General features: G+C 62.6%; 57 protein-coding genes. 34 read left to right on the forward strand and 23 right to left on the reverse strand.

The window, feature by feature from the left end:
• Positions 1 to 202: 202 nt before the first annotated feature.
• The 4 genes from PXK01_RS15365 to PXK01_RS15380 all read left to right on the forward strand — a co-directional run bounded on the left by PXK01_RS15365 (position 203) and on the right by PXK01_RS15380 (position 4,203).
• Positions 203 to 1,219: a calcium-binding protein gene (locus PXK01_RS15365; RefSeq protein ID WP_274860756.1), complete on the forward strand. Its 1,017-nt coding sequence runs from the start codon at positions 203 to 205 to the stop codon at positions 1,217 to 1,219.
• A 163-nt stretch (positions 1,220 to 1,382) separates the two neighbouring features.
• Positions 1,383 to 2,474, forward strand: coding sequence for a histidinol-phosphate transaminase (gene hisC / locus PXK01_RS15370; protein ID WP_274860757.1), 1,092 nt, complete (start codon positions 1,383 to 1,385; stop codon positions 2,472 to 2,474).
• Positions 2,471 to 3,391 (forward strand): prephenate/arogenate dehydrogenase family protein, encoded by a 921-nt coding sequence (locus PXK01_RS15375; RefSeq protein ID WP_274860758.1) that lies wholly within the window; start codon positions 2,471 to 2,473, stop codon positions 3,389 to 3,391. The genes hisC and PXK01_RS15375 overlap by 4 nt, the downstream gene beginning before the upstream one ends.
• Entirely contained in the window at positions 3,388 to 4,203 is an 816-nt protein-coding gene (locus PXK01_RS15380; protein WP_274860759.1) for an extensin-like domain-containing protein, read from the forward strand. Before PXK01_RS15375 ends, PXK01_RS15380 begins: the two co-directional genes overlap by 4 nt.
• A gap of 365 nt (positions 4,204 to 4,568) precedes the next feature.
• On the opposite strand, the gene PXK01_RS15385 is transcribed toward PXK01_RS15380, so the two are convergent.
• A complete protein-coding gene (locus PXK01_RS15385) occupies positions 4,569 to 5,567 on the reverse strand; it encodes a DUF2125 domain-containing protein (RefSeq protein ID WP_274860760.1) in 999 nt (332 codons plus the stop codon).
• 69 nt (positions 5,568 to 5,636) lie between these two features.
• Here PXK01_RS15385 and PXK01_RS15390 point away from each other — a divergent pair, with 69 nt between their 5' ends.
• From PXK01_RS15390 to PXK01_RS15400, 3 genes are all read left to right on the forward strand, one after another.
• A complete protein-coding gene (locus PXK01_RS15390) occupies positions 5,637 to 6,167 on the forward strand; it encodes a gamma-glutamylcyclotransferase (protein WP_274848618.1) in 531 nt (176 codons plus the stop codon).
• A 78-nt stretch (positions 6,168 to 6,245) separates the two neighbouring features.
• Positions 6,246 to 7,430, forward strand: a complete 1,185-nt coding sequence (locus tag PXK01_RS15395) for a biopolymer transporter ExbB (RefSeq protein ID WP_274848619.1) — start codon at positions 6,246 to 6,248, stop codon at positions 7,428 to 7,430.
• A 3-nt stretch (positions 7,431 to 7,433) separates the two neighbouring features.
• Positions 7,434 to 9,809, forward strand: coding sequence for a peptidoglycan -binding protein (locus PXK01_RS15400; RefSeq protein WP_274848620.1), 2,376 nt, complete (start codon positions 7,434 to 7,436; stop codon positions 9,807 to 9,809).
• Positions 9,810 to 9,836: 27 nt separating this feature from the next.
• On the opposite strand, the gene PXK01_RS15405 is transcribed toward PXK01_RS15400, so the two are convergent.
• The 3 genes from PXK01_RS15405 to gloB form a co-directional block, all read right to left on the reverse strand.
• Complete coding sequence (locus PXK01_RS15405) at positions 9,837 to 10,805, reverse strand: M23 family metallopeptidase (protein ID WP_274860761.1); 969 nt, start codon at positions 10,803 to 10,805, stop codon at positions 9,837 to 9,839.
• Positions 10,805 to 13,132 (reverse strand): ATP-dependent Clp protease ATP-binding subunit ClpA, encoded by a 2,328-nt coding sequence (clpA, locus tag PXK01_RS15410; RefSeq protein WP_274848621.1) that lies wholly within the window; start codon positions 13,130 to 13,132, stop codon positions 10,805 to 10,807. The genes PXK01_RS15405 and clpA overlap by 1 nt, the downstream gene beginning before the upstream one ends.
• Positions 13,133 to 13,311: 179 nt before the next feature.
• Entirely contained in the window at positions 13,312 to 14,085 is a 774-nt protein-coding gene (gene gloB / locus PXK01_RS15415) for a hydroxyacylglutathione hydrolase (RefSeq protein WP_274860762.1), read from the reverse strand.
• A gap of 55 nt (positions 14,086 to 14,140) precedes the next feature.
• Here gloB and PXK01_RS15420 point away from each other — a divergent pair, with 55 nt between their 5' ends.
• The 7 genes from PXK01_RS15420 to PXK01_RS15450 all read left to right on the forward strand — a co-directional run bounded on the left by PXK01_RS15420 (position 14,141) and on the right by PXK01_RS15450 (position 20,678).
• Positions 14,141 to 14,887 carry a class I SAM-dependent methyltransferase gene (locus PXK01_RS15420; RefSeq protein ID WP_274848623.1) on the forward strand — a complete coding sequence of 249 codons (747 nt, stop codon included), beginning with the start codon at positions 14,141 to 14,143 and terminating at the stop codon, positions 14,885 to 14,887.
• A gap of 439 nt (positions 14,888 to 15,326) precedes the next feature.
• Complete coding sequence (locus PXK01_RS15425; RefSeq protein WP_274848624.1) at positions 15,327 to 15,887, forward strand: F0F1 ATP synthase subunit delta; 561 nt, start codon at positions 15,327 to 15,329, stop codon at positions 15,885 to 15,887.
• Complete coding sequence (atpA, locus tag PXK01_RS15430) at positions 15,888 to 17,426, forward strand: F0F1 ATP synthase subunit alpha (protein ID WP_274848625.1); 1,539 nt, start codon at positions 15,888 to 15,890, stop codon at positions 17,424 to 17,426. It begins immediately after the preceding gene.
• Between the two features lie 14 nt (positions 17,427 to 17,440).
• Positions 17,441 to 18,316: a F0F1 ATP synthase subunit gamma gene (locus tag PXK01_RS15435; protein ID WP_274860763.1), complete on the forward strand. Its 876-nt coding sequence runs from the start codon at positions 17,441 to 17,443 to the stop codon at positions 18,314 to 18,316.
• Positions 18,317 to 18,338: 22 nt separating this feature from the next.
• Positions 18,339 to 19,763: a F0F1 ATP synthase subunit beta gene (atpD, locus tag PXK01_RS15440; RefSeq protein WP_274848627.1), complete on the forward strand. Its 1,425-nt coding sequence runs from the start codon at positions 18,339 to 18,341 to the stop codon at positions 19,761 to 19,763.
• An 11-nt stretch (positions 19,764 to 19,774) separates the two neighbouring features.
• On the forward strand, positions 19,775 to 20,188 hold the full coding sequence (locus PXK01_RS15445; protein WP_274848628.1) for a F0F1 ATP synthase subunit epsilon: 414 nt from the start codon (positions 19,775 to 19,777) through the stop codon (positions 20,186 to 20,188).
• Between the two features lie 139 nt (positions 20,189 to 20,327).
• Positions 20,328 to 20,678 carry an H-type lectin domain-containing protein gene (locus PXK01_RS15450; RefSeq protein ID WP_274848629.1) on the forward strand — a complete coding sequence of 117 codons (351 nt, stop codon included), beginning with the start codon at positions 20,328 to 20,330 and terminating at the stop codon, positions 20,676 to 20,678.
• Between the two features lie 68 nt (positions 20,679 to 20,746).
• On the opposite strand, the gene PXK01_RS15455 is transcribed toward PXK01_RS15450, so the two are convergent.
• The gene (locus PXK01_RS15455) at positions 20,747 to 21,766 is read right to left on the reverse strand and encodes a ribose-phosphate pyrophosphokinase (RefSeq protein ID WP_274848630.1); all 1,020 of its coding nucleotides are present in this window, start codon (positions 21,764 to 21,766) and stop codon (positions 20,747 to 20,749) included.
• Positions 21,767 to 21,872: 106 nt separating this feature from the next.
• Here PXK01_RS15455 and PXK01_RS15460 point away from each other — a divergent pair, with 106 nt between their 5' ends.
• On the forward strand, positions 21,873 to 22,469 hold the full coding sequence (locus PXK01_RS15460; RefSeq protein ID WP_274860764.1) for a 2-hydroxychromene-2-carboxylate isomerase: 597 nt from the start codon (positions 21,873 to 21,875) through the stop codon (positions 22,467 to 22,469).
• Between the two features lie 5 nt (positions 22,470 to 22,474).
• A complete protein-coding gene (locus PXK01_RS15465) occupies positions 22,475 to 23,287 on the forward strand; it encodes an alpha/beta fold hydrolase (protein ID WP_274860765.1) in 813 nt (270 codons plus the stop codon).
• Between the two features lie 52 nt (positions 23,288 to 23,339).
• Here PXK01_RS15465 and PXK01_RS15470 read toward each other — a convergent pair whose 3' ends face one another.
• On the reverse strand, positions 23,340 to 23,747 hold the full coding sequence (locus PXK01_RS15470) for a hypothetical protein (RefSeq protein WP_274860766.1): 408 nt from the start codon (positions 23,745 to 23,747) through the stop codon (positions 23,340 to 23,342).
• Between the two features lie 105 nt (positions 23,748 to 23,852).
• Between PXK01_RS15470 and PXK01_RS15475 the strand changes: the two genes are divergently transcribed.
• Entirely contained in the window at positions 23,853 to 24,671 is an 819-nt protein-coding gene (locus PXK01_RS15475; protein WP_274848634.1) for a LysR family transcriptional regulator, read from the forward strand.
• Positions 24,672 to 24,706: 35 nt separating this feature from the next.
• Here PXK01_RS15475 and PXK01_RS15480 read toward each other — a convergent pair whose 3' ends face one another.
• The 6 genes from PXK01_RS15480 to PXK01_RS15505 form a co-directional block, all read right to left on the reverse strand.
• Entirely contained in the window at positions 24,707 to 25,741 is a 1,035-nt protein-coding gene (locus PXK01_RS15480) for a threonine aldolase family protein (RefSeq protein WP_274860767.1), read from the reverse strand.
• A complete protein-coding gene (locus tag PXK01_RS15485) occupies positions 25,741 to 26,193 on the reverse strand; it encodes a YcgN family cysteine cluster protein (protein ID WP_274848636.1) in 453 nt (150 codons plus the stop codon). The genes PXK01_RS15480 and PXK01_RS15485 overlap by 1 nt, the downstream gene beginning before the upstream one ends.
• Positions 26,190 to 27,122 (reverse strand): bifunctional riboflavin kinase/FAD synthetase, encoded by a 933-nt coding sequence (locus PXK01_RS15490; protein WP_274860768.1) that lies wholly within the window; start codon positions 27,120 to 27,122, stop codon positions 26,190 to 26,192. Before PXK01_RS15490 ends, PXK01_RS15485 begins: the two co-directional genes overlap by 4 nt.
• An 83-nt stretch (positions 27,123 to 27,205) precedes the next feature.
• Entirely contained in the window at positions 27,206 to 27,649 is a 444-nt protein-coding gene (locus PXK01_RS15495; protein ID WP_192964012.1) for a MaoC family dehydratase, read from the reverse strand.
• 127 nt (positions 27,650 to 27,776) lie between these two features.
• Positions 27,777 to 28,652 (reverse strand): TIGR01459 family HAD-type hydrolase, encoded by an 876-nt coding sequence (locus PXK01_RS15500; protein WP_274860769.1) that lies wholly within the window; start codon positions 28,650 to 28,652, stop codon positions 27,777 to 27,779.
• A 142-nt stretch (positions 28,653 to 28,794) separates the two neighbouring features.
• Positions 28,795 to 29,715 (reverse strand): manganese-dependent inorganic pyrophosphatase, encoded by a 921-nt coding sequence (locus PXK01_RS15505; RefSeq protein ID WP_274860770.1) that lies wholly within the window; start codon positions 29,713 to 29,715, stop codon positions 28,795 to 28,797.
• 185 nt (positions 29,716 to 29,900) lie between these two features.
• Between PXK01_RS15505 and PXK01_RS15510 the strand changes: the two genes are divergently transcribed.
• From PXK01_RS15510 to PXK01_RS15540, 7 genes are all read left to right on the forward strand, one after another.
• Entirely contained in the window at positions 29,901 to 30,566 is a 666-nt protein-coding gene (locus PXK01_RS15510; protein ID WP_274848640.1) for a DUF2161 domain-containing phosphodiesterase, read from the forward strand.
• 215 nt (positions 30,567 to 30,781) lie between these two features.
• Positions 30,782 to 31,069, forward strand: a complete 288-nt coding sequence (locus PXK01_RS15515; RefSeq protein WP_192963993.1) for a co-chaperone GroES — start codon at positions 30,782 to 30,784, stop codon at positions 31,067 to 31,069.
• A gap of 67 nt (positions 31,070 to 31,136) precedes the next feature.
• The gene (groL, locus tag PXK01_RS15520) at positions 31,137 to 32,786 is read left to right on the forward strand and encodes a chaperonin GroEL (RefSeq protein WP_274848641.1); all 1,650 of its coding nucleotides are present in this window, start codon (positions 31,137 to 31,139) and stop codon (positions 32,784 to 32,786) included.
• Between the two features lie 214 nt (positions 32,787 to 33,000).
• Positions 33,001 to 33,363: a hypothetical protein gene (locus tag PXK01_RS15525; protein WP_274848642.1), complete on the forward strand. Its 363-nt coding sequence runs from the start codon at positions 33,001 to 33,003 to the stop codon at positions 33,361 to 33,363.
• A gap of 34 nt (positions 33,364 to 33,397) precedes the next feature.
• On the forward strand, positions 33,398 to 34,279 hold the full coding sequence (locus PXK01_RS15530) for a DMT family transporter (RefSeq protein WP_274848643.1): 882 nt from the start codon (positions 33,398 to 33,400) through the stop codon (positions 34,277 to 34,279).
• A 39-nt stretch (positions 34,280 to 34,318) separates the two neighbouring features.
• A complete protein-coding gene (locus PXK01_RS15535) occupies positions 34,319 to 35,116 on the forward strand; it encodes an esterase/lipase family protein (RefSeq protein ID WP_274860771.1) in 798 nt (265 codons plus the stop codon).
• On the forward strand, positions 35,103 to 36,254 hold the full coding sequence (locus PXK01_RS15540; protein ID WP_274860772.1) for an alpha-D-ribose 1-methylphosphonate 5-triphosphate diphosphatase: 1,152 nt from the start codon (positions 35,103 to 35,105) through the stop codon (positions 36,252 to 36,254). Before PXK01_RS15535 ends, PXK01_RS15540 begins: the two co-directional genes overlap by 14 nt.
• Positions 36,255 to 36,375: 121 nt before the next feature.
• Here the strand turns inward: PXK01_RS15540 and PXK01_RS15545 are convergent, their stop codons facing one another.
• From PXK01_RS15545 to PXK01_RS15560, 4 genes are all read right to left on the reverse strand, one after another.
• Complete coding sequence (locus tag PXK01_RS15545) at positions 36,376 to 37,452, reverse strand: 5-(carboxyamino)imidazole ribonucleotide synthase (RefSeq protein ID WP_274860773.1); 1,077 nt, start codon at positions 37,450 to 37,452, stop codon at positions 36,376 to 36,378.
• Positions 37,445 to 37,945, reverse strand: coding sequence for a 5-(carboxyamino)imidazole ribonucleotide mutase (gene purE, locus PXK01_RS15550; protein ID WP_274848647.1), 501 nt, complete (start codon positions 37,943 to 37,945; stop codon positions 37,445 to 37,447). The genes PXK01_RS15545 and purE overlap by 8 nt, the downstream gene beginning before the upstream one ends.
• 332 nt (positions 37,946 to 38,277) lie before the next feature.
• Positions 38,278 to 38,964 carry a hypothetical protein gene (locus PXK01_RS15555; protein ID WP_274860774.1) on the reverse strand — a complete coding sequence of 229 codons (687 nt, stop codon included), beginning with the start codon at positions 38,962 to 38,964 and terminating at the stop codon, positions 38,278 to 38,280.
• 167 nt (positions 38,965 to 39,131) lie between these two features.
• A complete protein-coding gene (locus tag PXK01_RS15560) occupies positions 39,132 to 39,356 on the reverse strand; it encodes a YdcH family protein (RefSeq protein ID WP_274848649.1) in 225 nt (74 codons plus the stop codon).
• A 178-nt stretch (positions 39,357 to 39,534) separates the two neighbouring features.
• Here PXK01_RS15560 and PXK01_RS15565 point away from each other — a divergent pair, with 178 nt between their 5' ends.
• The 4 genes from PXK01_RS15565 to PXK01_RS15580 all read left to right on the forward strand — a co-directional run bounded on the left by PXK01_RS15565 (position 39,535) and on the right by PXK01_RS15580 (position 42,097).
• A complete protein-coding gene (locus PXK01_RS15565; RefSeq protein WP_274848650.1) occupies positions 39,535 to 39,948 on the forward strand; it encodes an Hsp20 family protein in 414 nt (137 codons plus the stop codon).
• Between the two features lie 18 nt (positions 39,949 to 39,966).
• Entirely contained in the window at positions 39,967 to 40,191 is a 225-nt protein-coding gene (locus tag PXK01_RS15570) for a DUF1150 family protein (protein WP_274848651.1), read from the forward strand.
• A 107-nt stretch (positions 40,192 to 40,298) separates the two neighbouring features.
• Complete coding sequence (locus PXK01_RS15575) at positions 40,299 to 41,183, forward strand: PhzF family phenazine biosynthesis protein (RefSeq protein WP_274860775.1); 885 nt, start codon at positions 40,299 to 40,301, stop codon at positions 41,181 to 41,183.
• A 53-nt stretch (positions 41,184 to 41,236) separates the two neighbouring features.
• Complete coding sequence (locus tag PXK01_RS15580; RefSeq protein WP_274860776.1) at positions 41,237 to 42,097, forward strand: hypothetical protein; 861 nt, start codon at positions 41,237 to 41,239, stop codon at positions 42,095 to 42,097.
• Between the two features lie 132 nt (positions 42,098 to 42,229).
• Here PXK01_RS15580 and PXK01_RS15585 read toward each other — a convergent pair whose 3' ends face one another.
• A complete protein-coding gene (locus PXK01_RS15585; RefSeq protein WP_274848654.1) occupies positions 42,230 to 44,308 on the reverse strand; it encodes a bifunctional sulfate adenylyltransferase/adenylylsulfate kinase in 2,079 nt (692 codons plus the stop codon).
• Between the two features lie 290 nt (positions 44,309 to 44,598).
• Positions 44,599 to 45,543: a thioredoxin-disulfide reductase gene (gene trxB, locus PXK01_RS15590; protein WP_274848655.1), complete on the reverse strand. Its 945-nt coding sequence runs from the start codon at positions 45,541 to 45,543 to the stop codon at positions 44,599 to 44,601.
• 223 nt (positions 45,544 to 45,766) lie between these two features.
• Between trxB and PXK01_RS15595 the strand changes: the two genes are divergently transcribed.
• The gene (locus tag PXK01_RS15595; protein WP_274848656.1) at positions 45,767 to 46,267 is read left to right on the forward strand and encodes an Lrp/AsnC family transcriptional regulator; all 501 of its coding nucleotides are present in this window, start codon (positions 45,767 to 45,769) and stop codon (positions 46,265 to 46,267) included.
• 73 nt (positions 46,268 to 46,340) lie between these two features.
• On the opposite strand, the gene PXK01_RS15600 is transcribed toward PXK01_RS15595, so the two are convergent.
• The 4 genes from PXK01_RS15600 to lgt form a co-directional block, all read right to left on the reverse strand.
• Positions 46,341 to 47,099, reverse strand: coding sequence for a Hint domain-containing protein (locus PXK01_RS15600; RefSeq protein WP_274848657.1), 759 nt, complete (start codon positions 47,097 to 47,099; stop codon positions 46,341 to 46,343).
• 832 nt (positions 47,100 to 47,931) lie between these two features.
• Positions 47,932 to 48,687, reverse strand: a complete 756-nt coding sequence (pgeF, locus tag PXK01_RS15605; protein ID WP_274848658.1) for a peptidoglycan editing factor PgeF — start codon at positions 48,685 to 48,687, stop codon at positions 47,932 to 47,934.
• Entirely contained in the window at positions 48,684 to 49,751 is a 1,068-nt protein-coding gene (locus PXK01_RS15610; protein ID WP_274848659.1) for a class I SAM-dependent methyltransferase, read from the reverse strand. The genes pgeF and PXK01_RS15610 overlap by 4 nt, the downstream gene beginning before the upstream one ends.
• Complete coding sequence (gene lgt / locus PXK01_RS15615; protein ID WP_274848660.1) at positions 49,748 to 50,647, reverse strand: prolipoprotein diacylglyceryl transferase; 900 nt, start codon at positions 50,645 to 50,647, stop codon at positions 49,748 to 49,750. The genes PXK01_RS15610 and lgt overlap by 4 nt, the downstream gene beginning before the upstream one ends.
• Positions 50,648 to 50,758: 111 nt before the next feature.
• Here lgt and PXK01_RS15620 point away from each other — a divergent pair, with 111 nt between their 5' ends.
• The 5 genes from PXK01_RS15620 to PXK01_RS15640 all read left to right on the forward strand — a co-directional run bounded on the left by PXK01_RS15620 (position 50,759) and on the right by PXK01_RS15640 (position 53,990).
• On the forward strand, positions 50,759 to 51,007 hold the full coding sequence (locus tag PXK01_RS15620) for an accessory factor UbiK family protein (protein WP_274848661.1): 249 nt from the start codon (positions 50,759 to 50,761) through the stop codon (positions 51,005 to 51,007).
• Positions 51,008 to 51,348: 341 nt separating this feature from the next.
• Positions 51,349 to 51,849: a YbjN domain-containing protein gene (locus PXK01_RS15625; protein WP_274848662.1), complete on the forward strand. Its 501-nt coding sequence runs from the start codon at positions 51,349 to 51,351 to the stop codon at positions 51,847 to 51,849.
• 41 nt (positions 51,850 to 51,890) lie between these two features.
• On the forward strand, positions 51,891 to 52,706 hold the full coding sequence (gene proC, locus PXK01_RS15630; protein WP_274860777.1) for a pyrroline-5-carboxylate reductase: 816 nt from the start codon (positions 51,891 to 51,893) through the stop codon (positions 52,704 to 52,706).
• Entirely contained in the window at positions 52,699 to 53,037 is a 339-nt protein-coding gene (locus tag PXK01_RS15635; RefSeq protein WP_274848664.1) for a tRNA-binding protein, read from the forward strand. Before proC ends, PXK01_RS15635 begins: the two co-directional genes overlap by 8 nt.
• Before the next feature lie 2 nt (positions 53,038 to 53,039).
• Complete coding sequence (locus PXK01_RS15640) at positions 53,040 to 53,990, forward strand: 2-hydroxyacid dehydrogenase (RefSeq protein WP_274860778.1); 951 nt, start codon at positions 53,040 to 53,042, stop codon at positions 53,988 to 53,990.
• 34 nt (positions 53,991 to 54,024) lie between these two features.
• Here the strand turns inward: PXK01_RS15640 and PXK01_RS15645 are convergent, their stop codons facing one another.
• Complete coding sequence (locus tag PXK01_RS15645; RefSeq protein ID WP_274848666.1) at positions 54,025 to 54,615, reverse strand: thymidine kinase; 591 nt, start codon at positions 54,613 to 54,615, stop codon at positions 54,025 to 54,027.
• Positions 54,616 to 54,854 lie beyond the last annotated feature (239 nt).

Raw genomic sequence — 54,854 nt, forward strand, 5'->3', positions numbered from 1 at the left:
GGTGTCCCAAGGTCTTCCTCTCGGCCATCGCGCTCGCAGCCGTCGTTATCTACTGGTTATGAATCCTGACCCTAGAAAAGAAGAACCATGAAATAACATCAAGATCAGAATGATGGCAAAGCCAATTTCTTGCGTCAGAACCCCAAGTTGTTGTCATATGGAATAACACACATTGCTGGTATCTCTGACCTTGGGGGGAAAGATGGCTACTATCACCGCATATGATTCGTTCAATTTGAATAATTTAAATCTCAACTATCTGATCACCAACCAGACAGACTTCTATTTTGAAAATAATGTGTATGGAGTTTTTAATGGGGTGGCCTACGAAGATGTTCTGGAAATCGAGTATTACTATTACGGTTATTCCTACATGGTCTTTGGCGGTCACGGAGTAACTTGGGCAGCGGACTATTCTTTTCCCACGGGCGGAACGGTGACCGGATTTCTTGAAGGCTATTACATCGGTTCGACGTTTCACTATGCCTATACGGTCGAAGACATATCCGTCAGTGCCATCCAGATCTTCAGCGCTGCATCGACGTCTTCTAGAGCGGATGATTTTGCACTGATCGCCAGGGCCCTGTCGGGGAGCGACTCGATTACAATGTCGTCCGGCTCGGACTATATGCGCGGCTATGGCGGATCGGATGTCCTGCGCGGACTGGGAGGGAACGATAGTCTGATCGGCGATGGGGGCGATGACGTGGTGCTGGGCGGCTCTGGTGCAGACACTCTTGTTGGTAATTCCGGAAATGATCGCCTACTGGGGCAGGCCGGCAATGACGCTCTATTCGGTGGCAGCGGGCATGACGATATGGATGGAGGCACGGCTCGTGATCGGGTCAGCGGTGGCGGAGGACGTGATACCCTCAAGGGTGGCGGCGAGGAGGACCTTCTCTATGGTCAGGGCGGCGGTGACAGGATCCTTGGGCAAGCAGGTCGCGATACCCTTTTCGGAGGCAGGGGAAATGACATCCTCTCTGGTGGGGGCGGGGTGGATGAATTCGCGTTCTATCGCCGGGATGGGCACGACACGATCACCGATTTTGATGCGGCCCGAGAGCATATTCTGATCTACAATGGTGCAAGTCGTTTTGGTCAGCTTGATATTCAGCAAATTGGCAACAACGTTGAGATTGGTTTTGCGAATACTACGATTACCGTTCTCGACGCTGAGGTGTCAGATTTTACGGGTGACGTCTTCGATTTCGTGTAACCAGAGCGGAGACAAGGCAGCCGAACGACCGTGAGCCTGCACGGATTGAGGTGGCTGTGAACTGTGGATGGCAAGGTGCTCGAGATGCGTAACAATGCATCTTGCGGCTTTTCGATTGCGGCGCACAGGGTTAAGAACGGGGCGGAACCAAGGAGTCCGTCATATGACCCAGATCACACCGCAGCCCGGTATCATGGACATCGCTCTCTATCAGGGCGGGGCTGCCCATGTGGAGGGGGTGAGCAATACGATCAAGCTCTCCTCCAATGAGAACCCGTTCGGCCCCAGCCCGCGCGCCATCGAGGCAATGCGCGAGGCCGCGGCCAAGATGCATCGCTATCCCAGTTCGGATCATGCCGAACTGCGCGCTGCGATCGGAGAGGTTCACGGGCTCAATCCTGCGCAGATCATCTGCGGCGCAGGCAGTGACGAGATCATTGCCTTCCTCTGCCAGGCCTATGTGGGGCCGGGGGACGAGGTGCTTTATACCGAACACGGCTTTGCCATGTACCGCATCAGCGCCCAGGCAGCGGGGGCAACGCCGGTGGAGGTGCGCGAGCGCGAACGCGTCACCGATGTGGATGCGCTGCTGGCGGGCTGCACGGATCGCACCAAGCTGGTCTTTATCGCCAATCCCAACAATCCCACGGGCACCATGATCGGCGCCGCCGAAGTGGCGCGCCTTGCCGATGGCATCCCGGACGGGGCGCTTTTGGTGCTGGATGGCGCCTATGCCGAATATGTCGAAGGGTTCGATGCAGGCGCCGAGCTGGTAGCAGAGCGAAAAAATGTCTTCATGACCCGCACCTTCTCCAAGATCTACGGGCTGGGTGGGGCGCGCATCGGCTGGGGCTATGGCCCGCAGGAGATCATCGACGTGCTGAACCGGCTGCGCGGCCCCTTCAACGTGTCCTCCACCGCGCTGGCGGGGGCGGAGGCCTCGGTGCGCGATAGCGATTATGTCGCCCATTGCCGGGCCGAGAACGCGAAATGGCGCGGCTGGCTGGCCGATGCGCTGGCGGAACTGGGGGTGCCGTCCGATACCTCCTGCACCAATTTCATCCTGGCCCGTTTCGCCAGCCAGGCAGAGGCGGAAGCCTGTGATGATTACCTCAAGGCGCGAGGCCTGATCGTGCGTCGGGTGGCGGGCTACAACCTGCCCAATGCCCTGCGCATCACCATCGGGGACGAGGCCGCCTGCCGCGCCGTGGCCGCCGCCGTCAAGGCCTTTAAGGCCGGGGAGGGTGCAGCATGAGCATGCCCGTCTACAACCGCGTTGCGCTGATCGGTCTGGGCCTGATTGCCTCGTCGATGTTCTGGGCGATGAAACGCGCCGGGCTGGCCGGTGAGGTCACCGGATATGCCCGCAGTTCCGAAACCCGCGAGACCGCGCGCCGGATCGGGCTGTGTGACCGCGTCTGTGACAGTGCCGTCGAGGCGGTCGAGGGCGCCGACCTCGTGGTGCTTTGCGTGCCGGTGGGCGCCATGGGTGCCGTGATGGAAGAGATCTCCGCCGCGCTGATGCCCGGTGCCACGGTTTCGGACGTGGGGTCTGTCAAGCGCCATGTGATCGAGGCGGTGTCACCCCATATCCCCGAAGGCGTGCATTTCGTCCCGGCCCACCCCCTGGCCGGGACCGAGCATTCCGGCCCCGAGGCGGGCTTTGCCGAACTGTTTGACAACCGCTGGAGCCTGTTGGTGCCGGTGGAAGGCACGGATCCCGATGCCGTTGCACGTCTGCGGGCGCTGTGGGAGGGCATGGGCGCCAATGTGGATGAAATGGACGCCGATCACCACGATCTGGTTCTGGCCGTCACCAGCCATGCGCCGCACCTTATCGCCTATACGATGGTGGGTGTTGCGGATGATCTGCGCCGAGTGACCGACAGCGAGGTGATCAAGTATTCGGCTGCCGGTTTCCGCGATTTCACCCGTATCGCGGCCTCGGACCCCACCATGTGGCGCGATGTCTTCCTGACCAACAAGGACGCGACGCTGGAGATCCTGGGCCGGTTCACCGAGGAGCTTTTTGCGCTTCAACGGGCGATCCGCACCGGTGATGGTGAGCATCTGCACCAGTATTTCACCCGCACCCGCGCTATTCGTCGCGGCATCATCCAGGCGGGCCAGGATACGGATGCGCCGGATTTCGGCCGGGCCAAGAAACCATGATCGCGCGGCTGGCAGCCCTTTTCGGCCTCTTGGCTGCCAGCTCGGTAGCCGCCCTTGCGCCGGAAACCTCGCTGCGGCCTTCCTTGCGCCCGGTTGCGGAGCAGGGTGTTGCGACGCTTGACCCAGAGCCGCTTCGCCCGCAGGGGCGCCCGCTGTCGGATCAGAGGCTTGCCCTGGCCACGATGGGGGAGGCTGCGTTGCAGCCCTCGGCTCTGGGCCAATCGCTGCGCCCGCTGCTGCGTCCAGATGCGGTGATCGAGCAGGCTCTGTTCAAGCGGCGCAAGCTGCGCAAAGGCTCGGTCTGCGGCGATATCGACATTCAGGGAGAACCGGTCGGAGCCGTTTCCGGCACCTTGCCGGGATGCGGCACGCAGTCTGCGGTTCGTGTGCGCTCGATCTCTGGTGTGCGTCTCAGCACGCCTTCGGTGATGCATTGTGATCTGGCCAAGGCTCTCAATCGCTGGGTCAGCCGCGACGTGGAAAAGGCCTTCGGTCGCCGCAACAAGGTGGTATCGCTGAGGGTGGCGGCCCATTATGCCTGCCGGACCCGCAACAACCGCCCCGGGGCGCGGATCTCGGAACACGGCAAGGCACGGGCGATCGATATCTCGGGGTTCACGCTTGAGGACGGGCAGACCGTGACCGTGCTGAAGGGCTGGCAAAGCCGCAAGACGAAGAAAAAGCTGAGCAAGATCTGGAAAGCCGCCTGCGGACCTTTCGGCACTGTCTTGGGGCCAGAGGCGGACCGGTATCACAAGGATCACTTCCATCTCGATGTGGCGCGTCACCGCGGCGGGGCCTATTGCCGCTAGCATCTGGGTTTTTCAGAGCGTCTAGAGCTGTCACGCCGGGTCTGTTTTTTCTCAAGTCGTTGCTTTGTAATTCTATTTTTTGGCCTATCTCATGCCCAAACCGCAGTTGCGTCACGTCGGTGGTGCCGTGTGGATGGGTCCTGAATCTAAGGGGGGCGGCGGATCGACGGTGGGGCTCCCGCCACTGAAAGCGCCCCAGCCTTTTGGCTGTGACGATATCCAGTGTTGGGCCGGGCAGCCCGCGATGCGGGCTGCTGCGCCGCGCATCCGCGCGGCGCTCGGCCCAACGGGCGAGGGGTAGTCTTTGACTGTCCCCGAGCCGGGCGGGAGCCTTTGAAGCATCTCCAGCCAGCGCGCCCTAATGGTCATGGAAGAAGGATACGAGGTGCCTGTCCCAGCGGCAGGGGCCCGAGATACATCTGCCCGCGCGTCATCGAAAGGGTTGCCCGCAGATCCTGACCCTCTCCGTTGATGTCAGCCAACAGGCCGAGGATGCGTTCGCTCATGGCTTTGCTGCTTGGCGGTAGCAGTCCCGCCTGCTCGGCCAGCCGCAGCAGTTCGGACCAGTTCCGTGCCGTGAGCGCCACTTGGCCGCTTGGGAGGCCGCTCTCATCCAGCTCGATTGTCCCCGTGGCGTCAAACGCTGCCGCGCCCCATCGGACCTGGGCCAGCGTCAACTCTATCTGGCGTGGTTGCGGGCGACGCAGCTCGATTGCGCGCCGGTCCCATGCGGCGTCAAAGAGAACATCGGCCTCCAACACAAGGTCGATTGGCCTGTTCTCTGTGGATTCGGGTGTCGTCAACGACCGCCCTGCTCGCCCTTGCAATTGCAGCGCCGATGCCGTCCCTGTGACGTGGTAGCGTCTGGCGACATCGCCCTCCAGCAGCTTCAGGATCAGGGAGTGTCCCGTCACGCCGCCCTGATCGGTGTCGGACAGGTGCCATGGCCCGGACTGCAAGGTCAGGCCCGTGACCGACAGTGCGGCCCCTGGGGCGAGGTCAAGATTGACGGTCATGTCACTGGCCTGCAGCGAGAGTGTCTTGTCGAAGCGAGACAGGCGTTGCGAGCCGGGCGGGAAGGTGATCGCCACTGTCCCCGGAACGAGTGCGGGGCGTTGCAGGTGGATCCAGGCGCCGCTCCAGGCAATGCCGGTTCCCGGATCTGCAAGCACCGGGGTCAACACCCGCGCGCCATGATCCAGCGGGAAGCCGAAGCTATCCATCCCGCCATATTCTGCCAGCCATCCCTGTCGGGCCTGCTCTGAAAACCAGGCGCTGATGTCATGCCGCAAGCCCCAGGCGCCCACCGCCCAGTAGAGGGTCCAGATCAGCCCTGCGGTCAGCAGGTATTTCGCCATTCGCATGCCAAAGAGCCTCTTTTGTCTCGGGCGGAATTGCTGTTTACAGACAGGGATCAGAAAGGACCAGTTGCCATGACCATGTGGGTGTTCGGATATGGGTCGTTGTTGTGGAATCCGGGGTTTCCCGTGGCGCGGCGCGAGGTGGCGACGCTGCACGGCTATGCGCGTTCCTTCTGCATGAGCTCGATCCACCATCGCGGCACCGAGGAAAAGCCCGGTCTGGTCCTGGCTCTGGATCAGCTGGACAATACCCGCTGCACCGGATTGGCTCTGGCGGTCGAACGCGGCGCGGAGCAGGATACGCTCGCCTACCTGCGGGAGCGGGAGCTGGTCTCATCGGCCTATCTGGAGCGCACTCTTGAGGTGGAATTGCACAGCGGCGATCTGGTCACCGCGGTGACCTATGTGATCGACCCCGATCATGTGCAGTATTGCGGCGGGATGAGCCTGGAAGACCAGGCGCGTATCATTGCCCATGCCGTGGGCGGGCGCGGCCCGAACACCGAATACCTCTATAATACCGCCAGCCATCTGGCAGAGATCGGCCTCAATGATGAAGATCTGGACTGGCTGGCCGCCCGCGTGCGCCAGATTACAGCATAAAGCCTTGGCCTTGCAGTCTCTTTCCCTATAGGCTGCAGGCGCGAGAAGAGCACGACCAAGCGGCAGGAGCCCCTAAAGATGGCGCAGCCAGACGGCAAGATCAGGCCCCAGTTTTCCCAGCCGGTGCGGCAGGTCATATTGATGTTGATCGCGCTGGGGCTTGCGGGCTTTGGCGCCTTCGTGGCCTTGCCGCGGGTGCTGCCGGTATTTCAGGCAAACCCGTGGCTCAACGGCTTTATCCTGGTGGTGTTCATCATCGGGGTTCTGGCCTGTTTCTGGCAGGTGGTGCAGCTGATCGGCTCGGTCCGCTGGATCGAGAGCTTTGCCGCAGGTGGCACCCGGGGCGAAGGGCGCGCGCCCTCGATGCTGGCACCGCTGGCCTCGCTTCTACGTTCGCGCGGGGCGCGGATGCAGCTTGGCTCCTCCTCCACCCGCTCGATCCTGGATTCTGTGGCGACGCGGATCGACGAGGATCGCGAGATCACGCGGTACATCGTCAACCTGCTGATTTTCCTGGGCCTTCTGGGGACGTTCTACGGTCTTGCCACCACCGTGCCTGCGGTGGTCGACACCATTCGCAGCCTGGCCCCGCGCGAGGGGGAGGAAAGCCTTGATATCTTCAACCGCCTGATGACGGGCCTTGAGGCGCAGCTCGGAGGCATGGGCGTGGCCTTTGCGTCCTCCCTTCTGGGGTTGGCGGGATCGCTGATCGTGGGGTTGCTGGAGCTGTTCGCGGGCCATGGACAGAACCGGTTCTATCGCGAGTTGGAGGAATGGCTCTCGACCTTTACCCGTGTCAGCTTTTCTTCTGGCGAAGAAGGGCACGGTGACAGCGGCGTGGTCTCCGAGGTGCTCGATACCATGGCCGAGCAGATGGATGCGCTGCAGGGCATGTTCGCCGCCACCGCCCAGGGGCGGGTTGCGGTCGAGGAAAAACTCTCGCAGCTGGTCGATAGTATCAACGACATGAACCGCCGCCAGGAACAGTCCGAGGCGCTCAGTGCCGCCCTGGAACGGGTGGCCGTGGGGCAGGAGACCCTGACCGAGATCATGCGTGCCCATGGCGATGTGGGGCTTGATGCCGAAAGCCGGATGCGCCTGCGCTCGATCGATGTGCAGATGCTGCGGATCCTTGAAGAGATTTCCGCCGGACGCCAAGAGAGCCTGGCCGAGCTGCGCAAGGATATCGACCTGATGGTCAAGGCCTTTGCGCCGCCACGCGGCACGCATCGCACCGTCCCGCCCTCCGGGGACGAGGGCTGATCCATGGCCCTGTCCCGGCGCACAGGACAGCGGTTTCAGGCCTCGATCTGGCCGGGTTTCGTGGATGCGATGACCGGGCTATTGCTGGTGCTGATGTTCGTGCTGACGATCTTCATGATCGTGCAATTCGTCCTGCGCGAAACCATCACCGGTCAGGAAAGCGAACTGGATGAGCTGTCCGCCGAAGTGCAGGCCCTGGCCAATGCGCTGGGGCTGGAAGAGCGGTCAAACAACCTTCTGACCGCCCGCTTGGGGGCGTTGAACGCGACCCTGAACACCACCCAGTCCGATTTGCAGCAGGCGCAGGCACAGCTGACCGAACAGCGGACGCTCATTGCAGCCCTCACAACCGAACGGGACGCCCAGGCCGCGGATCTGGCGGCGGCGCAAAGCCGGATCACCGCATTCGAGGCGCAGGTGGCCGCGATGATCGCCGATCGTGACGCGGCCGCGGCGCGGATTGCCGGGCTCACCGCCGAACGCACCGCTCTGGAAGAGGGCCGCAGCAGGCTCCTGAGCGAACAGGAGGCCTTGAACCTGGCGCTGGCCCAGGCCCGCGATGAGATCGACGCCGGGGTCGAGGCCGCCCGCCTGGCCGCCGCCCGGCGCGAGGCGCTGGAGGCGATGATCGCGCAGCTTGAAAGCGAAGGTGCGGCGCAGGCCGATGCGCTGGCGGATCTGAAGGAGCGCCTCAGCGACGAGGAAACCGCCCGCCTGGCCGAGGCTGCCGCGGCTGAGGCTTTGCGCAAGAAGCTGGAAGATGCCGATGCGGAGCTGACCGCTATGACCCTGTCGCTGGAGGCGCAGCGCAAAAACGCCGAGGAGACGTTGACCCTACTGGCGGCAGCCGATGCAGCCAAGGCCGCACTTGATGCCAAGCTGGAAGAGGCGCTGTCGGCGCTGGAGGCCGCCCGCGCTCAGTCGCAGGAGCGGGACGAGCTGGCCGAGCGCCTGACACGGGTGCTGGCGCAGCTGGAAGTCAGCCAGTCCGAAGCCGAGGCGCGGGTCAGTGCGCTTGAGGCGGAACTCGGCCGGGTGCGCGCCGATGCCGATGCCACCCGCAGCAGGTTGACTGCCGATCTGCAGGCCGCCCGGCAGGAGGCCGCGGGCACACGGGACGAGCTGGAGGCGGAGCTGGCACGTCAGCAGGCGGCCTCGGTGCAGACGCAATCCCAATACAAGGATGAACTGGCCCGGCTGCAGGCGGAACACGCAAGCGCCCGCGCCGCCCTCGAAGAGCAACTGGAACGCATCAGCGCCGCAGCCGAAGAGACGCGCCGCGCCCTGGAGGCGGATCTGGCCCAGCTGCGAACCGATGCGGCCAGCCTGCAGGCGGGGCTTGAGGCGCAGCTGGATCAGGCGCGCGCGGATCTTGCGGCGGCCCGCAGTGCCACCAGTTCAACGGAAGAGGACCGCGCGGCCATCGAACGACGTCTCCTGGCGGCGCTGGAGGCTTTGGAGAACGCGCAGGCCGCAGCCAGCGACAAGGATCTGCTGCAGCAGCGTCTGCTGGCCGCGCTCAATGCCCAAAGGGATGCGGAGACCAGCGCGCAGGAGCAGCTGACCCTGGCCGAGGAACGCGCGGCTTTGCTGGCCCAGGCACGTGCGGCCCTGGCAGAACAGAAGCAACTGTCGACCAAGGCGCAAGCCGAGGCGGCGCTGCTCAACCAGCAGATCGCGGCGCTGCGGGAACAGTTGGGCAGCCTGCAGGCCATTCTGGACGATTATCAGGAACGGGATGCAGCCCAGCAGGTGCAGCTGCAGAACCTGGGTCAGGATCTGAACGCGGCGCTGGCCCGGGCCGCCTCCGAGGAACGCAGGCGCCGGATCCTGGAAGAACAGGAACGCAAGCGGCTGGAGGCCGAAGCCGCTGCCCTGGCCAACAGGGCGCAGGATCTGGAGAACAAGGCGCAGGATCTGGAGCGCTACCGGTCAGAATTCTTTGGCCGTCTGCGCGATGTGCTGGGCAGCCAGGCCGGGGTGCGGATCGAGGGGGACCGGTTCGTCTTTGCCTCCGAGGTTCTGTTTGCACCGGCCAGCGCCGAACTCTCCGAAGCGGGTAAGGCCGAGATCGCCAAGGTGGCGCGGATCCTGCAAAGCGTGGCTGCCGCGATCCCGCCAGAACTCAACTGGATCATCCGGGTTGATGGGCATACCGACAGTACCAAGCTGCTGGGACACCCCAAGTTCAAGGACAATTGGGAGCTGAGCCAGGGCCGTGCCCTGTCGGTGGTGCGCTACATGATCGAGGCGCTTGGCATTCCGCCGGATCGGCTGGCGGCGAATGGATTTGGCGAATACCAGCCGGTGAACCCCGCCAATACCCCCGAGGCGCATTCGCAGAACCGGCGGATCGAGTTGAAGTTCACCGAACGCTAAGAGCGAAGGGAGCAGGGGTGGATTGCCTCAGAACCGAACGGGACGGATGATCCGGTCGATCTCCTTTCCGTCGCGCATCAGCCGCGCGATGCCGGTATAAAGACCCGCAGGCCAGGAGGGCGCGCGCAGCCGCTTTCCCGCTGCCCGGAAGAACTGCGCCTGGTCCTTCTTCAAGTTCACCTTCTGATCGATCACGGCGCCATTCGGCCCCTCGATCATCAGGGAAACGATATCTCCCTCTCGGCCGCCAAAGGCATATATCCAGAATACCAGGGCAGGAGCCTGTGCCGTGACAGCGCCGTGAGCTGCGGTCGCGGCACCGGATTTCACCTCTGCGTAATCGGGAACGTCGGTGCTGAAGCCTGCGCCAATGAAACCGGCGGCGGAATAGGCGACGGGCTGTTTCCACAGCATGGGCGCGTCAGTGGCGCCGCAGGTTGCGTTTGAAACGGGCAGGAAAGGGTCGATGACCTCTCCGTCCTTGCGCACGGACAGGTGCAGGTGGGGGAACTGTGTCTGCCCTGACAGGCCGACCTGGCCCAGGGTGGTGCCCGCAGTAACCTTGTCGCCCTTCTTGACCCGAAGCGAGCCCTTTTTCATGTGGCAATACTGGGTTTCCCAGCCATTCGCATGACGCAGCAGAACACCATTGCCGCATTCGACCCCCTTCAGTTCGGGGGCGTCTTCCTTGCTGGCATATTGGTCAGCCATACCATCCCGCGTGCCTGCAACCACGCCGTCCGCCGCTGCGCGCACGCGCACGCCACGATGCATGTCGCTGAGATAGGGCAGGGCGATGTCGGTGCCCTTATGGCCGTCATAGCTGAGGTCGTTGCACGTGAAGTCCTGCGCGCCGGGGCCCGGGTCGCGATCGACATATTGCTGGATATGGCAGGTCTCGCCGAGGGTGCAGTCGATGGGCCAGGAGAGAACGAAATCGCCCGCCGCAACAGGTGCGGCGAGCGACGAAAACAGCGCAAGGAGCGTGCGATACATCAGTCTGCGGTCAAGAGCGGCGGCTTGTCACCCGAGATACGGGGCTTGCCGGGACCTTCGAGGCGCAGATCGATCTCGCCATCCTTGATGCCGACCTTGACGAGACCGCCCTTGGTGAGCTTGCCAAAGAGCAGTTCCTCGGCGAGGGGTTTCTTGATGTGCTCCTGAATGACCCGGCCCAGGGGACGGGCGCCCATCTTGTCGTCATAGCCCTTGTCGGCCAGCCATTCGGCGGCCTTGCGGGTCAGCTCGATGGTGACATTGCGGTCCATCAGCTGGGCCTCAAGCTGCAGCACGAATTTCTCGACCACCTGCAGGATGACCTCTTTCGGCAGCGGTGCGAAGGAGATCACCGCATCCAGACGGTTGCGGAATTCGGGTGTGAAGGTGCGCTCGATGGCGGCGGTGTCCTCGCCCTCGCGGCGGTCGCGGCCAAAGCCGATGGCGGCCTTTGCCATATCCGATGCGCCTGCGTTGGAGGTCATGATCAGGACCACGTTGCGGAAGTTCACGGTGCGACCGTTGTGATCGGTGAGCTGCCCGTTGTCCATCACCTGAAGCAGGATGTTGAAGACATCGGGGTGGGCCTTTTCGATCTCGTCCAGCAGCAGCACGCAGTGGGGGTGCTGGTCGACGCCATCGGTCAGAAGACCGCCCTGATCAAAGCCGACATAGCCCGGAGGCGCACCGATCAGACGCGAGACCGCGTGTTTCTCCATATATTCCGACATGTCGAAACGCAGAAGTTCCACGCCCAGGGTATCGGCCAGCTGTTTGGCGACCTCGGTCTTGCCCACCCCGGTGGGGCCGGCGAAGAGATAGTTGCCGATGGGTTTTTCCGGCTCGCGCAGGCCGGCCCGCGCCAGTTTGATGGCGCTGGACAGGGCATCGATGGCATCGTCCTGACCGAAGACCACCCGTTTGAGCGATTTCTCCAGATCCTTCAGCACCTCTGCATCGTCCTTGGAGACGCTTTTGGGCGGGATGCGGGCGATCTTGGCGACGACCGCCTCGACCTCCTTGACGCCGATGGTCTTGCGGCGCTTGCTTTCCGGCACCAGATGCTGCGCGGCGCCGGCTTCATCGATCACGTCGATGGCCTTGTCCGGCAGCTTGCGGTCGTTGATGTAGCGCGCCGACAGTTCTACCGCCGATTTCACCGCATCGGTGGTGAATTTCACGCTGTGATGCTCTTCGAAATAGGGTTTCAGCCCTTTCAGGATGGCAATTGCATCCTCGACGGTGGGTTCGTTCACGTCGATCTTCTGGAACCGGCGCGACAGGGCACGGTCCTTTTCGAAATGCTGACGGAATTCCTTGTAGGTGGTCGATCCCATGGTGCGCAGCTTGCCGCCCTGAAGCGCAGGCTTCAGCAGGTTGGAGGCATCCATGGCGCCGCCGGATGTGGCGCCGGCGCCGATCACGGTGTGGATCTCGTCGATGAACAGGACCGCGTCGGGGTGCGCTTCGAGCTCGGTCACAACGGCCTTCAGGCGTTCCTCGAAATCGCCGCGATAGCGGGTGCCTGCCAGCAGCGCGCCCATGTCGAGCGAATAGATCGTGGTTTCCGACAGAACCTCGGGCACTTCGCCTTGCACGATCTTGCGGGCCAGCCCTTCGGCGATGGCGGTCTTGCCGACGCCGGGATCGCCGACCAGCAGCGGGTTGTTCTTGCGGCGGCGGCACAGCACCTGGATGCAGCGCTCGACCTCATGGCTGCGGCCGATCAGCGGGTCGATATCGCCTTCGCGCGACTTGGCATTGAGGTCGACGCAGTATTTCGCCAGCGCGCTTTCCTTCTTTTCACCCTCGCTTGCGGCCTGCGCCTGAGGCTCTTCCTCGGCCTCATGGGCGCCGGTGACCGGGCGCGGTTCGCCAAAGGCGGGATCCTTGGCCACGCCATGGGCGATGAAATTCACCGCGTCATAACGGGTCATGTCCTGATCCTGCAGGAAGTAGGCGGCATCGCTTTCGCGTTCGGCAAAGATCGCGACCAGCACATTGGCGCCCGTGACTTCGGTACGGCCTGAGCTTTGGACATGGATGGCGGCACGCTGGATCACGCGCTGGAAGGCGGCGGTGGGCACGGCCTCGCTGCCATCGATGTCGGTGACCAGGTTCGACAGGTCCTCATCCACGAAGGTCACCAGGGAGGAGCGCAGCTCATCCAGGTCAACGCTGCAGGCGCGCATCACGCGGGCGGCGTCCGGTTCGTCGAGCAGCGCCAGCAGCAGATGTTCCAGCGTTGCGAATTCGTGTCGCCTTTCATTCGCCAGCGCCAGCGCTGCGTGAATGGCTTGTTCCAATGTGCTCGAGAATGAAGGCACGGGCGTGCTCCTCTGTCTTGGGTTGAGGGGGCGGGGCGGTCCGTTAACCATCCTTCCCCTACCTCAACCATGGCCTCATAGTGTTAGAGTTTGGTTGATAGAGCCCGGTCTTCAAGCGGTTTCTTTCATTTTTCAGTCACATTTATTTCGGGCCGGGTAGAAATCACGCAGGTGCCGGCTCAGAAATTGTCCTTGCGCTTGCGGATTTCCGCAAAAACATCAACGGCTTCTGCCCCTTCCATGCCGATGGAGGCCTGAACTTCGGGCAGATGGGCACGCAGAAAGGGATTTGTGTCAATTTCCAGCCGCAGCGACGAGGGCACCGTGGGCTGACCGGCGGCGCGGGCGGCCTCGATCTCCGCCACACGGGATTGCAGGGCAGGGTTCTGCGGCTCGATGGTGATCGCGAAGGCGGCATTGGACTGGGTGTATTCGTGGCCCGAGTAGACGATGGTCTGCGCAGGCAGGGCGGCCAGTTTCGAAAGGCTTTGCCACATCTGCTGAGGCGTGCCTTCAAACAGGCGGCCGCAGCCCAGGGCCATCAGGCTGTCGGCGGTAAAGACCGCGTGGCTGTCCGGAATATGAAAGGCGATATGCCCGACGGTATGGCCAGAGACATCCAGCACCGCGACCGCGTGGCCGAACAGATCGAAGCTTTCGCCATCTGCAACCGCCCGGTCCAGGGGCGGCAGCCGGTGGGCATCGGCGCTGGCGCCGGTCACCGTGGCGCCATAGGTGCTGCGCAGCTCTTCGGTGCCGTCGATATGGTCCCAGTGGTGGTGGGTCAGCAGGATCTCGTCCAGGCCCCAGTCACGCTCTGCCAGGGCGGCCTTGATGGCCGCGGGTTCGGGGGCATCGACCAGCGCGGTCTTTCCGCTGGCGCGGTCGTGCAACAGAAAGGCGTAGTTGTCGGACAAGCAGGGAACGGTGACGATTTCAAGGGGCATGGTCATTCGCTTTTTCATTGCTAAACTGCCCCCAGAGTGACGCAAGCAGCAGGCGCCCGCAATGCATCTTGATGTGCAGGATTTGAGGAATTTCTACTATCGCAGCACCCTGGGGCGGGCCGCACAGGCGTCGGTCCGTGCGCGATTGTTGCAGATGTGGCCCGAGGCGGCGGGGCAGACCGTGGCGGGGTTCGGCTTTGCAGCGCCCCTGTTGCGCCCCTATCTGGCCGAGGCGCGGCGGGTATTGGCCTTGATGCCGGGACCGCAGGGCGTGATGCAATGGCCTGCGGGGATGCCCAATGTGTCGGTCCTGTGCGAGGAAACCCGCTGGCCGATCGATACGGGCCGGGTGGACCGGCTGGTGATGCTGCACGGGCTTGAAACTTCGGAGCGGCCCTCGCACCTGCTGGAAGAGGCCTGGCGCGTGTTGGGGCCCGGGGGCCGCGCGATCTTCATTGTGCCGAACCGGGCAGGGTTTTGGGCGCGCTCTGATCGCACCCCCTTTGGCTATGGGCGCCCCTACACGCTGATCCAGCTGGAGAACCAGCTGCGGCTGCATCAATTCACCATCGAGCGGCACACGGCGGCGCTGTACCGCTTGCCCAGCTCCCGCCGCTTCTGGCTGAAGTCCGGCGCATTGATGGAGCGTATGGGGGAGCGGCTGCCCGCGATGCTGGCCGCAGGAGTCTTCATGGTCGAGGTCAGCAAGCAGACCCATCAGCAGCGCGGTCTGATGACGCGGGTGAAGCGGTCCAACCCGATCCGGGTGCTGGAGGGGCTGTCCAACCCGATTGGCGAACCGGCTTGACGGTCGCTGCCGGTACCGGTTGATCCCAGCCGCAGCGATGTACTGCCACGCGGGCAAAGCCAGCTTGATCGGGCTGATTCCCACTCCGTTACCCGCGCCGCACGCGTTCCGAAAGACGGGGTGCGGATGGCGCAAATGCTGCACGAAGGGGGAACAAATCTCGTTTTGGGACGTTCAGGAATCGCAAATTAATGAACGAAACGTCTATTTTTTGACACCAGTTGCACGGGCAAAGGGCCGCAGTTTTGCTAAGGTATTGAAAATACTTAATTCAGTCATTTTGCCGTTACCGTTATAGGCAGTTGATAGGAGGGGATCGCTCTGCTACATCCACGCTGATTTCGATGACCTGCCGTAACGGTGGGCTGACTCACACCCCCGGGTGCTGCCTGTTTCCAGGTGCGCAGACCGGGGCCAAAATAATATCGGAAGGGTGGACGTGTCCGAACCAGCTTCGATTTCTGCAGGCATCGCCGCGCGCTATGCCACAGCGGTCTTTGAGATCGCTGAAGAGAACAAGGCGCTCGATAGCCTTGAGACCAGCATCAACGACCTGGCAGCTGCGCTGGCTGACAGTGAAGACCTTCAAAATCTGATCAGCTCGCCCCTGGTGACGCGTGAAGAGCAGGCCGCAGCGATCACCGCTGTTGCAGCAAAGATGGGGCTTGATCCCGTCCTGGGCAATACCCTGTCGCTGATGGCCGCCAAGCGCCGTCTGTTCGTGGTGCCCGCGCTGATCGAGGCGCTGCGCGCCAGCCTGGCCGAGGCCCGCGGTGAAGTCACCGCAGAGGTGACCTCTGCCAAGGCGCTGACCAAGACCCAGAGCGACAAGCTGGCCAAGACCCTGGCCGCGCGCGTGGGCAAGAAAGTTACCATCAATGCAACCGTCGATGAAAGCATCATTGGCGGTCTCGTCGTTAAAGTGGGCTCGAAGATGATCGACAGCTCGATCCGCTCCAAGCTCAACTCCCTACAGAACGCAATGAAAGAGGTCGGATAAATGGGTATCCAAGCAGCAGAGATTTCTGCGATCCTGAAAGACCAGATCAAGAATTTTGGTCAAGAAGCAGAGGTGGCCGAGATCGGTCGCGTGCTGAGCGTTGGTGACGGTATCGCCCGCGTCTACGGCCTCGACAACGTTCAGGCCGGCGAAATGGTCGAGTTCCCCGGCGGCATCATGGGCATGGCGCTGAACCTCGAAGCCGACAACGTCGGTATCGTGATCTTCGGCTCGGACCGCGACATTAAAGAAGGTGACGTGGTCAAGCGCACCAACTCGATCGTGGACGTTCCGGTTGGCCCCGAACTGCTGGGTCGCGTTGTGGACGGTCTGGGCAACCCGCTGGACGGCAAGGGCCCCATCGAATCCAAGGAACGCGGCATCGCCGACTCCAAGGCGCCGGGCATCATCCCGCGTAAATCGGTGCACGAGCCGATGGCAACCGGCCTCAAGTCCGTGGACGCGATGATCCCGATCGGCCGTGGCCAGCGTGAACTTATCATTGGCGACCGTCAGACCGGTAAAACCGCCGTTGCTCTGGACGCCATCCTGAACCAGAAGGTCTACAACGACGCCGCAGGCGACGATGAGTCCAAGAAACTGTACTGCGTCTACGTTGCTGTCGGCCAGAAGCGTTCCACCGTTGCCCAGCTGGTGAAGAAGCTGGAAGAAAACGGCGCGATGGACTACTCGATCGTGGTTGCCGCAACCGCGTCCGACCCGGCACCGCTGCAGTTCCTGGCACCCTATGCCGCAACCGCGATGGCCGAATACTTCCGTGACAACGGCAAGCACGCGCTGATCATCTATGATGACCTGTCCAAGCAGGCTGTTGCATATCGTCAGATGTCCCTGCTGCTGCGCCGTCCGCCGGGCCGTGAAGCCTATCCGGGTGACGTTTTCTACCTCCACTCCCGCCTGCTGGAACGTTCGGCCAAGCTGAACGAAGACTTCGGCGCCGGTTCGCTGACCGCTCTGCCCGTCATCGAAACCCAGGGCGGCGACGTGTCGGCCTTTATTCCGACCAACGTGATCTCGATCACCGACGGCCAGATCTTCCTGGAAACCGAACTGTTCTACCAGGGCATCCGTCCCGCCGTGAACACCGGTCTGTCGGTTTCGCGTGTGGGCTCCTCGGCCCAGACCAACGCGATGAAATCCGTTGCCGGTCCGGTGAAACTGGAACTGGCTCAGTACCGCGAAATGGCGGCCTTCGCCCAGTTCGGGTCCGACCTCGACGCCGCGACCCAGCAGCTGCTGAACCGTGGTGCGCGTCTGACCGAGCTGATGAAGCAGCCCCAGTACGCACCGCTGACCAACGCTGAAATCGTCTGCGTGATCTTCGCGGGCACCACCGGCTACCTCGACAAGATCGCCGTCAAGGACGTGGGTCGTTACGAGGCAGGCATGCTGGCGCACCTGCGTGGCAAGCACCAGGATCTGCTGGATTGGATCACCAACGAAGATCCCAAGATCAAGGGCGATGCCGCCGACAAGATCAAAGCCGCGCTGGACGAATTCGCAGCTGACTTCGCTTAAGGGGGGACGAGGCAATGCCGAGTCTTAAGGACCTTAAAAACAGGATCGAGTCGGTCAAATCGACCCGCAAGATCACAAAAGCCATGCAAATGGTGGCCGCGGCGAAACTTCGCCGCGCCCAGGAAGCTGCCGAAGACAGCCGTCCCTATGCCAAGCGGTTCAACGCCGTGATGGCCTCTCTGGCGGCTTCGGTCGGTGACAGCGACGCAGCGCCCAAGCTGCTGCGCGGCACCGGAAGCGATCAGGTGCAGCTGCTTGTCGTAATGACGGCCGAGCGTGGTCTGTGTGGCGGTTTCAACGCCAACATCGCCAAGCTGGCCCGTCAGAAGGCGACAGAGCTGAAAGCCGCCGGCAAGACGGTCAAGATCCTGACCGTCGGCAAGAAAGGCCGCGACGCCCTGCGCCGCGACTTTGCTGCCGATTTTGTCGGCCACGTGGACCTGAGCGAAGTCAAGCGCATCGGCTATGCCAATGCGCAGAGCGTCGCGAAGGACATCCTGACCCGTTTCGACGCTGGTGAATTCGATGTTGCCACGATCTTCTACGCGGAGTTCGTCAACGTTGTGACCCAGGTGCCGACGGCGCAGCAGATCATTCCGGCCTCCTACGAGGGCGGCGAAGCCGAAGAGAGCTCGGCGGTATACGATTACGAGCCCAGCGAAGAGGCGATCCTCGCCGACCTGCTGCCCCGTGGCGTATCCACCCAGATCTTTGCGGCGCTGCTGGAAAATGGCGCATCCGAACAGGGTGCCCGGATGAGCGCGATGGACAATGCGACCCGCAACGCGGGCGATATGATCGACAAGCTGACCATCGAGTTCAACCGTTCCCGCCAGGCCGTGATCACCAACGAGCTGATTGAAATTATTTCGGGCGCCGAGGCGCTCTAAGAGACAACCGGAGACCAATCACATGGCAAATGCAAAAGGCAAGGTGGTTCAGATCATCGGCGCCGTTGTCGACGTCCAGTTTGACGACGAGCTGCCCGCGATCCTGAACGCCCTCAACACCGACAACAACGGTAAGAATCTGGTTCTGGAAGTTGCGCAGCACCTGGGCGAAAACACCGTCCGTACCATCGCAATGGACGCAACCGAAGGTCTGGTTCGTGGCCAGGAAGTGACCGACACCGGCGCGCCGATCTCGATCCCGGTTGGCAACGCCACCCTGGGCCGCATCCTGAACGTCGTCGGCGAGCCCGTTGACGAGCAGGGCCCGGTCGAAGCGGAAGAAACCCGCCCGATCCACGCCGCAGCACCCGAGTTCAACGACCAGTCGACCGAGTCGGAAATCCTGGTGACCGGCATCAAGGTGATCGACCTGCTCGCACCCTACTCCAAGGGTGGTAAGATCGGCCTGTTCGGCGGCGCCGGCGTGGGCAAGACCGTTCTCATCATGGAACTGATCAACAACATCGCAAAGGTGCACTCGGGCTTCTCCGTGTTCGCCGGTGTTGGTGAACGGACCCGTGAAGGTAACGACCTCTACCACGAGATGATCGAATCCAACGTGATCAAGCCCGACAACCTGTCGGAATCGCAGGTTGCGCTGGTTTACGGTCAGATGAACGAGCCTCCGGGTGCCCGTGCCCGTGTTGCGCTGACCGGTCTGACCCTGGCCGAACAGTTCCGCGACCAGTCCGGTACCGACGTTCTGTTCTTCGTGGACAACATCTTCCGCTTTACCCAGGCGGGTTCCGAGGTGTCGGCTCTGCTCGGCCGTATTCCTTCGGCGGTGGGCTACCAGCCGACCCTGGCAACCGACATGGGCGCCATGCAGGAACGCATCACCTCCACCAAGAACGGCTCGATCACCTCGATCCAGGCTGTGTACGTTCCCGCGGATGACCTTACCGACCCTGCACCTGCAACCACCTTTGCGCACCTTGACGCAACCACGGTTCTGAGCCGTGCGATCTCCGAGCTGGGCATCTACCCGGCCGTTGACCCGCTCGACTCCACCTCGCGTCTGATGGATCCCTCGATCGTTGGCGAAGAGCACTACAAAGTGGCTTCTGACGTTCAGCAGATCCTCCAGCGCTACAAGTCGCTGCAGGACATCATCGCCATTCTCGGCATGGACGAACTGTCCGAAGAGGATAAGCTGACCGTGGCCCGTGCCCGTAAGATCCAGCGTTTCCTCTCGCAGCCGTTCGACGTTGCGAAGGTCTTCACCGGTTCTGACGGCGTTCAGGTTCCGCTGGAAGACACCATTTCCTCGTTCAAGGCAGTTGTGGCTGGCGAATACGACCACCTGCCCGAAGGCGCCTTCTACATGGTTGGCGGTATCGAAGAGGTGAAGGCAAAAGCCGAGAAAATGGCTGCTGAGGCGGCCTAAGGAGGGCCCTGATGGCTGATACCATGCAATTCGACCTCGTGAGCCCGGAGCGGAGCCTTGCTTCGCTTCAGGTGAGCGCGGTTCAGATCCCCGGCGCGGAAGGCGACATGACGGCTATGCCGATGCATGCGCCGACCATCACCACCATGCGCCCGGGTGTCCTGCGGGTCGAAAGCCCCCAAGGCACTTCGGAGTATGTGGTCACCGGCGGCTTTGCCGAAATCGGCTCCGAGGCTCTCTCGGTTCTGGCCGAAAAGGCAATCCCGATGGATGAAATGACCCGTGCGCACCTGGATGAGCTGATCGAGGAAGCGCGCGAGACCTACCGGACCGCAAAGGAAGAAGAGCAGCCCCACGACATCGTCGAGGAAGCCGCGAAGCTCCTGGCGGACATGGAGGCCCTTGGCACCCACATGAGCCTGTAACGGGTTCTGCGCCAAGGCGGATAACACATTGTAAACCGGTCCCTTCTGGGGCCGGTTTTCTTTTGCGTGCCAGGGTGATTTTATGCTGAGTTGAAAATACGACTTTAGAACAATCAAAAGCAGTAGGACGTTCGCCAGCATGAAGAGACTGCGCAATCCCCGCACTGGGATCGATCAGGGGGATGTCCTGGTCTTTTCCGAGTTTGACAGCGGCGGCACCATGTGGACGGGGCAGGGCAACCGCGAGCGGCGCCAGTCGGTGCGCTTTGCCCAAAGCTATGCCAGCCCGCCTGCGGTGCATGTGTCGCTGTCAATGTGGGATATGGATACCGAAGCGGCGGTGCGTGCGGATCTATCGGCCGAAAACATCACCGAGACCGGGTTCGAGATCGTTTTTCGCACCTGGTCCGACAGCCGTATTGCCCGTGTGCGGGCCGCCTGGATGGCGATTGGCGATCTGCCGTTCGAAGATGATTGGGATGTCGATTAGGGGGCAATGAAAAGGCCCCGCGCAGAGGTTTGCGCAGGGCCTTGCGGTTTCGTTCCGGGCAGCCGCGATCACACGTGGCTGTAAAGCGACTCGTAGATCGGGATCAGGGTCTTGTCTTCAAACAGGGAAGAGACCGAGGTACCGTGCCAGATGTTCAGGATCGCCTGGGTGAACAGGGGCGCGGTGGGCAGGATGCGGATATTGGGGGCGCCCAGGACCGCTTCGGTCGGCTGGATGGTATCGGTCAGCACTAGGGACTTCATCACCGAGTTGGTCACACGTTCCACCGCGGGGCCGCTCATCACGCCATGGGTGATATAGGCGTGGACTTCCTTGGCGCCGTTGTCCAGCAGCACCTGCGCCGCCTTGCAAAGCGTGCCGGCGGTGTCGCACATGTCGTCCACGATCAGGCAGATCTTGTCGGTGACATCGCCGATCACGGTCATCTCGGCCACTTCACCGGGTTTCTCGCGGCGCTTGTCCACGATCGACAGCGGAGCGTTGATCCGCTTGGCCAGCTCACGGGCGCGGGCCACGCCGCCCACGTCGGGGGAGACGACCATCAGATCGGCCATGTTGTCCTTGAACTGATGCCGCACGTCCAGCGCGAAGATGGGCGAGGCATAGAGGTTGTCCACGGGAATGTCGAAGAAGCCCTGGATCTGCGCGGCGTGCAGATCCATGGTCAGGATCCGCTCGATCCCGGCGCCGGTCAGCATATTGGCGACCAGCTTGGCCGAGATCGGCGTGCGGGCCTTGGTGCGGCGGTCCTGGCGGGCGTAGCCGAAATAGGGGATCACAGCGGTGGTGCGGCGTGCAGAGGAACGGCGCAGCGCATCGGAGATGATCAAGAGCTCCATCAGGTTGTCATTGGCCGGGTTCGAGGTCGGCTGGACGATGAACATGTCCTCGCCGCGCACGTTCTCGTAGACCTCGACGAAGATCTCGCCGTCGTTGAACCGCTCGACACGGGCATCGACCAGACCCTGATCGACCCCGCGATGCAGGCTCATCCGGCGGGCAATGGAATTGGCAAGAGGAAGGTTGGCGTTCCCAGCGATAAGCTTGGGTTCGTTCATGGTCGGCATTGGCTGATATCCCCGGGCAGCAAGGCAATGTGACAGATTCGTGATATTGAACCCCGCTTAACATGTGCCTAGGGTCCAGCCTAGTTCTAAGCCGGAGAAAACCGACATGGCAGCCATCGATTTCTACTTCTCGACCCTTTCTCCCTATGCTTATCTGGCCGGAAACAGGCTGGAAAAGCTGGCAGAGCGGCATGCTGCCCAAATTACATACAAACCCTTCGATATCATGGCGCTGTTTCCGCGCACCGGGGGCACCCCTCCGAAAGACCGTCATCCTGCCCGCCAGGAGTACCGCCTGATCGAGCTTGAACGACAGGCCAGGAAGCTGGCGATGCCGATGAACCTCAAGCCTGCTCATTGGCCGACCAATGCGGCGCCATCGTCCTATGCGATCATTGCCGCCCAGAAGGCGGGTGGCGGTGATCTTGGCGCCCTGGTTCAGGGCGTGCTGCGGGCCTGCTGGGCCGAGGAGAAGGATATCGCCGAAGATGCCGTGATCCGCGACTGCCTGACCGCAGCCGGGTTTGATCCCGCGCTGGCGGACAGCGGCCTTCTGGTCGGGGCAGAGACGTATGGTCAGAACCTGGAAGATGCGGTTTCCGCTGGCGTTTTCGGCGCTCCTTTCTATATCACCGAAGACGGCGCCAAGTTCTGGGGCCAGGATCGGCTGGATGATCTGGACCGGCATCTATCGGAGCAGTAACCCATATGAGTGATCTGGTGCAGACCCTGCCGCAGCCCGTTTTCAGCCGTAGCTTCGGGAGTGGTCCGCGACAGATGCTGGCGGTGCATTGCTCGCTGGCGCATTCGGGCACCTGGCGCGGGTTTACAGAGGCGATGGAGGGTGCGGTAACCGTCAGCGCCTTCGATCTCCTGTCGCATGGGCGCAGTCCGGATTGGGACGGAGAGGGCGACTACCAGGACCGCAATACCGAGGCGGGGCTGTCGCTCATGCCCGATGAACCTGTCGATCTGATCGGTCACTCCTTTGGCGCGACCGTGGTTTTGCGCATGGCGCTGGCGCGCCCTGAAAAGGTGCGCAGCCTGATCCTGATCGAACCGGTGCTGTTCCGGGTGGCTCTGGAAGATGACCCCGAGGTGGCACAGCGCACTCGGGACGACAGCAAGCCTTTCATGGAGGCGTTTGCCGCCGGGGATGCCGCACTTGCAGCACGGCTGTTCAACCGGGCTTGGAGCTCCGGCGCGCCGCGCTGGCCGGACCTGCCCGAGGCGACGCGGGACGCGATGACACGGGCGATCCATATCGTTCCCGCCTGCGATGCGGCGGTCTATCAGGATCGGCCGGGCGTGTTGCGCCCCGGCGTGCTGCAGGGGCTGGATGTGCCGGTGCTGCTGCTGCGCGGCAGCGAGACGCAGCCGGTGATTGCCGTGGTCAACGAAGGCCTGGCACAGCGTCTGCCCAACGCCCGCTCCGAGGTGATCGCGGGTGCAGGGCATATGGTATCGATCACCCACCCGGCGGAAACCGCTGCCGCGGTTCGCGCCTTCTGGGGCGACTGAGACCAGCAGAACTACCCCGGAAAGCAGGGTTGTGCCCTCCGGGGACGGGCGGTCAGATGGTATCGATCGTGGTAACGGTTTCCCGGAAGTAGTCGATCTGTCCGGCCTCTTCATGGGTGATGATATAGGTGACGCTGTTCACCATTCCGTTCCGCCTTGGATAGAAGAACTCCTGTTCCATCCGCGTCATGGCCCAACCGTCGCAGAGCGTTTTCGTGGTGAGATCCCGAATGCGCGTGCCTTGCGGAAAGATCTCTTGACCCAGCCGTTGCAGGACTGGCCCGAAGGCGCCCATGCCCCGCGCCTGCTGCCAGGCGGTGTCCGCATCGTCTTTGTAGTGATCGATGCGAAAGTCGATATCTTCCGCCAAAAGGGTGAGGATCGCAGGATCTCCGGCTTCGAACAGGCGCAAGACCTGTTCGATCAGAGGGGCTTGGGTGACAGATGCCGCAGGTTGCATGAAGGGCTCCTTGAATGAGTGCAGTGGATTTCGTGCCCCTTGTTTGGCATGGATGAGCCCTATAGGTAATTGCTGCACCAGTTATGGTGGGTATAGGGAAAATCTATGCTTGATCTCGCGCCCCTCAGGTACTTTCAGTCCGCCTATGAAACCGGAACCTTCAGTGCTGCGGCACGTCTCAACGAGGTGCGCCAACCGTCGGTTTCAGCGGCGATTGCCCGGCTTGAGACCCATTATGGCGGCCCGCTGTTTCAACGTGGTCCCGCCGGGCTGGTCCCCACCGATCTGGGGCGCGAGCTATACGCACAATGCGGCGTGATCCTGTCACAGCTGCAGCAGATGGAGGACCGCCTGAAACAGCGCGTGCGTCCTCAGTTGCGGGTACACTGCTGCCCCGATGTGCTGATGGAGCCGTTTCAGGCCGGGTTTCATCGCCTTGCGAGAGAAAAGGACGGCGTGGTCTTCCAGTTCACCGATACGCCCGAACTTGCTGATGTGGTGCTCTGCTCCGAGGCCTGTACACCTGATGGGATGGGGTTTGTCGGGCTATGGGACGAAGGCTATGGGGTGGCGCTGCCGGTGGGGCATCCCCTTAGCCTTCGTGCCGAGTTGACCTTGCAGGATCTGGCACAGATGCAGATGATTTCACGCCCCTATTGCCCCTCCGCAGATCTGTTCCGCGCGGCAGGGGAGGGCAGGCTGATGATCTCGGCGCAGGCGCTTCACGATGCGCAGCTATTGGACCTGGTTGCCGCAGGCCTGGGCGTGGCTCTGGTTCCGCTCTCCTATGCGCAAGCCTCCGACCGGATCACCATCTGCACCCTGCGCGAGGCGGCCGACGTCAGCCGCCGCGTGGGGATTGCCCATCGCAAGACCAGTGTCGCGGCCTCTGCCGCCAAAACCCTTGCGGGGGCAGTGTCCTGAATATGCGCGTGGCCAGCGCCCCTGCGTCTTTGAGATCAGAGCAGGTTCAAGAACGCCGCGATCTCATCGCGGCTGATCGACCAGTCGCAGACGAAACGCGCGGTGACCTCTTTATCATCCGGTCCTTCCAGCGGGCCATCCCACAGGTGATAGACGGCGCCGGCCTCCATCAGGCGCTTGTGGGTGCTGCGGGGCAGGGCGGCGAAGACCATGTTCGCATCCGGTTCCGACAGGAATGTGGCCCCGGCCTTGCGCAGCCCTTCGACCAGGACAGCGCAGGACTCATTGGCGGCCTTGGCGCTGGACAGCCACAGGTCGTTGTCCAGATAGGCCAGCATCTGCGCCGACAGGTAGCGGTGCTTGGAGAACAGATGCGCGCCGCGCTTGCGCCGCAGTTCGAATTCCCAGGCGTGTTTGGGATCGAAGAAGATCACCGCCTCAACCCCCATCAAACCGTTCTTGGTGCCGCCAAAGGAGACCGCATCCACGCCCGCCTTCCAGGTCATGTCCGCCGGAGAGCAGTTCAGCGCCACCAGCGCATTGGTGAAGCGCGCGCCATCCAGATGCACGGGCAGACCGTAGTCCTTGGCGACGGCGCAAAGGGCCGTCAGCTCGTCCAGGGAGTAGACCGACCCGCGTTCGGTGACCTGGGTGATCGAGACCGGCCCGCGCTGGGGCCCATGGACGCCGCGGGTCTCTTCGCCCGCGATGCTGTTGCGCAGCGCTTCGGGTGTCATCTTGTCGCCGCCGGGCACCAGCGTCAGTTTGGCGCCGCCCGTGTAGAACTCGGGGGCGTTGCATTCATCCTCGTGGATATGGGCCACGGGGCTGCAAAACACGGTCTGGAAAGGCTCGCAGAGGGTGGCCAGCGCCAGGGCGTTGGCGGCGGTGCCGGTGGCCACCAGGTAGATCGCCGCTTCGGGCGCCTCGAAGATGTCGCGCAGGCGCTGGCGCACGGCGTCCATCTGGGCATCTGCGCCATAACCCATGGCATAGCCCGTGTTGGCCGCGCTCAGCGCGTCCAGAACTTCGGGGTGGACGGGGCCGGAATTGTCAGAGGCAAAGAACATCAGATGGGCTCCTCAATGATGTAATCTTCCCAGTCTTCTTCTGGGGTGTCGAATTCGGAGACGGTCATGCCCTGCACCGAAACCCCCGCGTCATGCACCGAATCCGGATTGCCGGTGATCAGCGGGTGCCAGCCGGGCAGGGGCTTGCCCTGCCACAAGAGCCGATAGGCGCAGGTCTGCGGCATCCAATAGGCGTGGGTGTCCAGGTTCTCGGGCTTCAGCACGATGCATTCGGGGATGAACTGGTGGCGGTTCTCATAGTGGGCGCAGCGGCAGGTCTGATCATCCAGCAGGCGGCAGGCCACGCGGGTGAGGGCAACCTCGCCCGTGTCCTCATCCTCCAGCTTGTTGAGGCAGCATTTGCCACAGCCATCACAAAGCGCCTCCCACTCGGCCGCGGACAGCTTGTCGAGCGGCTTCTTCTCCCAGAACCGGGGGGCAAGCCTGCTCATATGGTAGCCAGTATTTCGCGCGCCTTGGCGCAATCCGCATCCATCTGCGCAATCAGCCCCTCCAGCCCGTCGAACTTCATCTCCGGGCGCAGGTAGTCCACCAGCCCGACCGAGAGGGTCGCGCCATATAGGTCGCCGGTGAAATCGAACAGGAAGGTTTCGATATTGGGGTGATCGCCGTTGAACATGGGCCGCACCCCGACAGAGGCGGCACCGTGGTAGCTGCCCTTGTGAGGGCCATCGAGGACGTCGACCAGCACCGCATAGACGCCGAATGCAGGCGGGTGCAGCCCGTCAATGGACATGTTCGCGGTGGGAAAACCAAGGTCCCGCCCGCGCTGCTCTCCGCCCACGACAGTGCCTTCGATCCGGTGCCAATGGCCCAGCATGGCGGCGGCGTCGCGCGGGCGACCATCGCTCAGCGCCTGGCGGATCGCGGTCGAAGAGACGGTATGTTCGGTATATTCCATCAAGGGGGCGATGGTGACGCCAAAGCCCATGTCCCGGCCAAAGCGTATCAGATCCTCAGCGGTGCCCGCGCGCCCCTTGCCGAAACAGAAATCGGCGCCCACCACCACATGTTTGAGGCCAAGGCCCTTGGCAAGAACCTTGCTTGCAAACTCTTCCGGCGTCAGCCCTGACAGGGCGGCGTTGAAGTTCAGCTGATAGAGCTTTTCCACCCCTAGCTTGCCCAGCCGCGAGGCCCGCGCAGCGGCGGACATCAGGCGAAAGGGCGGTGCGGCAGGGGCAAAGAATTCGCGCGGATGCGGCTCGAAGGTCACCACGCCAAGGGGGGCGTCCGGGGCGGCCTGGCGCGCCAGATCGATCACCGACCGATGGCCGCGGTGAACGCCATCGAAATTGCCGATCGCGACGCTGGCGCCGCGGTCCTGGCCTTCAACAAACTGGTAGTCACGAATGATGCGCATGGCGCCTGCCTAGCGCCCCGTGACGGGGCATGCAAGCGTGCCGTTGCGCATCATTGCGGCTGTGTCGGGGGCGGGAATGCGCCTTAGTCGAACTTGCGCGAGGGGGCCATGACCATGGCCTCGCCCACCAGGACCTTCTTACCATCGACCATGCAGCGGCAATCAAGCCGGACGCGGCGCTTGTCGATCTGGATATCGGTCACTTCGACCTCGGCCAGCACCATGTCGCCGGGGCGCACCGGGGCAAGGAACTTCAAGGACTGGCTCATGTAGATGGTGCCATGGCCCGGCAGCTGTTCGCCGATCACGGCAGAGATCAGGCCGGCGGTCAGCATCCCATGGGCGATACGGCCTTCAAAGATGGTGTCACGGGCGTAATCGTCATCCATATGCACCGGGTTGTGGTCGGTGGAGACATCGGCGAACTTCTGGATGTCCTCATCTGTCACCACCTTGCGCAGGTAGCGGACCATGCCCATTTCAATGTCTTCGATGCAGATGGTTCCGCGTGGCAGATTGTCCAACATGCGCCCCTCCGGGTTTTCAGGCATCCGTGGATCCCCTTTGAAATTTTAGAGCGCCATGGCCCTTGGTTCTGCAACTTTATTACTTTGCAGGTGCAGAAAATCAAGGGCTTTCTGTTAGAATTACGCCTTAGCGCAGGCGGCCGATGGTGAAGGTCGGGGCGCTGTTTTCCCTTGCCAGGTAGTCTGTTAGAGCATCCGGATCTGGCTGGTGCGACGTTTTGGTTTCAGCTGCCGCAAGGCCACCGGAAATGAAAAGGGAATCGATTCCCTCGCCCATGGCGCCTGAAATATCGGTGTGCGGCCCGTCCCCGATCGCCAGAATGTCGCCATCGGCAATATCCTGACCCAATTCCGCCAGGCGGCGGCGGGCAAGATCGTAGATCGGCGGGTGCGGCTTGCCGAAGTAGAGGCTCTCGCCGCCCATTTCGGTATAGAGTCGGCCCAGGGCGCCGGCGCACCATTCGCGGGTCTCGCCGCGGTCCACCACGATATCGGGATTGGCACAGAGGAGTTTCATGCCCTTTTGCTTGGCATAGAGAAAGTCGGCCCGGTTCACATCCGGATCGGCCATCGGATCAAACGGGCCGCAGCAGACGATGCCGGTGGCCTCCTGCAGGGGCACGCGGGTGATCTCAACCGGCTTGTCGATCACATGCAGCGGTTCAAAGAAGCCCGCATCGCGCTGCCATTCGCCCATGAAATAGACCTTGTCCCCCACCGCGCCGGTGAACATGGCGGCCCGCGCGGAATCGCCCGAGGTGGCGATGGTGTCATAGGCATCCTGTGGCACGCCGAACTGTTTCAACTGCTCGGCCACGCCTGCGCGCGGTTTCGGCGAGTTGGTCACCAGAACCACGATCCCACCGCGCTGACGATAGGCCTGCAGGGCGGCAACGGCCTCGGGGTAGGCGGTGATCCCGTTATGGACACAGCCCCAGAGATCGACAAAGAGCGCGCGATAGGGGGCAGAGACCTCGGCAAGGTTTTCGATGATGCGGGTCATGGGTTTGGCCTTTCCTGAGGGGGGCTGAGGGCTGCGCGGCAAGATATGACCGAGACGGGCGGTCTGTGCCACCGGGAATACCTGCCCGAATAGAAAAAGGCGCCGTGCGGGGCGCCTTTTCCATTGCTTCGAAGATCCAAGATCAGACCTTGAGGTTCGGGATGATCTGCTTCTTGCGGCTCATCACGCCGGGCAGGACAACGGTGTCGCCTGTGGCATCGGCATCAAAGCTTTTCTTGGCGACGGTTTTGACCAGATCGTTGGGCACCAGCAGGGTGGCTTCCTCGTTCAGGATGTCCACCACGAAGAGCAGCACCTGATCGACGCCATCCTCGGACGCAACGGTGGTCATGCTTTCGATCAGCGAGGCCTTGCGGTCCAGCACGACGCCCGGCGCGGTGGTTTCCAGAACCGAGACGCGGAACTTGGTGCCGTCGACCTCGTATTCCTTCGAATCCATGCGGATCAGCTCGGCATCCGAGAAGGAAGAGACATCGGATTTCGCGGCAAACATTTCGGCTGCGTATTCGGCGATGTCGATGCCCAGTTCCGCGGCCAGTTTCTCGGCCACGGCACGGTCATGATCGGTGGTGGTGGGGGAGCGGAATTCCAGCGTGTCGGACAGGATGCAGGTCAGCGCGGCGCCCTTGACGGGTTCCGGCATCTTCGCCATGTCGTCACCGATCAGATCGTTCATGATGGTGGCGGTGCAGGCCAGCGGGCGGATGGTGATATCGATCGGACCCTTGGTTTCCAGGCCGCCAACCAGCTTGTGGTGGTCGATGATCGCCTGAACATCGGCGCCATTGATATTGGCGGGCAGTTCGGCCGGGTTGTTGGTGTCCACGATCACCACGGGCTGGTCGTCGGCCACATCGGCGATGATCTCGGGCTTTTCCAGGCCCCAGCGCTCCAGCATGAAGGCGGCTTCGGTGTTGGGTTCACCCAGCAGTTTGGGCGCAGCCGCGATGCCTTTCACCTCATTCAGGTACCAGGCCCAGACGATGGGGGAGCCGGTGGAATCGGTGTCGGGGGATTTGTGGCCGAAAACGAGCGTGGTCATGATGCAATCCTGTAGATACGGGAGAATTTGCGCGCCTTATAGCAGGGCCGGGGCGTTTGTCACCCCATCACCGCCGCGCTGCGGCGCTTGGCCCATCGTAAGAATAGCTCGGGGCGAGAAAAGAGCGCCGACACCTTCTAACCTCTTGGCTTGTTTTGCCCCGCTCAAACTGTCAATCAATTCCTATGACACGCGAAGCAGATCTCTATCCCCCGATCAAGGCGCTCCTGGAGCGCCAAGGCTATGAGGTGAAAGGGGAGGTCGGCGCGGCGGATGTGGTGGCGCGGCGCGGCGATGAGGATCCGGTGATCGTGGAGCTGAAGCTACGGTTTTCCCTGTCGCTGTTCCATCAGGCGGTCACCCGGCAGGCGATCACCGATCTGGTCTACATTGCCGTGCCCAAGCCCAAGGGCAAGCAGGCGCGGCGGATGCTGAAGGACAATCTCTCTCTGTGTCGCCGACTTGGCCTCGGTCTGATCACGGTGCTGGCCGATGGCCGGGTCGAGGTCCAGTGCGATCCCGGCCCCTATGCGCCGCGCAAATCCAAGATCCGCAAGCAGCGGCTGCTGCGGGAGTTCGAGCGCCTGCGCGGAGATCCCAACGCGGGCGGCGCCACGCGCTATGGCATTGTCACCGCCTACCGGCAGGATGCGCTCGCCTGTGCGCAGCATCTGGCAGAGCACGGCGCCTGCAAGGGAGCGGATGTGGCCAAGGCCACCGGCGTCGGGCGGGCCACGACGCTGATGCGGGACAATCATTACGGCTGGTTCGAAAAGGTGGAAAAGGGCATCTACGCCCTCAGCGATCAGGGCCGCACCGGCTTAGCGGACTGGGATCACAGTCTTTCTTGACCCCAGTCCCGATCTGTCCGGGCAGTGCTGCAAAGCAGCATGCTGATTTCCGGGCAAGGCGGGTCAATTTTCTTGCATCTAACCTGTTGACTCGCTCCCGGGTGCTGCCTAGCTATTGCTCCGTTAGCACTCACCCGGTGTGAGTGATAACGCCTCTGCGGGGAGCAGGGGCTGACCAGAAAAACAACCTTTGAGCCTATTAAGGAGCTGCAAAGATGGCATTGAAACCGCTTCATGACCGCGTGCTGGTACGCCGCACCGAAAGCGAAGAGAAAACCGCTGGCGGGCTGATCATCCCCGATAGCGCCAAGGAAAAGCCCTCGGAAGGCGTTGTTGTCGCCACCGGCGAAGGCGCGCGCAAGGACAGCGGCGAGCTGATCGCGATGGCCGTGAAGGCCGGTGACAAGATCCTGTTCGGCAAATGGTCCGGCACCGAGGTCACCGTCGACGGCGAAGAGCTGCTGATGATGAAGGAAAGCGACATCATGGGCATCATCGAGTAAGCCCGCAGGCTTCTCTGATCCCATCATAATCGCTGACAAACACAGATTTTCTCTAGGAGAGTGAAACATGGCTGCTAAGGACGTCAAATTCGACACCGATGCCCGCAACAAGATGCTGAAGGGTGTGAACATCCTCGCAGATGCCGTCAAGGTGACCCTGGGCCCCAAAGGCCGCAACGTGGTTCTGGATAAATCCTTCGGCGCGCCGCGCATCACCAAGGACGGTGTGTCGGTTGCCAAGGAAATCGAACTGGAAGACAAGTTCGAGAACATGGGCGCCCAGATGGTGAAGGAAGTCGCTTCCCGCACCAACGACGAAGCCGGTGACGGCACCACCACCGCGACCGTTCTGGCCCAGGCCATCGTCAAGGAAGGCCTGAAGCAGGTTGCTGCCGGTCTGAACCCGATGGACCTGAAGCGCGGCATCGACATGGCCACCTCCAAGGTCGTCGAAGCGATCAAGGAAATGGCGCGTCCGGTGAACGACTCTGCTGAAGTTGCGCAGGTCGGCACCATCTCCGCCAACGGCGAAGCCGAGATCGGCCAGCAGATCGCAGACGCGATGCAGAAGGTCGGCAACGAAGGTGTCATCACCGTCGAAGAGAACAAAGGCATGGAAACCGAGACCGACGTGGTCGAAGGCATGCAGTTCGACCGTGGCTACCTGTCGCCCTACTTCGTCACCAACCCCGACAAGATGATCGCAGATCTTGATGACTGCATGATCCTGCTGCACGAGAAGAAACTCTCTTCCCTGCAGCCGATGGTTCCGCTGCTCGAGCAGGTGATCCAGTCCCAGAAGCCGCTGCTGATCATCGCCGAAGACGTCGAAGGCGAAGCGCTGGCAACCCTGGTTGTGAACAAACTGCGTGGCGGTCTGAAAATCGCAGCCGTCAAGGCACCGGGCTTCGGCGATCGCCGCAAGGCCATGCTGCAGGACATCGCGATCCTGACCGGCGGTCAGGTCATCTCCGAAGATCTGGGCATGAAACTCGAGTCCGTCACCATGGACATGCTGGGCACCGCCAAGAAGGTCGAGATCACCAAGGACGAGACCACCATCGTTGATGGCGCAGGCGAGAAGGCCGAGATCGAAGCACGTGTTGCCCAGATCCGCACCCAGATCGAAGAGACCTCTTCCGATTACGACCGTGAGAAGCTGCAGGAACGCGTTGCCAAACTGGCAGGTGGTGTTGCCGTGATCCGCGTCGGCGGCATGACCGAAGTGGAAGTGAAAGAGCGCAAAGACCGTGTGGACGATGCTCTGAACGCGACCCGAGCAGCCGTGCAGGAAGGCGTGATCGTCGGCGGTGGTGTTGCTCTGGTTCAGGCGGGCAAAGGCCTTGAAGGTCTGACCGGTGCCAACGCAGACCAGAACGCCGGTATCGCCATCGTGCGCCGCGCGATCGAAGCTCCGCTGCGCCAGATCGCCGAAAACGCAGGTGTTGACGGTGCGGTTGTCGCGGGCAAGGTCCGCGAATCCACTGACAAGAACTTCGGCTACAACGCTCAGACCGATGAATATGGCGACATGTTCAAGTTCGGCGTGATCGACCCGGCGAAAGTGACCCGTACCGCTCTGGAAGACGCGGCATCGGTTGCAGGCCTGCTGATCACCACCGAAGCCATGGTTGCTGACAAGCCCGCCAAAGAAGGCGCGGCAGGCGGCGGCATGCCCGACATGGGCGGCATGGGCGGCATGGGCGGCATGATGTAAGTCACGCCATCCAGCTGGATGAATTAGGGGTCGCCTTCGGGCGGCCCCTTTTTCATGGGGCTCAAAATGCTGGGTAGCATTTTGAGCCCGATTTCAATGTCTGAGAAGTCTGCCGTATTTGAGAAATTGAAAACGGGCCAATAATCGCTTGGTCGCCTGGGGTATCGTCCCTTACGCTTTGCGTGTTTAACGATACGATTGCAGGGGGGAAATCATGAAGGTATTGAGAAACATGGCCGCGATTGCGGGTTTGTTGACGGTTGCAGGGGCCGTCAGCGCCGACAGTCTGAGATGGACCATTCGCAGCGACTATCCGCATATCGTCAGCCTCGAATTCTACAGTCAGGACTACAACCGGGCCTGGCCGGGGAATGGGAAGGTCTACATTCTGGATGACTACAATCCGCAAGAGTATGTGCTCAGCTGCGAGACAGGCGAAACCATCTGTTATGGCGCCTGGGTGCGCGGCAATGAAACCCAGTACTGGGGTGTTGGCCTCAACAACTCGCAACGCTGCAATGACTGTTGCTACACCTGCGGATACGGTGATACCGACCTGCGTATTCTAAACCGATAGGCGCGGTATTCCGGCCTGACTTGGAGGCCGGATTTTGAAACTTGTAAGCCTTGTTCTGCTGGTCCTGATCGCCTTTGCCGCCAATTCCGTCCTGGGCCGCATGGCGATCGGATGGGGCCATATGGATGCCTTGGGGTTTGGGCTCTTGCGTCTTGCCTCCGGTGCGGGTGCGCTTGTTCTGCTGCTTTGGCTACAGGTCTTGCGGTCCGGGCGCCTGCAGGGGGGCGGGTTGCTGACGGGCGGCGCCACGACGGTGTGGGAGGCCCTGAAGGGTGGCGCGGCGCTGACGCTCTATATGATCGGCTTTTGCCTGGCATACAAAGGGCTGGATGCGGGGCTGGGGGCACTGATCCTGTTCGGGGTGGTGCAGATTTCCATGTTCGGATGGGGTGCCTTGCGGGGCAGCCGGACCACCACAGGGCAGGTGCTGGGGGCTGCTCTGGCCTTTGCCGGTCTTGCCTTCGTGGTCTGGCCCAGCGGTCCGGTGCAGGTGCCGCTGGGGGCGTCACTGCTGATGGCCGCCAGCGGAGTGGGCTGGGCGGCCTATACCCTGTTGGGGCGCGGTGCGGGCGATCCCCTGCGCGCGACGGCAACGAATTTCCTTGTGGCGACAGCAATGATGCTGCCCGTCGTCGCGGTGCTGTTCGCGCAGCTGCACGTCACCGCAACCGGACTTGCCCTTGCGGTGCTGTCCGGGGCGGTCACCTCCGGTCTGGGCTATGCGCTGTGGTACCGGGTCCTGCCGCAGCTGCAGCCTGCCGTGGCCGCCACCATCCAGCTGAGCGTTCCGGTCCTGGCCATCCTGGGCGGTGCGCTCGTCCTGGCTGAACCCGTCGGTCTGCGCCTTATCCTGGGCACCACGGCGGTTCTGGGCGGCATTGCCCTGGTGATCTGGGCGGCTCCAAAACGGGCATAGGGGCTTTCGGCGAGATCTGGAACATCCTATCTGAACGGCATGAAATCACTGCTTTCCTCCCTGTTGATGGGCCTTTCGGGGCTGTTGCCGATACCGGCCATGGCCGATTGCGTGATCCTGCTGCATGGGCTTGCCCGCAGCGAAGCGTCGTTTGCGGTGATGGAGGATGTGTTGATCGGGCGCGGCATGGATGTGGTGCGCCCGGGCTATGCCTCCACGAAGCTGCCGGTTGCCGATCTGGCGGAGCAGGTGCTGCCAGAGGCCTTTGCCACATGCGGTGCGCAGCCGGTGCATCTGGTCACCCACTCCATGGGCGGGATCCTGCTGCGCCATTGGCTGCAGCACAATCACCCGGATAGCCTGGCTCGTGTCGTCATGCTTGGCCCGCCCAACCAAGGCAGTGAACTGGTGGATGAACTGGGCGACTGGGAGGTTTTTGGCCTGATCAACGGTCCTGCGGGCCTGCAGCTGGGCACGGCTCCGGACAGCCTGCCGAACCGGCTGCCGCCCGTCGATTTCCCCCTGGGCGTGATCGCGGGGAATGTCTCGCTCAATCCGGTGTTTTCAAACCTTATTCCCGGGCCGGATGATGGCAAGGTCTCGGTCGAGCGCACCCGGGTTGCAGGCATGGCGGATCATATCGTGCTGCCCGTGACCCATACCTTCATGATGAACAACCCGCTGGTGATCGCGCAGACCCTGCATTTCCTGGGGCATGGGCGGTTTGACCCCGAGATGAGCTTTCTGGATGCGCTGCTTGGCTTGCCCGAAGGCTTGTGCGATGACGACGCCTGTAGCGGTGCGGCAGCAGAGGATCAGGCGCGTGAAGACCCTTGAGATGACCCTGCAGGGCGGTGATGTCCTGCTGCCCGAGGGGCTGGCCCAAGGCGGCGTGCTCAGCATTGCCGATGGGGCGGTTGTATCCGAACCCGCAGGGCGCGCGGTGGACCTGTCGGGTTACCTCGTGCTGCCCGGCATCATCGACCTCCATGGCGATGGGTTCGAGCGCCACCTAGCGCCCCGGCGCGGCGCCATGAAGCAGATGGACGAAGGCGTGATCGCCACCGAGGCAGAGCTGGCTGCAAACGGGATCACCACGGCCGTTCTGGCACAGTTTCACAGCTGGGAAGGGGGCCTCAGATCGCCGGACTATGCCGATCAGGTCTTTGCTGCCATTGCCGCCGTGCGGGACCGCCTGGTGACGGATATCCTGCCGCAGCTGCGGTTCGAGACCCATATGCTGGACGACTACGCAGACCTGCCTGCGCGCCTTGCGGCAAGCGGAGTGAGTTATGTCGTCTTCAACGATCACCTGCCGCATGATCGGCTGGCGGCGGGCAAGAAGCCTGCGCGCCTGGTCGGGCAGGCGCTGAAGGCCGGGCGCAACCCGGATGTGCATTGGCAGATGTTGCAGGACATGCACGCGCGGAGCGATGAGGTTCCGGCTGCCCTGGACGCGATCTGCGCGGAATTGTCGGCCAAGGGGCTGCGTCTGGGCAGCCATGACGATCACAGCGCCGCAGTACGGGCCGAATGGCGCGCGCGCGGCGTGCGGATCAGCGAATTTCCCGAAACGCTGGAGGCGGCAGAGGCCGCGCGGGCGGCGGGCGATCATATCATCCTCGGCTCTCCGAATGTGGTGCGGGGCGGATCGCACAAGGGCAATGTTTCGGCCATCGAGTTGATTGCCATGGGGCTGTGCGATGCCATTGCCTCGGATTACCACTACCCGAGCCCGCGCCGTGCCGCGCTTATGCTGGCGCACTCCGGGATGATGGATCTGGCAGGGGCCTGGGCGCTGGTCTCCTCGGGGCCTGCCGCCGTGCTGGGGCTCAAGGATCGCGGCGTTCTGGCGCCGGGCCAGCGCGCCGATGTGCTGCTTCTGGAGAAGGACAGCCAGCGGGTTGCGGCGACGCTATCGGCTGGGCGGGTCAGCTACATGAGCGGCGATATCGCCGCGCGGTTCTTCGGGTAAGGCCATTCGGGCCGGGTTCGGGCCGGGGGAGCGCAGCGCATCACGCCCGGCAGGCGGGCCCTCTTTGCTGCGCCCGAAACCCACCGCTGGCGGGTTTCGGAGGCGTGTCGCCAGCGGGCGGTTACTTCTGGGGGCGGAGGACCCGGTTGAAGTGACCCATCTTGCGGCCCGGCTTGGCTTCGGCCTTGCCATAAAGGTGGATGGCGCAGTCGCGCTCGCGCGCGAGGTCCGGAATGCGATCCACATCCGCGCCAATGAGGTTCTCCATCACCACGTCGCTGTGACGCTGCCCGTCGCCGAGGGGCCAGCACACCACCGCGCGGATGTGCTGTTCGAACTGATCCACGGCGCAGCCGTTCTGGGTCCAATGGCCGGAGTTGTGCACGCGCGGGGCGATTTCATTGACCACGAGGCCGCCGCCGGTGACAAAGAGCTCCACCCCCATCACGCCAACATAGTCGAGTGCATTCAGGATCTTGGCGGCGATCAGCACCGCATCCATGCGCTGGCTCTGGCTGAGGCGGGCGGGCACCGTGGTGGTGTGCAGGATGCCGTCGCGATGCACGTTCTCGCCGGGATCGAAACAGGCGACCTCGCTACTGGGGCTGCGGGCGGCAATGACCGAAACCTCGTGGGAGAAGTCGACAAAACCTTCAAGGATGGCCGGTGCCCCCGCGAGGGAGGCGAGGGCTGCAGCGGCGTCATCGGTGGTCCTGATGCGGGCCTGTCCCTTGCCGTCATAGCCGAAACGCCGGGTTTTCAGGATGGCCGGGGTGCCGATCCGTTCCAGTGCCGCGTCAAGATCGGCCTGACCGGTGATATCGGCAAAGGGCGCGGTCTGCAGGCCAAGCTCCTGAAGGAATGTCTTCTCGGTCAGCCGGTCCTGCGACACCCGCAGCGCCTCGCGCCCGGGGCGGATCGGGCGATGCTGTTCCAGCACATCCAGGGCTGCGGTGGGGATGTTCTCGAACTCATAGGTGATGACATCGACGGAGGCGGCAAACGCGGCAAGGGCGGCTTCATCCTCGTAGGGGGCGGTTGTCACCCGATGTGCCACATCGCCTGCGGGCGGGTTGGCGCCGGGCTCAAAGATATGTGTCTTGAAGCCAAGACGGGAGGCGGCAACCGACAGCATCCGCCCCAACTGGCCGCCGCCCAGAATTCCGATGGTGGCGCCAGGCTGCAAGGGATCAGTCATCGCTCGGCTCCTCGGGGATGGATGCAGACAGTGCTGCGCGCCAGTCGTCCAACCGCTGCGCCAGGGCCGGATCCTGCAAGGCCAGGATCCCCGCAGCCATCAGACCGGCATTGGCAGCACCCGCAGCGCCGATGGCCATGGTGGCGACCGGGAAGCCTTTTGGCATCTGCACGATGGAATAGAGCGAATCCACCCCCGAAAGGGCGCGGGTCTGCACCGGCACGCCAACCACCGGCACGCGGGTCTTGGAGGCCACCATGCCCGGAAGATGCGCCGCGCCACCGGCACCGGCGATGATGACCTGCAGGCCGCGCTCGGCTGCGGTCTTGCCATAGGTCCAGAGCCGATCCGGGGTGCGATGGGCCGAGACGATCTTGGCCTCGTAAGGCACGCCCAGCTCATCCAGGATGGTGGCGGCTTCTTTCATCGTGGGCCAATCCGACTGGCTGCCCATGATGATGCCCACTTTGATGTCAGCGGTGGTATCTGGCATGTGATCCGGTCCTGTCATGCCGCAGGCCGTGCAGGGCCTGCTCGGGTGGAAGGAGCGCGCACTATAGTCGAAGTCGCCTGCGGTGCAATGCGGCAATGAGGGCAAGGGGCGGTTCAATCCCTAGAGACATCATGCGGCACAGGGAAGCGATGCTGTCTGTCGATACCGCAGCGCGCGCAGGCGCGCTGCCGGGCCCAAGGCTTTTGCCTGCGGCAGCGCAGCTGCCGATCTGCAATAGGCGCGGGAGCTTCCGCGCCTCTACCAAGGAAATCTGTGGATGTGAGAGGTATAAAGCCTGAAAACTCGCTCCGGCTGACCGGCCAAGCTATGCGTCAGATCTGGAGGTGAATATGATCGTCATGACGGGCCGCGCGGCATCCCTGGAAGCGGATCTTGCTATTCGTCAGGTCAAGGCGGGAAGCCAGATGCGGTTCGATGAACAGCTTTTTCACTCTGGGGTCGGCCACCAGTATTTCGACGACGCGCTTGGTTCTGGCATCATCCAGCGGCCAGTCGGGCCATAGTGGCTGCAACCAGTGCAGATCCCACCGCAGTGATGGCCAGGCCTTGGGGCAATGGGTCGGCCCATCCTCAAAGGCGAAATACCCGATCGGGCTTTTGCTGGTTTCGCGGCGATTGCCGTTCCCGTCTTTGTAGAAAAGGGCGATATCGACCTTGCCGCCATCATCATGTGACAGATGCGGCAAGAGCGGGAAGCCATCCAGAAACGGGAAATTTGCATCGAGCACCTGAATGTTTGAACCGGGAAATTCAGCTTCGAACCTGCCCGAAGCCGTCTTCAAGGCATCCAGAAGCTCGGGGGCCATGTAGTTGCGGTTGGCGGCGCAGAACACCCAGGCCTTCATCTGCAGCCCGCCTTGATTCCAACAGTGCAGCGGGACGCGGTTGCCGAGCGGAGCAAGGCCGATGGCAGCGCCCCAAAGCGCCAGATAGGCTAATGCAAACACCAGGGCGCGCCGACGAAACAAAAGCGCGATCAGCCAGGCGATGCCGCCCAACTGCGTCAGGACCGTCAATAAGGCGAAATGCAGCCATGTACTAAAACGCGCTTCATCGCCTCTACCCTGTCATCGGACATGCTGCATTGCAACGCTACCGGGGCCAGCCCATGCCATGCTTCGACCTACCGCTACAACACGAAGGAAATGTGCCTTTCGGGAGGGGTTCAGGCGATAATATCGGGGGTCAGGCGGTCTTCGATCAGGGCGATCTTGTCTTTCAGGACCAGCTTCTGCTTCTTCAGCCGCCGGAGGGTCAACTGATCCGCCGTACCACGCTCCTGCAGGGCGGCGATCGCCTCGTCCAGATCGCGGTGCTGCCTGCGAAATACCTCAAGTTCAACCTTCAACACATCGTCGGTCTTCATCGAGATATCGGTAGGGGCGTTCATTGGCGACTCAGGAGCTGATGAAAGATGCGAGGATCAAGATACTTCGTTAACGGCTTTTCGGCTAGTCCTATGCGTCCACGCTCTTGAGAAATCAGCAGAACTTACCATATCCTGTAAGAGCGGTGCCCGGATCGGGGCCGCAAGACTATCCGTCGCTTTCGAACAAAGGACGTAACACGTGTCGAAACTTACCTTGGGCTCTTACCCGCATATGCTGGGGTTCGAGCAGCTTGAACGCCTCCTGGAACGCTCGGCCAAATCCGGCAACGAGGGCTATCCTCCCTATAATATCGAGCAGACCTCGGATCATTCCTATCGCATCACCCTGGCCGTGGCCGGGTTTGCCGAGGAGGATCTCGCCATCACAGTGGAAGACCGGCAACTGGTGATCCGGGGCCGTCAGCGCGATGACAGCGACGGCCGGGTCTTCCTGCACCGGGGCATCGCCGCGCGCCAGTTTCAGCGCATGTTCGTCCTCGCCGATGGGGTCGAAGTGGGCGAGGCGCTGATGGAAAACGGGTTGCTGCACGTGGATCTGACCCGTGCTCGCCCGGAAACCGTCGTTCAGACCATCAACATTCGCAAAGGCTAAGGGAAAGGGGTAAGAAAGATGCATACACCGTTCGATTTCAACGAGACTGGCAAGCGGATCGTTTACGTGAAGGCCGTGGATGTGGCAGACCTGCCTGCCGATGTTCAGGCCGGGGCCCATGGGCGCAAGCAGCTCTATGCGGTGCATGACGCCGAAGGCGAGCAGCTGGCGCTGGTCGCCGACCGTCGCATGGCCTTTGTGCTGGCGCGCCAGAACGACCTGTCGCCCGTTACGGTTCACTGAGCCAGAAGGCCTCGGCGTTTATCCTGGCCATCTGATGACGCTGGCACATGTTCCGTCGCGCCGCTAGTCTTGTGGCGCGACACGAGGTATTTAGCGGGGCGCGGGATATGACGTCTTTTCCATTTGATTGGGTCGATGCGTTTTCGGATCGCCCCTTTGGCGGCAATGGCTGCGCTGTTGTCCACGGCGGCGCGGTCTTGCCTGAAGAGGTCTGCACCAGTTTCGTGCGCGAGACCTCCCTGGTCGAATGCACCTTCACCGGTCCTTCGGATGTGGCGGACGTCAAGGTGCGCTATTTCCTGGCCAGCCGGGAAATTCCCTTTGCCGGTCATCCCACCCTGGCGACTGTCGCAGCGCTGAAGGATCGCGGGCTGATTACCGGCCCTTCGGTCACGCTTGAGACCGGCGCGGGCATCGTGCCGGTGCAGATCAAGGATGATCTGATCGAGATGACGCAGGTCGCGCCGCAGTTTGGCCCAGCGGCGGATCCTGCATTGGTGGCCGCGGCCGTTTCACTGCCGGTAGAGGCCATCGTGGGCGTGCCGCAAAAGGTCTCCACGGGGTTGCCCTTCTGCATCACCGTTCTGCAGGATCGCGCGGCGCTGGATGCGGCCCGGTTGGATGTGGCGGCCCTGGCGCGCCTGACCAAGTCCCTCGGCGCTGCGGGCACCGACATGATGGAGCCCTTCCTGGTCACCCTCGATGGAGCAACGGCGCAAGGGGACACCTATTCCCGCCTGCTGATGGCACCGCCCAGCCCGCCGGAGGATCCTTTCACCGGATCGGCCACCGGTGCGATGGCCGCCTATCTGTGGAAGCATGGGTTGATGGAGAAGGACAGCTTTGTCGCCGAACAGGGCCATGGACTTGGCCGCCCCGGACAGGCGTGGGTCAGCCGGATTGGTGCTGCGCAGGCGCCGGACGGGGTGTGCGTCGCGGGCAAGGGCTTTGTACTGATGCGCGGGACTGTTGACCTTCCGTCGCAGGCTTGACGCACCCTGCGCGCCGTGCGCATGTGCCGCCTGTCACTGGAAGGCCCGCGATCATGATTGAACCTGCAATTGCCGTTCTGCCCTACGGGGGCAAGCTGGGCCGGAGGCTGGCCGCGCGGCCTTTGGCAGATCTGCAGTGGCCGCTGGGATGCCCGGCGAGGCTTGAAGGTGGTGTCGTGGGGGATCTTTCCCCGGATGACCATCTGATCGTTTACGCCAAGACCGCGATGCACATTCAGCCGAATTGGAATTGCCGCGCGCATGTCTCTTTGATGGTGATGGAGCCCAAGGCCATCTCGCATTTCCATCATCGCATGCTGCGGATCACGCATCGGCGGTTCTTTCGCGTGTTTACCCATGATCCGGATCTGTTGCAGCGCCTGCCCAATGCGCTGTTCCTGCCCTTCGGCACCACCTGGATTCCCGATTGGCAGGACCGTCGCCTTGAAAAGTCCGAAGATCTCTCGTTGATCGCTTCGGCCAAGCGCGATCTGGAGGGGCATCAGCTGCGCCACCAGATGGTGGAGTTCCTGCGCCAGGAACGGCCCGATGCCAGGATCCTGGGACGGGGCTATACGCCGTTTGAGGTCAAGGCAGACGGGTTGGCGCCTTTCCGCTACTCCGTGGTGATCGAGAATGTGCAGGAGCCGAATTACTTCAGCGAGAAGCTGATCGATGCCATTCTCTGTGAAACGGTGCCGATCTATTGGGGCTGCCCGAATATCGAGACCTTCTTTGATACCCAGGGCATCATCTGCTGTAGTGGGCTGGCGGATCTGAAGGCTGCCGTCCGCAGCATCAGCGAAGAGGATTACCAGCGCCGCCTGCCTGCGCTGCGCGCCATAAAACCGCTGGCTGCGGATCTTGGCGATTTGCCGCGGCGCGCGGCAGAGGCCCTGCGGGACAGTCTGTAGGGCGCGGCGGGGTCGGGGGCGTCACTTCCTTTTCGCGTGACTCCGCCAACGGGCGGCCGAACCGTCCGGCCACAGGTCCCAAACGACTTCGGCCCGCCAGGGGCGGGCCGAATAACGATCTAGGCAGCAGGATCAGGCGCTGATCAGCCCCATGCTTTCCAGCTTCAGCAGAACCTGATGGGCGCAGTTGTCGACCTCGACATTCTCGGTCTCGACGCTCAGCTCGGGGTTCACGGGCACATCATAGGGATCGGAGATGCCGGTGAATTCCTTGATCTTGCCTTCGCGCGCCAGCTTGTAAAGGCCCTTGCGGTCACGACGTTCGCATTCTTCGATCGTGGTGGCGACGTGAACCTCGACGAAGGCGCCGAACTGTTCGATGTCCTCGCGCACCGCGCGGCGGGTGCTGGCATAGGGGGCGATCGGAGCACAGATGGCGATGCCGCCGTTCTTGGTGATTTCCGAGGCCACATAGCCGATGCGGCGGATGTTGAGGTCGCGGTGCTCTTTCGAGAAGCCCAGTTCCGAAGACAGGTTCTTGCGCACGATGTCGCCATCCAGAAGCGTCACCGGACGACCGCCCATCTCCATCAGCTTGACCATCAGCGCGTTGGCGATGGTGGATTTGCCGGAACCGGAGAAGCCGGTGAAGAAGACGGTGAAGCCCTGCTTGCTGCGCGGCGGCTTGGTGCGGCGCAACTCCTTCACCACCTCGGGGAAGGAGAACCACTCGGGGATTTCCAGGCCTTCGGCCAGACGGCGACGCAGCTCGGTGCCCGAGATGTTCAGGATGGTCACGTCATCCTTGTCGGCGATCTCGTCGGCGGGTTCGTACTGGGCGCGCTCCTGCACATAGACCATGTGCTTGAAGTCGACCATTTCGCAGCCGATTTCCGACTGGTGCGCACGGTAGAGTTCCTGCGCGTCATAGGGGCCGTAGAAGTCTTCACCGGCAGAGTTCTTGCCGGGGCCGGCGTGGTCGCGGCCAACGATGAAGTGGGTGCAGCCGTGGTTGGCGCGGATCAGCCCGTGCCAGACCGCCTCGCGCGGGCCGGCCATGCGCATGGCCAGGTTCAGCAGCGACATGGTGGTGGTGGACTGGGGGTATTTGTCCAGAACCGCCTCGTAGCAGCGCACGCGGGTGAAGTGATCCACGTCGCCCGGCTTGGTCATGCCGACCACCGGGTGGATCAGCAGGTTGGCCTGGGCTTCTTTCGCGGCGCGGAAGGTCAGTTCCTGGTGGGCGCGGTGCAGCGGGTTGCGGGTCTGGAAGGCAACCACTTTGCGCCAGCCCAGCTTGCGGAAATAGGCGCGCAGCTCGTTCGGGGTGTCGCGGCGACCACGGAAGTCATAGTGGACGGGCTGCTGGATGCCGGTCACGGGACCGCCCAGGTAGATCTTGCCCGCGGTGTTGTGCAGGTAGTTCACCGCCGGGTGCGCGTCGTCATCGGCGCCAAAGACCTTTTCCGCCTCGCGGGATTTGTTCGGCTCCCACTTGTCGGTGACGGTCATGGTTGCCAGGATCACGCCTTCCTGGTCACGCAGGGCGATGTCCTGACCCAGTTCGACCGAGGAGGCAAAGTCTTCGGAGACATCCAGGGTGATCGGCATCGGCCACAGCGTGCCATCGGTCAGGCGCATGTTCTCGACGACGCTGTCGTAGTCTTTTTCGCCCAGGAAGCCCTTCAGCGGGTTGAAGCCGCCGTTCATCAGCAGTTCCAGGTCGCAGATCTGGCGCGGGGACAGATCGTGGCTGGTGAGGTCTGCGGCCTCGACCTTCAATTTCTGGGCGCTGTCGTAGGAGACATATAGCTCGGGGATGGGAGCAAGGTTGTTTTGCATCAATTTGGTCCTGTGCTTGAAAGGTTCGAGGCCGCTTGTCGTGCCGGTGAGCTCCGCGTGCAGAGCGTCATACTCGGCAAATTTACGGATCAGGAAGTTATCTCTGAGTCGGATCTGTTCCGCCGCGCCACGGGTGGTGATCTCATAGGCGAAGCGCTGGCGCCGGTCGGGGCCGTCACGTTCGGTGATTTTCACCAGTCCCGCCTCTGCCGCCGCCCGAAGGGCAGCGTTCAGACGCCCCAGGGATACGCCAACAGCCTGGGCCGTCGCACGCTGAGAGGCGTCCGGTGCAGCTTCCAGCTGGCGCAGCATGCGGAACAGGAGATCTTCCTCTTCCGGCGTGCCGGGTTTTTCGGCGGTGATTGGCATTTGCGACTCAAAGTGTGTTCACGGGTGAACGCATTGCATATCTTGCACCTGCAGCAAAGCGCAATTTATCCACAATGCGGCGAAAAAGACCGGCGTTTCCCAATTGCAACGATATTGGAACGCCGTGACCGCAGATCCCGGTGCAGCGGAACGCAGCGGCAGATCCTGAAACGGGAGTGGGCCTGAAGCAAACAAAAGGGCGCCGTAGCAATAACGACGCCCTTGCTGGTGTTCAAAAGCCCGGGGCGGGAGACCCATGTGATCTGCGCCCCGGCCAGTGCCTGATGGCCCTAGTCTTCCTGTTCGGCCAGGAACCGCTCGGCGTCCAGGGCGGCCATGCAGCCCATGCCGGCCGAGGTCACCGCCTGACGGTACTTGTGATCGGTCAGATCGCCCGCGGCAAAGACACCCGGCACCGAGGTCTCGGTGGAGCCGGGCTTGACCTTGACGTAGCCGCCGTTGTGCAGTTCCAGCACGTCCTTGACCAGTTCGGTCGCCGGGGCATGGCCAATCGCCACAAAGACGCCCTTGCAGGGGATCTCCGAGATCTCGCCGGTCTCGACGTGTTTGACCTTGACGCCTTCGACGCCCAGCGGGCTGTCGGTGCCGATGACTTCCTCCAGCTGGTGGAACCACAGCGGTTCGATCTTGGGGTTCTTCATCAGGCGATCCTGCAGGATCTTTTCGGCGCGCAGCTCGTCACGGCGGTGGATCAGTGTGACCTTGGAGGCAAAGTTGGTCAGGAACAGCGCCTCTTCGACGGCGGTGTTGCCGCCGCCGATCACCACGATCTCCTGGCCGCGATAGAAGAAGCCATCACAGGTGGCGCAGGCCGAGACGCCAAAGCCCTTGAATTTCTCCTCGGAGGGTAGGCCCAGCCATTTGGCGCGGGCGCCGGTCGCCAGGATCACCGCATCGGCGGTATAGGTGGTGCCGCTGTCGCCCTTGGCGGTGAAGGGGCGCTGGCTGACATCCAGATCGGTGATGATATCGCCGATGATCTCGCAGCCCATCGCCTTGGCATGGTCCTGCATCCGTACCATCAGATCCGGGCCCTGAACCTCGGTATCGCCGGGCCAGTTTTCCACCTCGGTGGTGGTGGTCAGCTGGCCGCCGGGTTCGATGCCCTGCACCAGAATGGGTTCCAGCATCGCGCGGGAGGCATAGACCCCCGCCGTATATCCGGCCGGGCCGGACCCGATGATCAATACCTTGGTGTGGCGAGTCTCGCTCATCTCAATTTCCCCAGATCCGTGTTTGGCGGGCAGCCCGCCGTCAGGAGATGGATATAACGGCACTGGAAGGCCGCTTAAACCCCCGGCATCGTCTTCGTGACTTCGCCGTCATTCTGGGCAGCTTGATCTTGTCGCCAGCAAAGAATATTTCCCGCCAGTGAAATAATATTGCGCGCGGCAACGGCGCTGATATAAGAAACGCAAACTGACGGGAGCTTCCACAATGGTCACAACACGCCTTGATCCGATCGATCGCAAGATTTTGTCGGAACTGCAGGCCGACGGGCGCATGACCAATGTGGAGCTGGCCAAGCGGGTGGGCATTTCGGCACCGCCTTGCCTGCGCCGCGTGCGCGCCCTGGAAGAGGCCGGTCTGATCCGCGGCTACCACGCCGAGGTCAACAGCCGAGAATTGGGCTTTGAGGTCCAGGTCTTTGCCATGGTGGGGCTGGAAAGCCAGGCCGAGGCGGAACTCAGCGCCTTTGAGGAGAAATGCCGCAGCTGGCCCCTGGTGCGGGAGTGTCACATGCTGAACGGCGAGGTGGATTTCATCCTGAAATGCGTCTCTCCCGATCTCAGCACCTTTCAGAGCTTCCTGACCGGTGAGTTGTTGACCACGCCGAATGTGGCCAGCGTCAAGACATCATTGGTGATCCGCGGCGCCAAGGACGAACCGGGCGTGCCCTTTGATGTGCTGGAAGACCGCCTGTCACGGGAAGCCTGATCCGGTCACCGACAGTTCTGATGTGCGGGCCTGATACACGCTCCTGTTGCGCGGCCCTGCTCCCTTGTCCGGGTCATATCTCGGCGCGTTTGAAGGCCAGCGGGCCAAAATCCGAAACGCTGTCGGCATGGCTGAACAGGTTCAGGAACAGGGTCTTTATGGCGTAGCTGACCATCTTCAGCGCGTCCGGTCCCGGGTGGTAGGTCTCGAACTCCAGCCCTCCGACCTGGATCACCGCATGGCGGGGCAGGCAGAGGTGATACATCTCCACCACCGTCGGCGGCGAGGTCTCAAAGATATTCATGCCGTCCTGAAAGGCCTGCACAGGGGTCAGCAGCTTTTGCTCTTCGGTGCCGTTGCGCATATGGGGCGGCGTGCACAGGAGTCGGGCCGCGGGGCCTGCCACAACGCAGGACATCGGTTTTTGCATGCCGAAACTGTCGGCCATGAAGCTGGTCAGCGGGTGCCGTTGCCCTTTTGAGTCGGCGCGGGCGGGAACCAGGCTGGTGGAACCTTTCCACACCAACGGCTGACAGCCGCCATCCTGGGTGACAATCCTGTCGCCGGGCCAGAGATCCTCGATGGCGACCGGACCATGCTCGGTCTGCACCAGCGAGCCGCGGGTAAAGGCGCAAAAGGCGTTTTCAAACAGCGGCAGCGCCGGAGCGATGTGACGGGTTTGTGCAACCGTGCCGTTTGTCAGAAGGGCGCTGACTTCGAACCGTCGCAACTGCGGCTTGTTGGCCATGCGCAGGGCGGCCGGATCCTGCAGCAGTGCAGAGGCCTCGGCGGCCGTGGCGGCGGCGTGGTGCAACGATTGAGGCGTATTCATCACGTCAGGCCTTTCTCAAATCGGTTCCAATTCGCGCTCCGATAGAGACCGATCAGAGCATAGCGGGCTGTGGTTTCGCGCAGAGAACCCGGACTCTTCAAAATGCTGCGGGTCCAAGTGTTTCAGCGCTTTAAAGCAGGTCTTCCTGAAGAAACTCCTACAAGGCGGGTAACCGGGCGCAAAACCGTGGTCCTGTCGCTCTGATTTGTCGGAGGTCTTTCGCAGGATTGATGGTCTTTTGCCGTGTTCCTCCGCCTCAGGCCTGTTTGCGAAGCCGGACGCCCGCATGACGCCGTTCAACAATGCTCCGCCGTCGCCGTCCCCGGTGCCAGGGCATTCTGCAGCTTTCGGCTTTGGCCGTCGCAATGATCGATGCGATAAAGCGGTTTCGGGCTTTCATGGGCTACTCCTGCCGGCTCCGTTCTGGATCAAACCTTCTGAGAGGCTTTTTCGGTAATCAATGCGTCGGCAATAAGGCGCAGGCATGGAAAAGCCCCGGCAGCGCCCGAATAGGCCTGCCATATTCCGCGTTGAACGCCCGTGCTGCAGGGGGAATGGGGAACTGGGCCTAGGTTCAGGACCCATTCATCCTGCACCATCGGTTTGACAGAATTATTGCCTGATCACGAGTAATGCTGCAGCAATAGTGGTTCTATTTCACAGCATTGAGAGGCAAGCAGGCGGGAATTCCGTCAAATCCGAAGGACGTCAAATCCACTTGATCTCAGTGGTTTGTCACGCTTGCGAATAGATCCACTATGCACGGCGCGCACCAAAAAGCTGGTGTTTCGTGGATTTGGCGCCAATGGCGTAGGATGAATGGGGCCTGAGCCTAAAGCCTGATGCAGGAAATCAACCGGCCGTAGTCGGCTTCCTTGTCATGGGTGGTGCGGCGGTAGGAGTAAAAGCGCGCGGGATCGCTATAGGTGCAATGGCGGGTCCATTCCGCCTCTGCGATGCCGAGGCTGCGCAGCTTGTGCAGCCCAAGACCGGGCAGGTCGAACAGGAAGCGATCGCCGGTCCCATTTGCAAAGAAACGCGCGTTGTCCGGGTTTTCGGCCATGAAACTGTCGAAGAACTCAGGCCCCACCTCATAGGCGCGCTGTGAAATCGTCGGGCCGATGACGGCCTTGATCCGCGTGCGGGATGCGCCAAGGTCCACCATCGCGTCGACGGTGGCCTCCAGCACGCCGTCCAGCGCCCCGCGCCAGCCGGCATGGGCGGCGCCGATCACCCCGGCATCGCTATCGGCAAACAGCACCGGCTGACAGTCGGCGGTCAGGATCGACAGGGCAATTCCCGGTCTGCGTGTCACCATCGCATCCGCCGAGGCCTGCGTGTCTCCCACCTCTTCGATCACGACCACATCCGGGGAATGGACCTGATGGACCCGGGCCAGGTCGGCGGGCGCGACCTCCATCGCCGCGGCGACCCGGGCGCGGTTCATTTCCACAGCCTCGCGTTGATCAGAAGAGCCGAGCCCGCAATTCAACCCTTCGAAAATCCCGGAAGAGGCGCCGCCGCGACGGGTAAAGAACCCGTGGCGCAGCGGAGACAGCAGATCCGATGTGAGAATTTCCAGCGTCATGACTGAAGCCCCGGTGGTGGAGTCGCCGTGGTGGGGTAAAGGCCCAGCACCTTGAACAGGTTTCCCATTTCCTCGGGGTGCGTCAACCGCCGATGTGCGGCGATCAGGCTTTCGAGCGCTTCGCCTTGCAGGGGGGCGGCCAGGGCGCGGGCGCGCTCGGTCACGCCGAGGCGTTCCAGAAACACGCCTTGGGGCGTCAGCCGGGTTGCGGCGCATCCCGCCGCACGACCCGCCTCGGTCAGGGGTTCGAAATCCACATGGGTGGTGAGATCCGCCGTGCCCGGTGCCTCCAGCGGATCTGAGGGGGCGTGATCGCGCAGCGCCTGCAGCGTGTCGCCCAGCGAGCGCCAGTCGCCATAGTCGATAATCAGCGCCGCGCCGCCATGAGTGGCGATGCGGGCCGCAATGGCGGCGGTGATCGGGGCTGCCGCTTCGCAGAGTTCAACCAGATCGCCATCGCGGGTGTCTTCCAGCCGGTGCGCCAGTGCGCTCTGATCTGCCACGGGACCCAGCCCGAAGGTCAGGCAGCCTTCGGCGCGGCCAATGCGTTTCTCCCGCCAGCCGGACCCGTCGCGCAGGAATTGGCGCACGGGCAGGGCGTCGAAAAACTCGTTGGCGACCAGGAACAGCGGCTGTCGCGGCAGGTCGTCGATCACGTCGTGCCAGATCGGAGCGTAGCCCTTCAGCGTCTCGGCCTGGGTCTTGCGCAGGGTGGGGGAGGCCTCGACCAGGTGCAGCTGCATGGCGTCGTGAAAGCCCGGTACGGCGCGGGTGGCGCGCAGAAGGTCGGCCATCAAGGTGCCGCGCCCCGGGCCCAGTTCTGCCAGCGTGAACGGCGCGGGCGATCCTTGATCCAGCCAGGTCTGCGCCAGGCACAGGCCCAGCAGCTCGCCGAACATCTGGCTGATCTCGGGCGCCGTGGTGAAATCGCCAGAAGCCCCCAAGGGATCGCGGGTGGTGTAATAGCCGTATTGCGGGTTGAGCAGGCATTCGGCCATGTAATCGGCCAGGCTCAGCGGGCCGTCGATGTCGATGCGGGCGATAAGGTGGTCGCGCAGGCTCATGGCGCGGCCCTTTTGTGGCGCAGGGATTTGAGCACAAAGACCAGCCCCAGCGCGATCATCGGCAGCGACAGCATCTGCCCCATGGTCAGCCCGTAGCCGCCGATATGCCAGGCAAGCCCCAGGGGGTTGCCGGGCGATACGAATTGCGCGTCGGGTTGGCGGACGAATTCAACCAGGAACCGCGCCGTGCCATATCCGGCCAGAAAGGTTCCAAGGACTAGACCTGGGGTAAGGAATGCCGTCTTGCGGAGGGTCAGCCACAACAGCACAGCCCCCAGGATTAACCCCTCCAGAGCGGCCTCATATAGCTGCGACGGGTGGCGCGCACAGATCTCTCCCAGCGCCTGGCCGCAGTCCTGTGCAGCCTGTCCCGGAAAGGCGACGCCCCAGGGCAGGTCGGTCGCGCGCCCCCAAAGCTCGGCGTTGATGAAATTCGCCAGCCGTCCCAGCATCAGCCCCCAGGGCACGGTAAAGGCCACCAGATCCGCCATCTGTAGCTTTGGAATGCCCTGGCGCGCCGCATAGATCCAGGAGGCCAGCACCACCCCGATCAGACCTCCATGAAAGGCCATGCCGCCCTCCCAGATGCGCAGGATCTGCGAGGGGTTCGAAAGGTAATAGCCGGGCTGGTAGAACAGCACGAAACCGAGCCGCCCGCCGAGGATGACGCCAAGGATGATCCAGGTCAGCAGATCCTCGACCTGTGCGGGGCGCATCGGCGCCTGCTGCCCGGGCCACAGCATGGGGCGCTTCAAGGCCATCACCGCAAGACGCCAGGCGATCACAATGCCGACGATATAGGCCAGCGCGTACCAGCGCAGGGCGAACTCCATTCCGAACAGGGGGATGGAGAAGATCTCGGGCGATAGGTCGGGGAATTTGATCAGGGCGTGCATATGCGACTGAATGCCTTTGCCGGGGAATGGAAGTCAACGGGGCGCAGGCAATGGCTTGCCCATGGCCCTTTGGTTGCCCATATAGGGCATAAGCCTGAAACGGAGAAGACGATGCAGAGCCGCAACAAGATCCTGGACGACATTTCCCAGCTGATGACCAATGCGATGGGCGTTGCCCACGGTGCGCGCGAAGAGGCCGAGACGGCGATGAAGGGCATGATCGACCGCTGGCTGGCGGATCGTGATTTTGTCACGCGAGAGGAATTCGACGCTGTACGCGCCATGGCTCAGAAGGCCCGCGAAGAGAATGAAGCGCTGAAAGCCCGCCTTGATGCGCTGGAAGCCACGACCAAGGGCTAAGCCCTGATTGGCAGCGGGCGCGGTCTGCCCTGAAATGCGGATCGCGTCCCGCACGGGCCGGGGTGCGCGTCGCCAAGCGCCTGTCTGCGTCCGGCATCCCGCCTCAGCACAAGCCGTGCCGCTAGAAGCGATGCCAAGATAGGTCATGCCGATATTTTGGGTGGCTTTTCACTTCATCCACAACTTATTGCAGATATCCCCAAATAAAGGGTTGCCAGCGCCGGCCTGCGCCGCCACCATATCTGGTATGGGAGCGGGGATGCCTCCCCGTTCTTTTGAGCGCAAAGCTAGCTTTTGTAGGCACGCAGAGGTCTCGGGCTAGGTACCAGGGAGGTGGCATCATGGCCCTATCCGAGCATCATCTGGAAGACGATATCCACCCTATCGACATCGTTGAAAACATCGCCTCCCACCACGACTGGGATTTCGATCGCATCGGTGACGATCAGATCGCCATGGCGGTCGAGGGGCAGTGGCGCACCTACTCGGTCACCCTGGCCTGGTCTGGCTATGAGGAAACCCTGCGCCTGGTCTGCAGTTTTGAAATGGAACCGCCCGAGGACAAGCTGCCGCAGCTTTACGAGCTGTTGAACCTGATCAACGACCAATGCTGGGCGGGCTCCTTTACCTATTGGGCCGAGCACAAGCTGATGCTCTATCGCTATGGGTTGCTCCTGTCGGGCGGGCAGGCGGCCAGCCCCAGCCAGATCGATGCGATGATCCAGGCGGCGGTCAGCAACTGTGAGCGGTATTACCCGGCGGTGCAGCTGACCACCTGGGCCGGGCATGCGCCGAAGGAGTCGCTGCAGGTCGCCATTGCAGAGGCCTACGGGCGCGCGTAAACCTTTGCCCCGAGACTGACAGATCAAATGGGGCAGGGACAATGGATATGACGGAAATCGCGGATCGCGGGCTGGTTCTTCTGGGCTGCGGCAAGATGGGATCGGCGATGCTGGCGGGCTGGCTGGAGGGCGGATTGCCTGCCGCCTCGGTCTGGGTGCTGGATCCCTATCCGTCGGATTGGCTGAAATCCACCGGCGTTGCCATCAACCAGGGCCTGCCCCAAAATCCGGCCATCGTGCTGATCGCGGTGAAGCCGCAGATGATGGGCGATGCGCTGCCGGGCCTGCAGGCGCTGGGCAATGGGGATACGCTGTTCATCTCCGTGGCGGCAGGGATTTCCTGCGCCAGTTACGAGGCGATGTTGGGCGACAAGACCCCCATCGTGCGCGCCATGCCCAACACACCTGCCGCCATCGGGCGCGGGATCACCGCCCTGATCGGCAACAGCCAGAGCGGGGCGCAGCATATGGACATGGCAGAGGCGCTCTTGTCCGCCATCGGTCAGACGGTGCGCCTGCAGTCCGAGGATCAGATGGATGCGGTGACGGGCGTCAGCGGCTCTGGTCCGGCCTATGTCTTTCACCTGATCGAGACGCTGGCTGCCGCGGGAGAGGCGCAGGGCCTGCCCGCAGATCTGGCGATGCAACTGGCCAAGGCCACCGTGGCGGGCGCCGGTGCCCTGGCCGAAGCGGCGGATGACAGCCCCGAACAGCTGCGCATCAATGTGACCAGCCCCAATGGCACCACCCAGGCGGCGCTTGAGGTGCTGATGGACAAGGAAAGCGGCTTTCCAAGTTTGCTGAACCGCGCAGTCGCGGCGGCGGCCAACCGATCCAAGGAGCTGTCCGGTGGCTGAGATTTCCTTTGATGACTTCCTGAAGGTCGACATCCGCGTCGGCCAGGTGGTACGGGCCGAACCCTATCCGGAGGCGCGCAAACCGGCGATCAAGATGTGGATCGATTTCGGTGATGAGATCGGCGAGAAAAAGACCTCGGCTCAGGTGACGGCGCATTACACGCCGGAGAGCCTTGTGGGCAAACAGGTGCTGGCCGTGGTGAACTTCCCGCCGCGCCAGATTGGCAAGTTCATGTCCGAGGTGCTGGTGCTGGGCCTGCCGGATGAGGCGGGCGAAGTCTGCCTGATCGGCCCCGACGCCCCGGTTCCGCTTGGTGGAAGGATGCATTGACCATGAAGCTTTGGATCACACGGCCGATGACGGCGGCGGTCGAGGCGCGCGCGCGTGCCGAATTCGATGTGGACATCCGCACGGATACGGGCGTGCTCAGCCGCCAGGAGATGCAGCGGGCACTGCGCGACTATGACGTTGTGGTGCCAACGCTGGGCGACCTTTTCTCCGCCGATGTCTTTGCTTCCGTGCCTGATCCGCGCTGCCGCCTGCTGGCGAATTTCGGTGTCGGCTACAACCACATCGATGTGCGGGCGGCTCAGGCTGCCGGTGTGGCCGTGACGAACACGCCGGGCGCGGTCACCGATGCCACCGCCGATATCGCCATGACCCTGATCCTGATGTCGGCGCGCCGCGCGGGCGAGGGGGAGCGGCTGGTGCGCTCGGGCACCTGGAAGGGCTGGCACCCGACCCAGATGCTGGGCCAGCATGTGACCGGCAAGACGGTTGGCATCGTGGGTCTGGGCCGGATTGGCGCGGCCATCGGGCGGCGCTGTCATTTCGGCTTTGGCATGACCGTGCTCTACACCGCGCGCAGCGACAAGGATCCGGGCTATCCCGTCAGCCGCAGCACTGACCTGGCCGCGATGGCGGCTGAGGTGGATTTCCTGGTGGTGGCCGTGCCCGGCGGCGCTGAAACGCGGCATCTGGTGGATGAGGAGATCCTTGCCGCCATGCAGCCCCATGCGCATCTGATCAATATCGCCCGGGGAGAGATCGTGAAGGAGGCGGCCCTGATCGCGGCCCTGAACGAAGGCCGGATCGCGGGCGCGGGCCTTGATGTCTACGAGTTCGAACCCAAGGTGCCAGAGGCGCTCTGCGCGCTTGATACAGTGACCCTGTTGCCGCATCTGGGCACCGCCACCGAAGAGGTGCGCAGTAACATGGGGCAGATGGCGCTGGACAATGTGGCGGCCTTCCTGGCCGGAAAGGCGCTGCCGAACCCGGTCTGAGGCGCAGGATCCTTGGGGCTGAGCCTGAGTGGGCTCAGACCGCGCTGCGGTCCCCCATCGCCTCGCGCCAGTGGCGGCGGCACAGCGGAACATAGGTCTCATTGCCGCCGATTTGAACCTGGTCGCCGGTCGTGATCGCGTCGCCGTTTTCGTCCTGGCGGATCACCATGGTGGCCTTCTTGCCGCAGTGGCAGATGGTGCGCACCTCGCGCATCTCATCGGCGAGCGCCAGAAGCGTGGCGGAGCCGGGAAACAGCTTGCCCTGAAAATCCACCCGCAGCCCATAACACAGCACCGGCACGCGCAGATCATCCACCACCCGCGCCAGCTGCCAGACCTGATCGTCGGACAGGAACTGCGCCTCATCGACAAAGATGCAGGCCACCGGCCCCTGGGCCAGCCGCGATGTGATCTTGGCAAAAAGGTCTTCGTCCGGGGCAAAGACATCTGCGGTTGCACTGATTCCGATCCGCGAGGCGATCCGCCCCTCTCCGGCGCGATCATCGATCTGCGCGGTCAGAAGGTAGGTCTCCATGTTGTTTTCGCGGTAGTTGTGCGAGGCCTGCAGCAGCACCGTCGACTTGCCCGCGTTCATGGTGGAGTAGTGAAAATAGAGCTTTGCCATGAGCGGCGGTTTATCCTTTGGCCGGGTCATTTGGAACCGTAAATCGCCACCGTTTACGCCCTATGCCCCGGCACAGGTTTCGCAGGGTTCGCCTGCAGGGCGATGGGGGTGATGGTCGGGGCAGGGAAGGGAGAAATTGCGCCCTGACGTGGCAGGCTGATCGATCCGGGCCGCAGCAGGCCCCAAGGGTGGATCTGAACAGAAACCGCCGCGCAGGGCGCAGACCAAAAACAGGAGGT

Origin of the sequence: Phaeobacter sp. PT47_59 (assembly GCF_028890025.1) — a bacterium.
In the GTDB taxonomy this organism is placed as follows: domain Bacteria; phylum Pseudomonadota; class Alphaproteobacteria; order Rhodobacterales; family Rhodobacteraceae; genus Phycobacter.

Excerpts from the sequence above, each read along its gene's own strand:
- PXK01_RS15365 (WP_274860756.1), top strand. The coding sequence starts at position 203 with ATGGCTACTATCACCGCATATGATTCGTTCAATTTGAATAATTTAAAT.
- hisC (WP_274860757.1), top strand. The coding sequence starts at position 1,383 with ATGACCCAGATCACACCGCAGCCCGGTATCATGGACATCGCTCTCTAT.
- PXK01_RS15375 (WP_274860758.1), top strand. The coding sequence starts at position 2,471 with ATGAGCATGCCCGTCTACAACCGCGTTGCGCTGATCGGTCTGGGCCTG.
- PXK01_RS15380 (WP_274860759.1), top strand. The coding sequence starts at position 3,388 with ATGATCGCGCGGCTGGCAGCCCTTTTCGGCCTCTTGGCTGCCAGCTCG.
- PXK01_RS15385 (WP_274860760.1), bottom strand. The coding sequence starts at position 5,567 with ATGCGAATGGCGAAATACCTGCTGACCGCAGGGCTGATCTGGACCCTC.
- PXK01_RS15390 (WP_274848618.1), top strand. The coding sequence starts at position 5,637 with ATGACCATGTGGGTGTTCGGATATGGGTCGTTGTTGTGGAATCCGGGG.
- PXK01_RS15395 (WP_274848619.1), top strand. The coding sequence starts at position 6,246 with ATGGCGCAGCCAGACGGCAAGATCAGGCCCCAGTTTTCCCAGCCGGTG.
- PXK01_RS15400 (WP_274848620.1), top strand. The coding sequence starts at position 7,434 with ATGGCCCTGTCCCGGCGCACAGGACAGCGGTTTCAGGCCTCGATCTGG.
- PXK01_RS15405 (WP_274860761.1), bottom strand. The coding sequence starts at position 10,805 with ATGTATCGCACGCTCCTTGCGCTGTTTTCGTCGCTCGCCGCACCTGTT.
- gloB (WP_274860762.1), bottom strand. The coding sequence starts at position 14,085 with ATGACCATGCCCCTTGAAATCGTCACCGTTCCCTGCTTGTCCGACAAC.
- PXK01_RS15420 (WP_274848623.1), top strand. The coding sequence starts at position 14,141 with ATGCATCTTGATGTGCAGGATTTGAGGAATTTCTACTATCGCAGCACC.
- atpA (WP_274848625.1), top strand. The coding sequence starts at position 15,888 with ATGGGTATCCAAGCAGCAGAGATTTCTGCGATCCTGAAAGACCAGATC.
- PXK01_RS15435 (WP_274860763.1), top strand. The coding sequence starts at position 17,441 with ATGCCGAGTCTTAAGGACCTTAAAAACAGGATCGAGTCGGTCAAATCG.
- atpD (WP_274848627.1), top strand. The coding sequence starts at position 18,339 with ATGGCAAATGCAAAAGGCAAGGTGGTTCAGATCATCGGCGCCGTTGTC.
- PXK01_RS15445 (WP_274848628.1), top strand. The coding sequence starts at position 19,775 with ATGGCTGATACCATGCAATTCGACCTCGTGAGCCCGGAGCGGAGCCTT.
- PXK01_RS15450 (WP_274848629.1), top strand. The coding sequence starts at position 20,328 with ATGAAGAGACTGCGCAATCCCCGCACTGGGATCGATCAGGGGGATGTC.
- PXK01_RS15455 (WP_274848630.1), bottom strand. The coding sequence starts at position 21,766 with ATGCCGACCATGAACGAACCCAAGCTTATCGCTGGGAACGCCAACCTT.
- PXK01_RS15460 (WP_274860764.1), top strand. The coding sequence starts at position 21,873 with ATGGCAGCCATCGATTTCTACTTCTCGACCCTTTCTCCCTATGCTTAT.
- PXK01_RS15465 (WP_274860765.1), top strand. The coding sequence starts at position 22,475 with ATGAGTGATCTGGTGCAGACCCTGCCGCAGCCCGTTTTCAGCCGTAGC.
- PXK01_RS15470 (WP_274860766.1), bottom strand. The coding sequence starts at position 23,747 with ATGCAACCTGCGGCATCTGTCACCCAAGCCCCTCTGATCGAACAGGTC.
- PXK01_RS15475 (WP_274848634.1), top strand. The coding sequence starts at position 23,853 with ATGCTTGATCTCGCGCCCCTCAGGTACTTTCAGTCCGCCTATGAAACC.
- PXK01_RS15480 (WP_274860767.1), bottom strand. The coding sequence starts at position 25,741 with ATGTTCTTTGCCTCTGACAATTCCGGCCCCGTCCACCCCGAAGTTCTG.
- PXK01_RS15485 (WP_274848636.1), bottom strand. The coding sequence starts at position 26,193 with ATGAGCAGGCTTGCCCCCCGGTTCTGGGAGAAGAAGCCGCTCGACAAG.
- PXK01_RS15490 (WP_274860768.1), bottom strand. The coding sequence starts at position 27,122 with ATGCGCATCATTCGTGACTACCAGTTTGTTGAAGGCCAGGACCGCGGC.
- PXK01_RS15495 (WP_192964012.1), bottom strand. The coding sequence starts at position 27,649 with ATGTTGGACAATCTGCCACGCGGAACCATCTGCATCGAAGACATTGAA.
- PXK01_RS15500 (WP_274860769.1), bottom strand. The coding sequence starts at position 28,652 with ATGACCCGCATCATCGAAAACCTTGCCGAGGTCTCTGCCCCCTATCGC.
- PXK01_RS15505 (WP_274860770.1), bottom strand. The coding sequence starts at position 29,715 with ATGACCACGCTCGTTTTCGGCCACAAATCCCCCGACACCGATTCCACC.
- PXK01_RS15510 (WP_274848640.1), top strand. The coding sequence starts at position 29,901 with ATGACACGCGAAGCAGATCTCTATCCCCCGATCAAGGCGCTCCTGGAG.
- PXK01_RS15515 (WP_192963993.1), top strand. The coding sequence starts at position 30,782 with ATGGCATTGAAACCGCTTCATGACCGCGTGCTGGTACGCCGCACCGAA.
- groL (WP_274848641.1), top strand. The coding sequence starts at position 31,137 with ATGGCTGCTAAGGACGTCAAATTCGACACCGATGCCCGCAACAAGATG.
- PXK01_RS15525 (WP_274848642.1), top strand. The coding sequence starts at position 33,001 with ATGAAGGTATTGAGAAACATGGCCGCGATTGCGGGTTTGTTGACGGTT.
- PXK01_RS15535 (WP_274860771.1), top strand. The coding sequence starts at position 34,319 with ATGAAATCACTGCTTTCCTCCCTGTTGATGGGCCTTTCGGGGCTGTTG.
- PXK01_RS15545 (WP_274860773.1), bottom strand. The coding sequence starts at position 37,452 with ATGACTGATCCCTTGCAGCCTGGCGCCACCATCGGAATTCTGGGCGGC.
- purE (WP_274848647.1), bottom strand. The coding sequence starts at position 37,945 with ATGCCAGATACCACCGCTGACATCAAAGTGGGCATCATCATGGGCAGC.
- PXK01_RS15560 (WP_274848649.1), bottom strand. The coding sequence starts at position 39,356 with ATGAACGCCCCTACCGATATCTCGATGAAGACCGACGATGTGTTGAAG.
- PXK01_RS15570 (WP_274848651.1), top strand. The coding sequence starts at position 39,967 with ATGCATACACCGTTCGATTTCAACGAGACTGGCAAGCGGATCGTTTAC.
- PXK01_RS15575 (WP_274860775.1), top strand. The coding sequence starts at position 40,299 with ATGACGTCTTTTCCATTTGATTGGGTCGATGCGTTTTCGGATCGCCCC.
- PXK01_RS15580 (WP_274860776.1), top strand. The coding sequence starts at position 41,237 with ATGATTGAACCTGCAATTGCCGTTCTGCCCTACGGGGGCAAGCTGGGC.
- PXK01_RS15585 (WP_274848654.1), bottom strand. The coding sequence starts at position 44,308 with ATGCCAATCACCGCCGAAAAACCCGGCACGCCGGAAGAGGAAGATCTC.
- trxB (WP_274848655.1), bottom strand. The coding sequence starts at position 45,543 with ATGAGCGAGACTCGCCACACCAAGGTATTGATCATCGGGTCCGGCCCG.
- PXK01_RS15595 (WP_274848656.1), top strand. The coding sequence starts at position 45,767 with ATGGTCACAACACGCCTTGATCCGATCGATCGCAAGATTTTGTCGGAA.
- PXK01_RS15600 (WP_274848657.1), bottom strand. The coding sequence starts at position 47,099 with ATGAATACGCCTCAATCGTTGCACCACGCCGCCGCCACGGCCGCCGAG.
- pgeF (WP_274848658.1), bottom strand. The coding sequence starts at position 48,687 with ATGACGCTGGAAATTCTCACATCGGATCTGCTGTCTCCGCTGCGCCAC.
- PXK01_RS15610 (WP_274848659.1), bottom strand. The coding sequence starts at position 49,751 with ATGAGCCTGCGCGACCACCTTATCGCCCGCATCGACATCGACGGCCCG.
- lgt (WP_274848660.1), bottom strand. The coding sequence starts at position 50,647 with ATGCACGCCCTGATCAAATTCCCCGACCTATCGCCCGAGATCTTCTCC.
- PXK01_RS15620 (WP_274848661.1), top strand. The coding sequence starts at position 50,759 with ATGCAGAGCCGCAACAAGATCCTGGACGACATTTCCCAGCTGATGACC.
- PXK01_RS15625 (WP_274848662.1), top strand. The coding sequence starts at position 51,349 with ATGGCCCTATCCGAGCATCATCTGGAAGACGATATCCACCCTATCGAC.
- proC (WP_274860777.1), top strand. The coding sequence starts at position 51,891 with ATGGATATGACGGAAATCGCGGATCGCGGGCTGGTTCTTCTGGGCTGC.
- PXK01_RS15640 (WP_274860778.1), top strand. The coding sequence starts at position 53,040 with ATGAAGCTTTGGATCACACGGCCGATGACGGCGGCGGTCGAGGCGCGC.
- PXK01_RS15645 (WP_274848666.1), bottom strand. The coding sequence starts at position 54,615 with ATGGCAAAGCTCTATTTTCACTACTCCACCATGAACGCGGGCAAGTCG.